The sequence below is a fragment of the Nonomuraea sp. NPDC050691 genome, from assembly GCF_040654455.1.
Lineage (GTDB): Bacteria > Actinomycetota > Actinomycetes > Streptosporangiales > Streptosporangiaceae > Nonomuraea.
Genome location: NZ_JBFAIA010000020.1, coordinates 1 through 56,023 on the forward strand (window position 1 = coordinate 1; position 56,023 = coordinate 56,023).

Below are 56,023 nucleotides of genomic sequence, written 5' to 3' on the forward strand. Positions count from 1 at the left end.
CCGGGCCGCGTCCTCGGGGGCGGCCTCGGGGGTCGGGCCGGCCAGCGCGGGCACGGCGCCCGCCACGCCGGCGCCCACGACCAGCGCGCCGAGGGCGCCGGCGCGCAGCACGCCTCTGCGGGTCAACGCCTCGGCGACGACGTCGCCGAAGTAGGTGTTGCCACTGGTGTTGCCGGCCTCGTGCGCGCACGCGTTGCCGCAGCGGAACTGGCAGGTCATCGCCGAACGGCCGGACTTGTGCGGGCTGGGAAGCAGCGGAAGATGCCGGTTCGCCACGGGAAACTCCAAGGGTGTGCACGGTGGTTCGGCTGGGACGCTACGGCGGGCGTCGAAACCAGAGGTGAACGAGAACCTCCGGGACGATGAACGCTCCCAGGGAGGAACCGGGCACCCAACCGGCCCTTCTCCCCCACCGGACGGAGCACAATGGGCGGGTGCCACCACGCAGACCGGACCCCGAGAAGCTGAGGGCCGCGCTCGACGCCCAGCTCGTCGCCCTCGACCAGCCCGCCTACGACGGCCCCGCCGCCGCGTTGCCCGGCGCCCTGGTCGAGGCCGTGCTGACCGCCTACGACCGGGGTCTGGAGCCCGAGCGTGACGCGGCCCGGCAGGCCGTGCGCCACCTGCTCGACCGGCTCGCCACGGCAGCCCCCGGCCGCACGGTCGAGGTGCGGGTCCCGCCGTACGCGGCGGCACAGGTCATCGAGGGACCCCGGCACACCCGCGGGACCCCGCCGAACGTCGTGGAGATGAGCCCCCGCACCTGGATCGAGCTGGCCGTCGGCCGCCGGGGCTGGGACGAGACCGTGGCCGAGGGCGCCATAGCGGCCAGCGGGTCACGCGCGGACCTGTCCGGGCACCTGCCCCTCGCCTGACCACCCGGGGCCGGTTCTCAGCGGGGACGGTCCATCCAGGGGAACCTGCTCCGGAAGCACTGGTCGGCGAGCTCACCGGGCAGCCGGCCGCAGTCCTGCACCACGTTCCAGAACCACATGGCCACGATCGTGAACAGGATCAGCGCGAGAACACTGATCACGATCCCCGCCAGGGCGCGGCCCTTGCCCACGCCCCTGCTGAGCGCGACCCCGCCGAACACGATCGACAGGATCGCGGTCAGCACGCCGGCGAAGCAGACGAACACCAGGAACGGGCTGGCAACCCCCAGCACCAGCGACGCCGTGGCGAGACCGCTTCCCGGCGGCGCCTTCTGGTAGGAGGGCGGGTAGCCGCCGGGAGGCGGTGGCGCGTACCCGCCGGGGCCCGGCATGGGGCCGTAGGGGCCTCCGCCGGGCGGCCCGCCGTACGGGCTGGAGGGCGAGGTCCCGGGCGGGGCGGGCTCGCCGTACGGGCCCGCGGCCCCCGGAGCGCCCGCCGCGTACGGACCGGACGGGGCGCCTCCCGGAGCGCCGGGCGGCCCTCCGTGGGCGCCGGGCGGTTCGCCGGGGGACGGCTGTTCGAAACGGGACGGGGCCGAGGTGCCCGGCGGCGCGGGGGGCGGCTCGGCCGTCCCCTCCCAGCCGGGATAGGCGGGGGTGCCGCCCGGCACCGGGTACGCCTGCGTCGTCTCCGCGTCCGGCTCCTCGTCGCCCGGCAGGCCGCCCCGGCCCCCCGTCGGCTCCGGCACCTCGGGCGTGGTGGGCTGGTCGGGCCCCGGCGGATGCACCGGCGGCTCCCCACCGGGCTCCGGCTCCGGCACGGGACGCGGCTCACCGCCCGGACGTGGCCTCTCGGGCGGCGGCACGACCGGAGGCACCGGGCCGAGCGGCGGTTCCGGCGTCCCCGGACCGGCCGGCGCCGAGCCGCCGGACTCCTCGGGCCCGGAGGGGCCACCGGAGCCGAGGTAGTCGTCGCCGTCCTCGCGCGGCTCCTGTCCCGGGCGGGGCTGGTTCGGATCCCCAGGTGTGGTCACGTCTGCGTCTCCCGACGGGTATTGCATGCCGGACACTTCACCCTTACGCGCAGAGCAGCCCAGAAAGGGTGTGACACGGTAAAACCCCGTCCATCCTTGGGACACCATGCGTCCAAGCGCCCCCGTTCCCACCGCAGCACGCCCCCGATCGGGCCCCGGGTGTGCGAGCAGCGAAGTGACCGACCTAAACTGAAGTACGTGCTGAAAGGCGACGGCCGGCTCGGCCATGACCTGGACCCCGACGATCGAGCTCCCAAGGACGCCTGCGGCGTCTTCGGCGTCTGGGCCCCAGGCGAGGAAGTGTCCAAACTCACCTACTACGGGCTGTACGCGCTGCAGCACCGCGGCCAGGAGTCCGCGGGCATCGCAGTCAGCGAGGGCAGCCGCATTCTCGTCTACAAGGACATGGGCCTGGTGGCCCAGGTCTTCGACGAGTCCGTGCTGGGCACCCTGCGCGGTCACCTGGCGATCGGCCACTGCCGCTACTCCACGACCGGATCCAGCGTGTGGGAGAACGCGCAGCCCACACTGAGCTCCACCGAGGTCGGCGGGCTCGCGCTGGCCCACAACGGCAACCTGATCAACACCCCGGAGCTGGCCCAGCGCCTCGATCCGGGCGCCACCCGCGCCACCACCGACACCGAGGTGCTGGCCTCGCTCCTCGCCCAGGACCGCAGCAGGTCCGTCGAGGACTCCGCCGCGGAGCTCCTGCCGCAGGTCAAGGGCGCGTACTCGCTCGTGTTCATGGACGAGACCACCCTCTACGCGGCGCGCGACCCGCAGGGCATCCGCCCGCTGGTGCTGGGCCGCCTGGAGCGCGGCTGGGTGGTCGCCTCCGAGACGGCCGCCCTCGACATCGTGGGCGCCACGTTCGTACGGGAGATCGAGCCCGGCGAGCTGCTCACGATCGACGAGCAGGGCGTCAGGTCGCGCCGCTTCGCACTGGCCGAGCCCAAGGGCTGCCTGTTCGAGTACGTCTACCTCGCCCGCCCCGACACCACGATCGCCGGCCGGGGCGTCCAGGTGACCCGGGTCGAGATCGGCCGGGTGCTGGCCCGCGAGCACCCCGTCGACGCCGACCTGGTCATCCCCACGCCCGAGTCCGGCACCCCTGCCGCCGTGGGCTACGCCGAGGAGAGCGGCATCCCCTACGGCCAGGGCCTGGTGAAGAACTCCTACGTCGGCCGCACGTTCATCCAGCCGTCGCAGACCATCCGCCAGCTCGGCATCCGGCTCAAGCTCAACCCGCTGCGCGAGGTGGTGCAGGGCAAGCGCCTCGTCGTCGTGGACGACTCCATCGTGCGCGGCAACACCCAGCGCGCGATCGTCAAGATGCTGCGCGAGGCCGGGGCCAAGGAGGTGCACGTGCGCATCTCCTCGCCGCCGGTGTCGTGGCCGTGCTTCTACGGCATCGACTTCGCCACCCGGGCCGAGCTGATCGCCGGCTCCCTCTCGGTGGAGGAGATCCGCGCCTCGCTCGGCGCCGACTCGCTCGGCTACATCTCGCTGGAGGGCCTCACCCGGGCCACCACCATCCCCGCCGACCGGCTCTGCCGGGCCTGCTTCGACGGCACCTACCCCATCCCCATCGACCAGGACAACGTCGGCAAGTACGTACTGGAGAGCAAGGCGTGACGAGCTACGAGGCCGCCGGCGTCGACATCGAGGCGGGCGAGCGCGCGGTCGCGCTGATGAAGGACAAGGTGGCCCGCTCGCGCCGGCCCGAGGTCGTGGACGACGCGAGCGGCTTCGCCGGGCTGTTCGACGCCTCGGCGCTGCTGAAGTACGAGCGGCCGCTGCTCGCGACCTCCACCGACGGCGTGGGCACCAAGGTCATGATCGCCCAGCGGTACGGCAAGCACGACACCATCGGGATCGACCTGGTCGGCATGGTCCTCGACGACCTGGTGGTGTGCGGGGCCGAGCCGCTGTTCATGACCGACTACATCGCCTGCGGCAAGGTGGTGCCCGAGCGTGTCGCCGAGATCGTCGGCGGCGTCGCCGAGGGCTGCCGGCTGGCCGGGGCCGCGCTGGTGGGCGGCGAGACGGCCGAGCACCCGGGGGCGATGGAGCCCGACGAGTACGACCTGGCGGGCGCCGGCACGGGTGTCGTGGAGGCGTCGGCCATGCTCGGGCCCGAGCGGGTGCGTGAGGGCGACGTGGTGCTGGGGCTCGCCTCCTCGGGCGTCCACTCCAACGGCTACTCGCTGGTGCGTCACGTGGTGCGCGAGGCGGGGCTGTCGCTGGAGGCGGAGCTGCCCGAGCTGGGCCGGCCGCTCGGCGAGGAGCTGCTGGAGCCGACCCGGATCTACTCCCTCGACTGCCTGGCCCTGGCCCGGACGGTGGAGGTGCACGCCTACGCGCACATCACGGGCGGCGGCGTCGAGGGCAACCTGTCGCGCTCGCTGCCCGGCCACCTCGACGCGCTGCTCGACCGGTCGTCGTGGACGCCGCCGGCGATCTTCTCGGTGCTCGCCGGGCACGGCCGCGTCGAGCAGAAGGACATGGACCGGACGTTCAACCTGGGCGTCGGGATGGCCGCGATCGTCGCGCCGGAGGCCGCCGACGAGGCGGTGCGGCTGCTCACGGAGCGTGGGCTGCCGGCGTGGGTTCTCGGCGAGGTCGTCCCCGGCTCCGGCCAGGCCCGCTACCGCTGACCGTCCCGGGTTCCGGGCCGCTCGTCCGAGCGGCCCGGAACCGGCGCGCACTCATGGGAGTGGCCCGGCGTCCGGCCGCACGACCCCGGGCCGACGGGCACGGGTCTGGACGCTCGGGACGCGTGAAGCTGCTTGAGGCATGACGAAAGCCCCACGGGCGGGTGTCCGTGGGGCCCTGCGCGATGGAACACGCGGTCCCACCCGGCGCGGAGGTCACACCGGGTGAGCGGCCGCGTCAACGAGACGAGCGGCTACCGGCGGCCGGAGCGGTCGTCGTCGTCTCCGCCCGCGTAGTCGTCGGCGTAATCGGCATAGCGATCCGCGAGCTCGTCGTTGAGGTCGTCGGCGTCGTCATTGCTGGAGTCTCCGACCCCGAGTTCGTCGCGAAGACGGTCAAGATCTGTGCCACCGCTGTTGTACTTCAGCTGGCGAGCAACCTTGACCTGCTTGGCCTTTGCTCGGCCGCGCCCCATTGGCTCGACCCCCTCATGTGGGGTCGTCCCCGACCCCTCGTCGCTAACGCACCACACGCTGACGCCACCTGACTATGGGCGTCAGCCTATCGTTCGCCTATTACCGTACCTGTTTTGTGCCCAGCTCGGTACGTCGTATGGGCGCGGGGCGTCAGTGGCCCAGCCAAATGGCCCGAATCCGCCCGACTTCCGACATTCTGCGCTCGGCTAGCCTATCGGCTGCGACGGCCGGAGGTACGCCCTCATCGCTCGCGATCGCGAAAATCTTGAGCGTGGTGTCGTAGATCCGGGCTGCCTTGGCCCTGGCCCGTTCCATGTCGAAACCGCCGATCTCGTCGGCCACCTGGATCACGCCGCCGGAGTTGACCACGTAGTCGGGGGCGTACAGGATGCCACGCTCGGCCAGCTGCTTCTCGACGCCGGGGTGCGCCAGCTGGTTGTTGGCCGCCCCGCAGACGATCTTCGCGCGCAGCCGCGCCACCGTGGCGTCGTCGAGGGCTCCGCCCAGCGCGCACGGGGCGAAGACGTCGATGTCGGCGCCGGTCAGCGCGTCGGCGTCGGCCACGACGTCCACCTCGGGATGCCGCTCCCGCACGCGTTCCACTGCGCGCTCGGCCACGTCGCAGATCACGACGTCCGCGCCGTCCTCGCGCAGCAGCTCGACCAGGCGGTGGCCGACCTTGCCGACGCCCTCGACGCCGACCCGCCGGCCACGCAGCGACGGCGTGCCGTACACCCGCTCGGCCGAGGCGCGCATGCCCTGGAAGACGCCGAAGGCGGTGAGGATGGAGGAGTCGCCGGCGCCGCCGTGGGCGAGCGTGCGCCCGGTCACGAAGCGCGACTCCCGCGAGACGACGTCCATGTCCTCGCTGTAGGTGCCGACGTCGCAGGCGGTGATGTAGCGCCCGCCGAGCGACTCGACGAACCGGCCGTAGGCGCGCAGCAGCGCCTCGCTCTTGTCGCGCGACGGGTCGCCGATGATGACGGCCTTGCCGCCGCCGTGGTCGAGCCCGGCCAGCGCGTTCTTGTAGGACATGCCGCGTGAGAGATTGAGCACGTCGGCGAGCGCGGCCTGCTCGCTCTCGTACGGGTAGAACCTCGTGCCGCCGAGGCCGGGGCCGAGGGCCGTGCTGTGGATGGCGATGATGGCGCGCAGGCCGCTGCGCGGGTCGGCGCAGAAGACGACCTGCTCGTGCGCGTCCTTGTGAGACGGGTCGAAGACGTCGGTCACGGTAGTGACTCCCTGTCCGGTCCGCCGCTCCTTCGCGGCGGGAGATCACCTCTCAGGGTAGTGGCCGCAACGGTGCAAGCAGGTTGTCTTCATGACACGATGCCTCCGTGCTGCCCTATGCCGCGTATCTCCGAGTCTACGAGCCGTTGACCGCCTTCCCCGAGCACGAGCGGAAGGCATGGACCGAGTACGCCGACTCACGTGACCGTCCGCGTCGCGCGAACGCCCTGAACGCCGAGCACGGCGAGTCGATCAGGCGCCTGCTCGGCAGGCCCCCTCACCCGGTTCCCGCCCAGGAGAGCCCCAACGCGTATCTGCGGCGCGTGGAGGACCGTCTCTATGTCTGCCCTTGGCAGACGCGGCTGCGCTCCTGGCTCGCGTTCTCACGGCTGCGCGGCGCCACCCCCGCCAAGCTGATGGACCGGCTGGTCCCCCAGGCGATCGCCGAGCAGACGGCCGACGACTTCGACAGGTACAAGCGCGCGGCCGGCTCCTCCGCCCTGCGCACCCACATCCGCACCACGGCGTGGCACGTGCCGTCGTCGTGGTTCGTGCCGTTCGACGGCAACGAGCGCTGGCTGGTGCTCGGCGGCGCGGCCCCGGGACAGGACGTGACGACGGCCACGGGGCGCAACCTCATCTATGTCACCTCGATGGCGCAGGCCCGCAGGCGCGCGGCCCGGGCCCTGCAGGTCCTGCGGCGGCACCTGGGCGAGGTGGCGGCGCACATCGACGTGGAGGACGTGGCGCGCTGGCTGGAGGAGTTCCACCCGCACTCGCTGGTCGAGCTCGACTACGGCGGGCTGGTGCATCTCATGGACGACGAGGCGCTCCAGGCCGACCAGTCGGTGGCGGAGCTGTCGGCCGCTCTCACCGGCCTGGACACGGGTCAAGAAGAGCTTGCCTACGCCATGTATCAGAGGGTCATCCTGCGCTGGAAGTCAATGCAACTTCTGGAATCTGCCAACTGAGCCCCAATACAACCGTCTGACCTGCATGAGTGGGTCATGACTAGCGGCTGCTCGCTTCTGCGAACTGAGCAGTTTGCCGTTTTCACTGCGATACCACGAAACGTGTCGCTAGAATCACCGAGCGTGACATCGCCATGGGGGCGGGCAGTTGGGTCAAAGAAGGGCTCGCCAATCGCTCTGCGTGGCGGTATGGTCACTTCGGGTGATGCCGCATATGGGCCAGAAAAGCCGCACGCTTTGGGCCATAGGGGGACATCCGTGACACGCGCACAGGCAGTCACAGGATCGCTGAGCCGGTCCACACGGAGGAGAGGCCGCACAAATGTCAGCTCGTACACCCGAGGCCGAGCCACTGCTCACGCCCGCCGAGGTCGCGACCATGTTCAGGGTCGACCCCAAGACCGTCACGCGGTGGGCCAAGGCGGGCAAGTTGACGTCGATCCGCACCCTCGGAGGACACCGGCGTTACCGGGAGACCGAGGTCCGCGCGCTTCTGGCGGGCATCCCGCAGCAGCGCTCGGAGTAATACGAGGTCGTCACGGACCTCAGGGGGGTTGAAGGGTGGGCCTGGCCGGAGGCCCGGTCCACCACTGTGACGACGGACGTCGCTCCGGGAAGTTGGCGCCGCCCGCCCGGCGCCATTCTTCCGGCCCGCCCCTGTGCAGGTCACCCCCGCTTCGTGAGGCGTGATCCCCGCTTGTGAGGGGTCATCCCGGCCGGTCCCCCGTCAGCGCGTGGAGAAGCCGGGCGGCCTCACCGTCATGGCGTGCGGCGACACCCAGCAGAGCCGTCATGTGCTCCACGAGGAGCCGCTCCAGCTTCGCGCGTTCCATGTCGCGGTGTTCGAGCCAGTCGAGCCCCGCCGTCTCCACCGAGGCGATCCACGACCGCAGCGTCGCCCGCAGCACCGGGCTGGGCTCCGCCACGCGCATCTGCCGCTGGATCAGCAGGAACAACCGGCGGCGCACCCCGTCCACGATCTCGCCGACCTCGTCCTCGCGGCCGGCCGGGCCGCCGCGCAGCAGCGCCGCGTAGCCCGCCGCGTGCCCCTCGACGAAGTCGAAGTAGCTCGCGAGCCCCGCGGCCAGATCCTCCAGCGGCCGGCCGTTCCCCTGGGGCCGCAGGCGCGACTCCAGCTGCTCCGCCGCGCTCCTCAGCGCGGCCACGTAGAGCTCCTGCTTGCCGCCGAAGTAGTGGTAGACCAGCGCCCGCGAGGCCCCCGCGCGTGAGGCGACGTCGTCGATCGAGACGTGCTCGGCGTCGCGCCCGCCGAACAGTTCCAGGGCGGCCGCTATCAGCTCCTCGCGGCGACGGTCGACGGTCAGCCTGCGCCGCGCCGGCCGCGTCGTCTCTGTCACAGGCAGCACAGTACAACCAGCCCGCTATCCGCCCGGATGTCGCCATAGCGGACATGTACCGCCATGGTCAATATGAGGCTTCCCTTACCCGAAGCCGTACCCTGCGGGGAACTCGATCGTTTGGTGAGACAGGTGCCCAACTTCGCATCGCGGGGGAGACCCATGTCAGGACCACCCGTCAAGTCTTCAACCATCAACGACCTCCGGGACATACCTCGACCAAGACCCACCATCCGCAACGTCGCCGAGCGTGCCGGCGTCTCGAAATCGCTGGTCTCGCTCGTGCTCCGCGGCTCACCGCACGTGAGCGAACACCGGCGGCAGGCCGTGCTCCAGGCGGCCCGCGAACTCGGCTACCGGCCGAACGCGGTCGCGCGCAGCCTGGTCGAAGGCCGTACCCACCTGGTCGGCGCGCTCGTCGCCGACCTGCACAACCCCCTGTACGCCGAGGTGCTCGACGGCCTCCAGGAGAGCCTGCACGGCGACGGCTTACGCATGCTCATCGGCAACAGCCAGTGGGATCCCGCGTTCGAGGACGAGGCCGTGGAAGCCTTCCTGGAGCTGCGGGTCGACGGGCTGGTGCTGCTGGGCATCGCACCGACCAGCGAGACCCTGATGGAGGCCACCTCCTACACCCCGACGGTCGTCATCGGGGAACGTGACATCGATCTCGGCGGCGTCGACACCGTGGTCGACGACGACCAGCTCGGCGCCCGCCTGGCCATCGACCACCTGGTGGAGCTCGGCCACAAGCGGATCGCGCACATCGAGGGCGCCCGGCCGACCCGCTGCGAGGGCTACCTCGTGGCGATGCGCCGGCACGCGCTCGCCCCGTACATCATGGTCGAGGCCGCGGAGTCGACCGAGGAGGGCGGGCGCAAGGCCGCGCTCGCGCTGCTGACCCGCGACCCCAGGCCCACGGCGATCTTCGCCGCCACCGACGCGGTGGCGCTCGGCGTGCTCTCCGCCGCGGCCGAGCTCGGCCTCGGCGTGCCGGGCGACCTGTCCGTCGTCGGCTACGACAACACCCACCTGTCCGCCTCGCGCCACATCTCCCTCACCTCCGTCGACCAGCCGCGCCGCGCCATGGGGCGCTCGGCGGCGGCCCTGCTGAGCGACCGCATCGGAGACCCCGCGAAGGTCGCGCGGCTGCGCCAGGTCACCCCCGAACTCGTCGTACGGCGCAGCACGGGCCCCGCCTAAGAGCGGCCAAAGCCTCGGTCAAACACACCCGGACCCCCCACCGCCTGGAGGTTTACTCGTCAGGGTCATGCGATGCGCGGCCGTACACGGTGCGGTCGCGAATCTGATCCGGGGGACAGTCATGCGTGATCCAGAACTGGTTTCCTGCGCCCAGCGCGCCGCGTCGGAGCTCGAACGCGCCTGGGCGCAGTGGCGGGCGAGCCGGGGTCGTGCCGGCGACACCGGCGGCGAGTCCGTGGCCAGCTACGTCGCCCACTCCCTCGACCACCCGTGGGGACGTCCCCGCGTCGTCCTCGGCCTCGACGCCGAGGACGCGCGGGAGCTCGCCGCCCTCCTCCAGCGCCAGGAGGTCGGCGAGCGCGTCTGGTGAGAGCGTCCCCCACGCCTTCGGCGAACGCGCCGGGACAGGGCGCGCCGTGACGTAAGTTGGAGCTCATGCGTGCTCTTCCCGTCACCCTCCTCACCGCCTGCGGCCTGATCGCCACCGCGTGCGGTACGGCCAGCGCGGGCGGCGCCCCGGCCTCCGGCGTCCCGGCCGGGCAGACCACCCCCCAGGCCGCCGCGCCCCCGGCGGACCCGGGAGCCGGGCGGGGAGCCGGCGGAGCGTCCAAGCGCGACCCGGCCACCGGGACCGCCCGGGCCGGGTCGCTGGCCGGCAAGGTCGTCGTCATCGACCCCGGCCACAACGGCGGCAACTACCGCGACCCGAAGGCCGTCAACCGCAAGGTCAACGTGCTGACCCAGTGGAAGGCGTGCGACACCACCGGCACCTCCACCAACGACGGCTACACCGAGGCCGCCTTCACCTGGGACGTGTCCAATCGGCTGGCCAAGATCCTCAAGAGCCGGGGCGCCACGGTCAAGCTGACCAGGTCCGACAACAACAGCGTGGGCCCGTGCATCACCCAGCGGGCCGCGATCGGCAACCGCGCCAAGGCCGACGCCGCCATCTCCATCCACGGCGACGGGTCCGCGCCCGGCAACCACGGCTTCCACGTGATCATGCCGAAGAAGATCGGCGGCCCGGTCGACCCGGTCGTCGGCGACTCGCGCAAGCTCGGCCTCGCGGTCCGCGACTCCTACCGGAAGGGCACCGGCCTGCCGTACTCCACCTACATCGGCAGCAAGGCGCTCGACTTCCGCTCCGACCTCGGCGGCCTCAACCTCTCGACCGTGCCGAAGGTCTTCATCGAGTGCGGCAACATGCGCAACGCGGCCGAGGCGGCCAAGTTCCGCGACCCCGCGTTCCGGCAGCGGGTCGCGCTGGCGCTGGCGAACGGCATGCAGCACTATCTCCAACCATGATCCCTCGCCCCCGCCTGGTCCGTCGCCTGTCCGGCTCCTGCGAGCTGACCCCCGGGTCCGTCGTGTCCGGCCCCGCCGAGGCGGCCGACGCCGTGCGCGTCGCCCTGCCGGGGCTCGACCTGCGGCCCGGCGACTCCGGTGACGTCGACGTGCGGCTCGACCCGGCTCTCGGGCCGGAGGCGTACCGGCTGGTCACCGGCTCGCGCGGGGTGGAGATCACGGCGGGCGGCCGGGCCGGGGCCTTCCACGCCGCGCAGACGCTGCACCAGCTCCTGCCCGACGCCTCCTACCGCACCCCCGCCGGTCCCGGTCACGGCCGCGGGTGGAGCGTGCCGGGCGTGCGGGTCGAGGACGAGCCGGTGTTCGCCTGGCGCGGGCTCCACCTCGACGTGGCCCGGCACTTCTTCCCCAAGCGCGAGGTGCTGCGGCTGATCGACCTCATGGCGGCGCACAAGCTGAACCGGCTGCACCTGCACCTCGTGGACGACCAGGGCTGGCGGGTGGAGAGCAGGGCGTACCCGCTGCTGCACGAGGTGGCCTCGCACCGGCCGCGCACGGCGATCCACCAGCGGGGCGAGCCGGAGCTGTACGACGGCGTCGCGCACGGCGGCCACTACACCCTGGACGACCTCGCCGAGGTCGCCGCCTACGCGCGGGCCCGCGAGGTCGTGATCGTGCCGGAGATCGACGTGCCCGGCCACGCCTCGGCCATCCTGGCCGCCTACCCGGAGCTGGGCGCCACCGGCGAGCGGTACGACGTGCTCGACCGCTGGGGCATCTCCCCCGCGATCCTGTCGCCCCTGCCGGCCACGGTGGAGTTCCTGGCCACGATCTTCGACGAGCTGATCGGCGCCCTCGGCCCGACCCCGTTCGTCCACATCGGCGGCGACGAGGTGGTGCTCGACCACTGGACGGCCTCCGCCGAGATCGACGCCTACCGCGCGTCGCTGGGACTGGAGTCGATGCCGGCGCTGCAGGCGTGGTTCCTGCGGCGGCTGGCCGACGCGCTGGCCGACCGGGGCGCGCGGGCCGTGGTGTGGGACGAGGCGTTCGTCAGCGGCGAGCTGCGACCCGACACCGTGGTCATGCCGTGGCGCGGCATGGGCGTCGGCCGCCGCGCCGCCGCGGCCGGCCACGACGTGGTGGCCACGCCGGTGTTCCCGCTGTACTTCGACTACGCGGAGTCGGCGTCGCCGGACGAGCCGGTGGCGATCGGCGACACCATCACGGTGGCGGACGTGGCGGCGTTCGACCCCGCCCCGGTGGAGTGGACGGACGAGGAACGCGCGCGGGTCCTCGGCGCGCAGGCCCAGCTGTGGACCGAGCGGATCGCCGACGCCCGCACGCTGGACTACCGGATCTGGCCGCGGGCGTGCGCCCTGGCGGAGGTCACCTGGGGCGGTCGGGCAGGCCCGGACTTCGCCGACCGGCTCCAGGCCCACCTCGGGCGGCTGGACGCGCTGGGTGTGGAGTACCGGCCGCCGGCCGGGCCACGGCCGTGGCAGCGGCGCCGGCCGTACCGTGCGGGCGCCGTGCGGGTCGCCGACGTCATGGAACGGCTGGAGAGCATGACCCACGACGCCGAGTCCACCCGGCCCAGCGTCTAGGGTCATCCGCCTGAAATCCGTCGGCAATATTTCGCGAGGGATTCGAGGATTCCCTCGGCGGTCTTGGTCCAGATGAAGGGCTTGGGGTCGGCGTTCCAGCGGTCCATCCAGGCGCGGAGGTCGTCCTCCAGCGCCTGGACGCTCTTGTGGACCCCGCGGCGGATGAGCTGGTCGGTCAGGTAGCCGAAGCAGCGCTCGACTTGGTTGATCCAGGCGCTCGGCCGGCACGGTTTTGTCGATGGGGGGCGAGGAACTTCTCGAATTCTGTGGCGCGGTGCCGGCGGTGCGGTTCGCCGATGACGGTCCCGTCGGCGAGCTTGAACGTCGTCGTGCGGTGCGGCTCGAGGTCGAAGGCCCGCCGGATCCGGCCGATCGTCGACTCCGACAGCCCGCTACGCCGCGCCATCGAGGCGCGGGTCCAGTGCGTGGCACCGGCCGGGGTCTCCTCCAGCGTGGCCGCCACCACTTGCTCGACCTGGTCCAGGCTGATCGACGGCGGGCGGCCCGGGCGTGGCTCATCGATCAGCTTGTTGTCCATGCCGTCCGCGCACGACAGCGCGATCTTGGCGCGCATCGCCAGGATCTGCGCGGACTTGGCCCGCCGCGCCCACCGCTGCAACACCACCCGCTCGGCATCCGACACCGCCAACTCCGCTTTGGGCCGGCCCGTGTGCGCCTCGTCAGCCAGCGCCTCGCACCCGGCCCGGGCAACCGCCGCACGCCACTTGCGCACCGTACTCTCGGCAAGGCCCGACTGCCGCGCCACCCGCGCCGTGCTGATGCCCGCCCCCGCACACGTCAGCACGATCCTCGCCCGCCACTCTCGACGACTCCGCCGACATGCCGATCAGCTGAGCCCGTTCCCTCTCTGATAACCGGATCTCCACCGCAGACGGACCTGGATGCGCCATACGGACTTATCGGGCGGATGACACTAGATGACGTCGATGACTGCGGTGACCTGGCCCCGCGCCGTCCTCCCGACGAGGACGACCTCACCGGGCGTGTCGGTTGCCCTGTCCGGCAGTGCCTGCCAGTGAACGGGGATTGTGGCGATGGCGTTGTCTGCCGTGGTGAGCTTACGGACGGAGGAGGGGAGTGCTGGAGTCCTGCCCGCCCGGGTGGTGACGTAGACGGCGTCTTCAAGGATGTGCCTGGCTTGGCTCGCGTTGAACACGTTGATCGACGCGTGCGGCTCCCAGGTGTTGGGCGACTCGGGCACGGCCCGGAACATCGGCTGGTAGCCCGCCGGCTCCCAGACCAGCACGCCGGCCCCCTGGTTGTCGACCACGTCGTTGGCGGCCTGGAAGACCCGCTGGACAGCGTCTGCCTGGCCCTGGACGGTGCGGGGAAAGGGGGAGTTGGGCAGGGGCGAGCCGTCGCCGCCGGACGCGGGGTAGGCGGTCTCGGCGATGTCGATCTCGTAGTCGGGGTAGGTCGTCGCGATAGTGTGCAGGTTGAGATCCAGGGCGTCGGGCGAACCGTGCCACTCCGGGTAGTACGAGATCGCGAGCACGTCAGGGTTCTGGCCCTTGGCCTTGACCCGGGTGAGGAACTGGCTCCAGAACTCCATGGTCTTGGCGAGCCGTCCGGCGTCGACGATCACATGGATCTCCACCTTCGTCTTCGGCGACGCATCCCGGACGGCCTTGATCCCGGCCGCGGCCAACGTGGTGAACCGGTCCCACGCCTCGTCGTAGAGCCGCTGCTCGACCGGATCGGTCGACTGCCAGTAGCGCCACAGCAGTCCGCCGCCGGGCTTGGACTGGTAGATGCCGGCCCGGTTGACGAAGTACGGCGGGTTGGTCGTGCCGATCAGGGCCGCCTCGCTGCCGTACAGGAAGCCGTTGATGATCTCATTTCCGACGGCCACCTTGTCCGGTGTGGTGCCCTGCTTGATCAGCTTGCGGAGGTAACCGCCGGTGAAGTCGTACACCGCCTGCGTGAGGTCGTCGAACTCCAACTCGGCCCAGGCACGCGGTTTCGGCTGCTTGGACGGGTCCGCCCAGGAGTCCGCGTAGTGGAAGTCGATGCCGAGGCCCATGCTCCGGTCCTTGATCCACCGTGCCGACTGCAGCGAGCGTTCCGGCCCCTGGCGCGGGATCGGTGTCGGTTCGCCGGTGCTTTCGTCCCTCGGCTCGTTGAAGATCCGCAGCCGGACGTGCTCCATGCCGCGGTCCTTGGCCACATCGAGCAGGCGCGGTCCGGCGCCCCGGTCGGCGGCCAAGGGGTTGACCCAGTATTCCTGGGTCTGGACGTCGTCCATCCAGGACAGGTCGGCGCCGAGAATGAGGTCGTCGCGCAGGTAGTTGAAGATCTGGATCTCGCTCACCCCGACCTTGGAATGCCCCGACGCGCCGGTGACCGTGAGCCGGACGAAGCGTGTTCCCGGCCGGGTGAACAAGTGCACCGCTCCCCGTGACGCAGCTCGGTTGCGAGATCTGTCGGCGATCGTGGTCCACCTGCGACCGTCGGACGAGGCCTCGATGATGTACCGGTACACCACGCCACGGTCAGCGAAGATCACCTTGACCTTCCGCAGATTGTTGTAGGCGCCGCCCAGGTCGGCGGTCAGTCGCTGTGGCGCGCTGGAGCCGTCCGCGTACCAGGACGTCGTCGGGTCTCCGTCAATGGCCAGTCGGGCGGTGGGCGCGCCACTGCTCGCCGTGGCGGAGGCCCAGGACTTGGCGGCGATGTTGCTCTCGATCGGCTTGATGTGCGCGGTGCCGAAGGTGGCGTGCGCCGGCGCGGGCGCTGTGACGCCCGCCACCAGCGCGGTCACGAGCACAGTGAGTGCCGCGGTGACCCGCGCCCCATATCTGTTGATCATGTTTCCTCTCGAGGTGGGCGGCTGCGTTGGTCAAGCAGCCGGTGGCGCTCAACCTGAAAGGCTGCGCGGAAGGACACGTAGGTTCGTGTGCGATATCCACGAGATTCGTCCTGTGCACGTTCACAGACGGAAACCTCCGTGAGACATCTGGGCGGAGCCGGACGCTGTGACCTCCAGGAGCCGGGCGCAGCCGCCGCGGCGCCGCGCACACCCTCCTGGCCGCACGTGGTGAGTAGTCAGCCAGCCGTGGCGCCGGAGTCGAGGTAGTCGATGTTGGGCAGTCCGGCCGCGGTGGTCGGCTGCACTCGGATGGTGTTGCCGCCGGCGTTGAGCGGGACCGTGACGGTCTTGGTGGTCCACGTCGTCCAGGCGCCGGTGGATTCGAACGACATCGTCGCTACCGTGGATCCGTTGACGACCAGGTCAGCGGCTCTGGCGCCGCTGGCGCCGTTGGCGAACCGGATCCCGAGCGTCGCCGTAGCGGCCGCCGACGCGTTCACCGTGAACTGGGCATAGGCGCCGGCCGCGTTGTCGCCGTTGCAGAAACCGCTGCCGGAGAAGCCGGGCCAGTTCGCGTCGATCGTGCCCTGACAAACCGCCGGCGCGGTCTCCGCCTCGTGACGCTGCCCCGGCGGAGTGTCCCCAGACGACCTGACGAGTCCGAGGTCGTCGACGAACAGGTATCCGTTGCCGGAAGCCGCCCGGATCGTGATGGTGGCCGTGCCGGCGGACACCGGGATCTCCGCGAGTTCGCGACGGGTCCAGCCGCTGGATGCCGGGATGTCGAGCGTGCGCGAGGCACCGCCGGCGTCCGTGATCGTTACCTGCGCGGCGCTGAGCGAACCGGTGGTCCTGGCAGACGTGGACAGCCTGTAGACGCCTGCCGGCACGGTGATCTGTTGCCGCACGCCACCCGCGTAGAACTGGGTGGTCCCGATCCGCAGCGCGAATCGGGACCCGTTCGCGCCGCCGTCGACGTTGGTCACGATCGAGGTCGGGCCGGAATCGCGAAAGTTGGTCCATCCCTGTACCTGGGGGACGATGATGCGGTCGGCCTGGAAATCGGGGTTGAGAGCGTAGTTGTTCGCAGGCCCGACGCGCCACTCACCGGTCGTGGCGTTGAACTGCCACTGGCTCACCGAGTGGAACTGGGGCCGCGCACCGGTCCTGGTCACCGGCATCCACTGGTTGTACCCGATGCCGTTCCAGGCGAAGTCGGCCCAGCGATCGCCTGCGAAGATCACCGTGTTCTGCTTGGTTCCCTTGACCGTCACGAAGAAGCCGGTCTGGGTCACGTGGCTGTAGTCCATCTCGGTGCCGGCGAGGGTGTACTCACCTGTGTAGGAGCCTTGAATGTTGCTGCTGGTCGACTCGATGACATGGGTGACCGAGGTGTTCCAGCCGTGCAGGTCGGACGAGGCGTGGTAGTACTTGCCGTCGAGCTTGAACATGGCGTTGCCCTCGCGGCCGGCGGAGTTGTACCCGATCTGCACGGCGGGCTCCACCCGCAGCGAGTCGGCCTCTCTCAGCTTGGCGACGAAGGCACGAGAGCGCCCCTGGCGGTTGGAGAAGATCAGGTAGTCCTTCCCGTCATCGTCGGTGAAGACGGTCTGATCTCCCGTGCCCGTCGTCGGAGAGTTGACGACCTGGGTCTGGAAGTAGGCGTAGTCGAAGGTGTCGGTGGGCGAGTCGCCCCGGAGGAACAGAACCCCATCCCCGCCCATCGCCGGGAGATACGCCTGCACGACCAGCACGTACTTGCCGGTGTTCTCGTTGTAGGAGACGCCCAGCCGGCCTACCCAGCCCGCCTGGCCGAGGGTGGCCCCGCTGCCGAGGCTCGTGGAGCGCGTGGCGACGCGGTTCTCGAACTTCCAGTTCACCAGATCCTTCGACGAGTACACGGGGATCGAGACGAACGTGACGTCGCCGTCGTACTTCCTCGTCGGATTGGCCCGGTAGAGCTCGGCTCCCGTGTAGTGCACGCCGTACCAGTAGTAGGTGTCGCCGAACTTGAAGACGCCGCCGCCCTGCGAATAGATGGGGTTGCCGCTCGTGTCGTTCCAGAAGACATCGTTCGTGATGGTCTGGAACGTCCCGTCGTCGGCGGCCACGAGGTTGCCGGCGGCGGTCGTCAGCGCCGTCTTCGCGGCGGCGACCTCCGACGCGGTTGCCGAGGCGTCGGCGGCGACGCCGTCCGCGACGGCCAACGCCTTGGCGAAGGGCCCCCAGGAGTCGCTCGTGTACTTGCCGGCGGGGCGGGTCTTGTAGTCCGCGACCAGACTCTTCAGGCCACGAACCATGACCAGACCATCAGCGGCCCTCTGGAATTTCTCGCGGGCGGTGGCGTCGTCGCCTCCTCGTTGAGTGAGTGAGTCGCTGGCGGAGGAGAATGCCGCCCACGAGCCGGCGGTGTAGTCCGCGGCAGAGTGGTTGGAGACGCGTCCGTCGCGAGCCTCGAGGGGTTCAGCCGCCGCGGCGGGGGCACCGGATGCCGCCACAGACATGACCAGCCATGCCGCGGCGACGAGCCCTCCCCGCTCCAGCGTTCTACGTAAGGTACCGATCATGGTGCTGCCCTTCGTTCATCGTGGCGCCGGCGCTCTCACCCGTTGACGTCGAGGTAGCCGACGTTGGGCGGTCCGGTCTCGGCGGTCAGCTACGCGTTCAGCGGACGTGGATGTCGGGTCGCGGCGGGGTGCTCATGCCGTCGCCGAGGAAAAAGGTGGTGGCGAGGTGCCGGGGGCACCGCAGTGGCGCGGCGCCGCCTGCACGGCGGGCCATCGGCTTCTCACGGGCTGGCGTCTCAGGTGCCACGGGCCCTGGCCTGGCGGGGAGCGGGTGGGTGCTCGGCAGGCACGGTGTCGGCCCCCAGTGGAAGACCCTGATCGCACCGGCGTTTCGCGCCGCGCTCCGCACCGCCGCGGACTGTCGGCGGTCGCAGTCAGGCAGATGTCGTGTCACCGAATGCTCTGCGGCAGCGGGCCGGGGCGGGGATCGGGGGCGACGTCGCGAGTGGGTGGGGGATGCGACCACATGTCGTCCTCACAGACTGGGATGAGGCTCTGTGAACGTGCACAGTAATGCAATCCCTGACGCACTGAAAGGGCTTGGATCAAATCCGAGGTAGGGGCGCTGCTTGTCAGCAGGAAACCGCGGTCGTCGGCGAAAAGCTCCTCTTCATCCCTGTGAACGTTCCCAGAGGTGCGCTATCCGGAATGCAGAATGTGAAAGTTTCATGCGCCCCCTCCATCGGGCGCATGGAGAAGCCGGCCGACCGCGCGGGCGTGGCAAGCGAACCGGATGACGTCAGACGAAGTCTTGGCGGGAAAGACTGGCGCTCTGTCGCAACCGGTTCGGCCGGCCCTGCCGCTGGAGTCCGCCGTGGCGACCGCCGACCGTCCCGACAACCCCTATCCCGCCACCCCGGCGGCGAGCCGCTTGCTCGGAAACCGCATGCTCACAGGCGCCTCACCACGCGGGCTGCCCGCTGAAGACGATCACCGCGCCTGCTCCGCTCGCCACGCCGTCCCTTGCCTCCCGCTGGAGGAAAGTCGTCGATGTCAGGCTCGGGTCGAAGCACAAGGCGGCGCCGATGTTCGGCGCGGCAGGGAGTCTCCGGCACGGAAGCCGTCCACGTCGGCCGAGCACTTGCGCCGCGAAGGATGGGGCGCCGAGCCGAAGACGCCGGAGACCACCTCGGGCCGAGAGAGAACGGAACCTTGACGAGCCGATGTCAACGCTCCTACGCTTGCGCCGCTATATCGATTTAACTGCTCCGACCCCCAGGAGCTACCATGCGCCCCACTCGATTACCCCTCACGATCGAGGCCGCCCTCGTGTGTGCGCGTGCTCCCCGCCACGCCCGCCGAGAGCCGGACCACGGACGGGACGGAACGCCTCAACCGTGCTCGGTCGCCCTGACGACACCTGATGGGGTATTCCTGAGCTGGCCTTTTCTGGATATCAAGGCGACCGGAGCCGGAACGGGCGGCAGAGCGGGTGCCCGCTTCGGCGTCCACCATAAGGGTCGGGCCGATCGTCACGGTCACCGAGACCGCCAACGCCCTGGAGCCCGCCCGCACGCCTGCCTCCACCTACGCCATCGCCTCGATCATGAAGCGCAAGGAGGGTAGAAGCACTCTCGCCCGCACTTCTGAATGAATCGTTTCATACCGTCCAGCTTCCCTGCCCGTCGAGGGCTGTGGCCCCGGCTCAGCCCATGGGGCACGCCCATCTCACCTGAGTCGTGCCCGTAGCCCGGGATCGTCACGTCGTTCGATCGACCGCCGGCGCAACCAGAGTCCTTCGCAAGTCGGCGGATCAGCGGTTGCCCACTGTCATGTCAAAGACGACAGAGACATCTCCGCATCGAAGGGTCCATGCCATGACCGGAAACGAAACAGGCACACCACGCGGTTTGCGCGGCGTACCGTCCTGCTCGGCGCGGCGGCCGGCGCCTATGCCCAGTTCACGGTGAACGCGTCGGCGGCCGCTACGGCGACGCTCGGGATCCGGTTCGCCAACGGCGCCAGCGGCGCCAGAGCCGCCGACCTGGTCGTCAACGGATCCACGGTAGCGACGATGTCGTTCGAATCCACCGGCGCCTGGACGACGTGGACCACCAAGACCGTCACGGTCCCGACCACCGCGGCCGGACTGCCCAACATCGACCACCTCGACTCCGGCGCCACGGCCGGCTGACTACTCACCACGTGCGGCCAGGAGGGTGTGCGCGGCGCCGCGGTGCGGGCTCATGACGCTGGACCCATCGAGGTCGCTGCTGCGGGCCCGCCTGGCACGCCGTACTGGACAACGGCTGGACCCCGGCCGACATCGACAACTCGGCACGCGCCGCGCCTCCCGGTCGATCTGCCGCCGGCTGGAGGCACCCGGCGACGGACCCATCCCCACTCCCGTCGCCACAGCATCCCCACATCCAAGGAGTCATCCATGACCATGCGACGGCGGACATTCCTCAGCGTGAGCGTGGCCGGAGCGGCGGGCCTCGGCCTGTCCCAACTCGGCGGGGGGCGGGCGCTCGCCGGCGTCGGGCTGCTGGACCCCGCGCCGACCACGCCGTTCGCGGTCGGCGTGCGCAGGTACGACTGGACCCGCGGCAGCCGCCCGTGTACCACCTACGTCTACTACCCCGCCACCGGCACCCCCGGCGGCAACCCCGTGACGAACGCCCCGGCCGCCGGCGGTGTCTTCCCCGTGTACAACTTCACCCACGGCTACGGCAGCAGCCCGCAGAACTCCCTCTTCATCATCCGGGCCCTGGCCGCGGCGGGCTTCATCGTCCCCGCACCGCACTTCAACCACAACTTCAACGACGTCAACAACGGCAACACCTCCAAGGACGTCTCGCAGATCCTCACCCAGACCCTCGCCCTCAACACGAGCGGACCTCTGGCCGGGCACATCAACACCGGCATCGGCGTCGGAGTGTCGGGCCACTCCCTGGGCGGCATGGTCACCCATGGCCTGCTGACCTCCTGGCCCGACAGCCGGATCGTCTCCGCCAACCCCCAGTCCTGCGTGGACATGGGCAATCCCGCGGCCTCGGTCTCCGCCAAGGTCCTGTTCGTCCACGGCGACCGCGACTCGACCACGTCGTACTCCTCGGCCCGGCAGGCGTACACGGAGATGACCTGGCCCAAGGCGTTCCTCACCTTCGTCGGCGGCACCCACACCAGCTTCTGGAGCGACAACCGTTTCCCGAACACCGTCGTCGACTGGGCCCGCTGGACCATGTACGGTGACACCGCCGCACGGGACCGCCTCCCGGCCGACGCGGCCGGGAGCAACACCCGGTGGGAAGCCCAGCTGGGTGACTCACCCGGCGGTCCGGCCGCCTACACCCTGGTGGCCCAGCACAGCGGCAAGGCCGCCGACATCAACGAGGCCTCCACCGCCGTCGGCGCACGGCTCATCCAGTGGACCACCAACAGTCGCCCCAACCAGCAGTTCGAGTTCGTGGACTCCGGCGACGGCCACGTCCGCGTCAAGGCCCGGCACAGTGGCCTGTTCCTCCAGCCTACGGGTACCGCGACCGGCGCGGACGTCGTCCAGCAGGCCGACACCGGCGCCACCGGCCAGCAGTGGCGCGTGGTCGACCACGGCGGTGACGTGATCAGCCTCGTCAACCGGGAGTCCGGCCTGGCCCTGGACGTCTGGGAACACTCCACCGCCGACGGCGCCCGCATCTCGCAGTGGATCTACAGCGGCAGCCCCAACCAGCGCTTCACCCGGCGCCGCGTCTGACACGTGACCTGTCGGGGCACCGCTCGGGCGAGAGGGCGGGCGGTGCCCCGACAGGTCGCCGGCAACCCTTCACAACCGCACGGGACGGGTTCCATGACACAACTTCTCCACGATCGGACCTCACCGCGGCGTCCGCGCAGACGTCCCACCGCATTCGTCCTCGTCGGCGCACTGATCGCCGGCTGCACCGCCGCACTGGTCACGGGCGGTGGCGCCAGCTCAACGGTGGCCGGCCCGTGTTGACCTCGACCGTGGGTACCCGCGGCGTGCGCGACCCGTTCATCATCCGTTCGCCGCAGGGCGACAAGTTCTACCAGATCGCCACAGACCTACGGATGCACGGCAACGGCAACTGGGACCAGGTCCAGCGGACGGGCAGCAAGTCCATCGTGGTCTGGGAGTCGACGGACCTGGTGAACTGGAGCGTGCCGCGCCTGGCACGCGTCTCACCGGACACGGCCGGCAACACGTGGGCCCCGGAGGCGTACTACGACGAGGGAGTCGGCCAGTACGTGGTGTTCTGGGCGTCGAAGCTGTACTCCGCCGGCGACCCGAACCACATCGGCAACACCTACAACCGGATGATGTACGCCACGACATCCGACTTCCGGACCTTCAGCGCCGCGCAGGTCTGGGTCGACAAGGGCTACTCGACGATCGACTCGACGCTCATCAAGCACAACGGCACCTACTACCGCTTCACGAAGGACGAGCGGAGCTCGTCGCAGACCCCGTGCGGCAAGTTCATCCTCGCGGAGAGGTCGACGACCATGCTCAACCGCAACTATTCGTTCCTCGCCGACTGCCTCGGAAACAAGCGCGGTGGGACGCCCGCAGCAACCCGCTGTGCGCGACGAAGCGGCCGACCCAACTCACCGCCGCCGCCCCTACGTGGGAATGTCCCACAGCCGCCCGTCCTGCTGCCGGAGCAGCACGACGCGCGCGGCCCTGAGGCGCGTCAGCAACTGACGCCTGCAAGTGAGGTTCGGCCCAGGATCCAGATCTAGTGATGGGACATCTCATGACACTGATCACGGCGTCTGATGGACACTTATCAGGACCATCGCCGAGCACCCGGTCGTTGCGCCGGTCGCTGATCGCCCTTGTGGTGACCGCGCTCACCGTAGTGGCGAGCCTCGTTGTCTCCGAGTCGCCGGCCGATGCCGCCACCCGCCAGTTCCGCGGCATGAACTGGGCCGTGCTGGGTGACAACTTCAGTACCGGCACACTCGTGGTGCAGGGCCTGAGCCAGTCCGACAGCAACGCGACAGTACGTGCCAAGGCCGACGCCATCTACGACGACATGGCCTCCACCATGGGGGTCAACACGGTCCGGCTGCCCATCAACACGCACACCGTGGCCAACACGACCTGGTGGAACGCCTACCGCGGCGCCATTGACGCCGCCACGGCCCGTGGATTCAAGGTCATCCTCGCCTATTGGGAGGACGGCGCCGCCTCCGGCGGGAAGATCACGAACATCGCCGCATGGAACACGATGTGGTCCAGCGTGACCAACACGTACGGTTCGAACAGCAACGTCTACTTCGAACCGATGAATGAGCCGCACGGCTACACATCGGCGGAATGGCGCAACGTCGCAGCGAACTGGCTCAGCCATCACACCTCGGCAGTGCCTGGCCGGGTGCTCATCGCCGGCACCGGCTACAGCCAGGACCTGCGGGACATCTGCAACGACAGCCGCTTCAACTCGACGCTGCTGTCCTTCCACCACTACGCCTTCTTCTACGGCGCGATGACCTACGACGCCTTCCGGAGCCACATTCAGACGCGTCTGGGCAACTGCGCCTCCCGCGCGGTCGCCACGGAGTTCGGCGCGCCGATGTCCACCGGCCTCAACTACGGCGACGCGAACAGCACCGACAACTTCGTACGCCACATCCGCGCCATGGCCCAGGTCATGCGTGACAACCAAATGGGCGGCACCTACTGGCCCGCCCTCGGTGGCAAGCCGGGTGACATCGGCTACGACTGGTACTCGATGTACGCCCTGAGCGGCAGCGGCACCGATCTCAACCTGACCGTCCGCAACACCTCCGGCGCTGACCGGATCCGGTACGCCTGGGGCGACACCATCGACTCCACCCCTCCGCCGGCGCCGGGGACGGTCTACAGGATCAACGTGCGCCACAGCGGCAAGGCCATGGACGTCCAACAACCCAACACCGACAACGGTGCGCGCGTCGGCCAGTACACGTACGGCGGCAACGCGTGGCAGCAGTGGCAGTTCCAGGACGCCGGCAGCGGCTACTGGCGCGTCATCAGCCGTCAAAGCGGAAAGTGCCTCGACGTGGTGAGCGCTTCAACCGCCGATGGTGCCGAGCTCATCCAGTACACCTGTGGCACCGGCACCAACCAGCAGTTCCAGATGGTCGCCAACGGCGGCTACTTCCAGCTCCGGGCACGACACAGCAGCAAATGCGTGGACGTACCGTCCGCATCGACCGCGGACGGCGTGATCCTCAAGCAGTATCCATGCAACACCGGTACCAACCAGCAGTGGTCGCGCACGGCCGTCTGACGGTCGTCTCGACGTGACCGCGGATCCGCGGTACGGCCCTCACAACCCCGGTGCCGCGCTCGTGCTGTGTGCTCGGTGCCGGGGGAATCCGCCTCACCTACCGACGACGCAATGCTTGTCCTGATCACCGTCGAAGGCAGGTCTACATCCCTTTCTGTCCACGCTGAACCACGCTGAGCGGCCTGGTCTCGCAAGCCCGAAAGCCGGTGTTCGAGGGCGGAAATCTGAAGGGCGCGCAACCTGCGTAGGCTGATCGCCTCAAGGTCGGAGCTCCGCCCGCTCTCGGAACAGCTCGGCGGCCGTAACGTCGTCAGCGCCGAGCGCTTCGTGGCCGACGGTGACGTGGTCGTCGTGGAGGGCCGCAACCCCAGCGTCACGACGTCAGGGCGTGACTACCCGAACCGTTACTGCTGGGTTTTCGTCATGCGCGACGGCGAGGTCGCCGAGATCACCGAGTACACCGACACCCAGTTGATCGCCGAGGTGCTCGCTCCGCCTCCGGCCGCGCTTCGCCACACCGCCCCAGGTGACCGGTAGGCCGCCGGGTCACAGCTTGGGCGCGCGGTCGTTGAGGATGCGCTGGTACAGGCGGTGGTCGCGCCACTCGCCGTCGATGTGGATGTAGTTGGGCGCGAGGCCGTACACCTCGAAGCCCGCCTTCTCCAGCACCCGCTGGGAGGCCACGTTGTGCACCAGCGTGGCCGCCTCGACCCGGTGCAGGCCGAGCCGCTCGTGGGCGTCGCGGCAGACCGCCATCACGGCGCCGGTGGCCAGGCCGCGGCCGGTGTAGCCGGCGTCGAGCCAGTAGCCGAGGGCGCCGCTGGCGAAGGCGCCGTACACGATGCTGTTCAGGTTGACGCAGCCGGCGATCCGGTCGCCGTCGGCCAGCACCCACGGCATGACCCGGCCGCTGCGGCACGCCTGGAGCTGCGCCTCCAGCCGCTCCGTCTGGCCGGTCAGCGTGAAGAACGTCTCGGACCGGCGCGGCTCCCAGGGCCGCAGGTGCTCGCGGTTGCGCACGTAGGCGTCGGTGAGCGCCTGGGCGTCACCTTCGGCGACGGGACGCAGGACGACGCCGTGGCCCAGCGGGATCATCATCGTGCGGCCTCCGCGTCCCTGCCGGCCGGCGCGGTACGGCCGATGGCTTCGGTGATCGAGGTGAGGCCGTGGCGGCGGACCCGGCGCGCGAGCTGCCGGTGGATGGCGGAGGCCCACAGCGGACCGCCGTACACCCAGCCGGTGTAGCCCTGCACCAGCGTGGCCCCGGCCAGCAGCCGCTCCCACACGTCGTCCACGTCCTCGACGCCGCCGACGGAGACGAGCGTGATCCGGTCGCCGACGCGGGCCCGCAGCCGCCGCAGCACCTCCAGCGAGCGCGCCTTGAGCGGCCGGCCCGACAGCCCGCCGGTCTCGCCACCGTGCCTGATCGTGGTGTTGGTCGCGATGATGCCGTCGAGCCCCAGCTCCAGGGCCAGGTCGGCGACCGCGTCCACGTCCTCGTCGGCGAGGTCGGGCGCGATCTTCACCAGCAGCGGGGTGCGGCGGGGGGTGCCGTCGGCGACCTCCTTGACCGCGGTGAGCAACGGGCGCAGCAGCGAGACGGCCTGGAGGTCGCGCAGGCCGGGCGTGTTCGGCGAGCTGACGTTGACGACGAGGTAGTCGGCCAGCGGCGCGAGCTCCCTGGCGCTCGCAACGTAGTCGGCCGCCGCCTCGGACTCCGGCACCACCTTGGTCTTGCCGATGTTGACGCCGACCACCACCGGCACCCCACGCACGCGCCGCAGGCGGCGCGCGGCGGCGACGGCCCCGGCGTTGTTGAAGCCCATCCGGTTGATGACCGCCCGCTCGCGCACCAGCCGGAACAGGCGGGGCCGCGGGTTGCCGGGCTGGCCGTGGGCGGTGATCGTACCGACCTCCACGTGGCCGAAGCCGAGCGCGGCGGCTCCCTCGGCGCACGCGGCGTCCTTGTCGAAGCCGGCCGCGAGCCCGAGCGGGCCGGGGAAGTGGACGCCGAACGCGCTGACGCGCAGCGCCGGGTCGTGGGGCGCGAGCGCCTTGTGGAGCAGCCGCTTGACCAGCGGCAGCGCCGACAGAAGGGCGAGCGCGCGAACAGTGAGATGGTGCACGGCCTCGGCGTCGAAGCGACGCAAGACCTGCGAGAACACGAGGCGATACATCAGGGATCAGGCTACCAAGCCGGCCTCGTGGGCGATGATCGCGGCCTGCACGCGGTTGCGCACGTCCAGGCGGGTCAGGATCGCGCTGACGTACGCCTTCACCGTGCCCTCCACGATGTGCAGCCGCTTGGCGATCTCCGCGTTGGACAGACCGGCGCCGAGCAGCGCGAGCACCTCCCGCTCCCGCTCGGTCAGCGCCCCGACCCGGTCGCGGGCCACGGCGCCGCGCGACACCCGCCCGGCGGCGAGCTGCGTGATCACCCGCTGGGCCACCTTCGGCGACAGGTACGCGGCGCCCTCCGCGACGGCGTGGATCCCGGCGATCAGCTCGCGCGGGTCTCCCGACTTGAGGAGGAAGCCGCCGGCGCCCACGTCGATGGCGCGGGCGATGTAGTCGTCCTCGCCGAACGTGGTGAGCATCACCACGGCCGTCCCCGGCGCCGCCCGGCGGATCTCGGCCGCGGCGGCGAGGCCGTCCAGCACGGGCATGCGGATGTCGAGCAGGGCCACGTCCGGGTGGTGGCTGATCGCCAGGTCGACCGCCTCCCGGCCGTCGCCCGCCTCGGCCACCACGTCGAGCGTCGGGTCGGTGGCGAGGATCGCCCGCACACCGGCGCGGATCATGGCCTCGTCGTCGGCCAGGAGCAACCGGATCATCCCCCTATAGTGGCGCACATGGCACAGGTGAAGCTCTACGGGCGGCGTGACGTGTGGGCGGAGCGGCGGCGCGAGGTGTCGGACCTCGTCCACTCCTGCCTGGTGGAGGCGTGGGGACTGCCCGAGGACAAGAGATTCCACCGGTTCCTGCTGCTGGACGCCGACGACCTCATCTGCCCGCAGCGCGGCGACGGTTACCTGATCATCGAGGTGCTCTGCTTCACCGGCCGCAGCGACGAGGCCAAGCGGGCGCTCATCCGGACGCTCTACGACCGGCTGCCCTACCCGGCCGAGGACGTGGAGATCACCATCGTGGAGATGCCCAAGGTCAACTGGGGGATCCGCGGGGTGCCGGCCGACGAGCTGGCGCTGACGTACAAGGTGGACGTCTAGCTCAGCCCATGGTGCCGAGGACCGCGGCGCCCGCGCCGATCGCCAGCGCCAGCGGGACGGCCCACCACCGGGGCGCGGGCCCCTCGCGCAGGACCTTCACCCCGTACGGCACCAGCGCCACGCACAGCCCCGCAACGGCCAGGAGCGACATCGGGCCGGTCCCCTTGAGCACCCCTATCGGCAGCGCCGTCATCAGCCCGAGCGCGACGCTCGGCACGAGCCCCAGCGTCCCGGCCCGCCACAGGCCGGCGGCCAGCACGGCCCACCCGAAGAACAGCACCACGTTGAACGGCTGGAAGACGTGGAACGCGCTGTAGGCGTCGGCCACGGCCCGCTGCGCGGAGGCCAGGCCCTGGACGTCCACGAGCTGGAGGGCCAGGTGGCTCACCCCGGCGTGGAAGGCGCGGGCGAACAGGCCGCACAGCACCATCATCCCGCCGCAGAGCACCAGGCGGGAGGCGGGCGAGCGCCGCACCAGCCCGAGCACGCCCGGCCAGAGCAGGAAGCTCCCGAGGGCGAAGCACCCGTACGAGGCGGACATCAGGGCGGGGGCCTCGGCGAAGGCGGCGAGCTGGGCGGGGAAGAAGCCGTCGTACCCCACGCGGAGCAGCACGCCGGCGAGCATGAGGACGGGTGCGAGGGTGAGGCTGACGCCTTCGGCCCAGCGGCCGGGGAAAGTGGTCATGGGTGCAATCCAAGCCGCCGACAGGCTCCGTATCACTGGGGCAGGGGCGAGGGTCAGGGGTAGACCTAGGTGGACGGTATGGTCCGACTCATGAGCACTCACTATGACGTCGTCGTTCTCGGCGCGGGTCCCGGAGGGTACACGGCCGCGGTCCGCGCCGCCCAGCTCGGGCTGCGCGCAGCGGTCATCGAGGAGAAGTACTGGGGTGGCGTCTGCCTGAACGTGGGCTGCATCCCCTCCAAGGCGCTGCTGCGCAACGCGGAGCTGGCTCACATCTTCCACAACGAGGCCAAGACCTTCGGCATCAGCGGCGAGGTCACCTTCGACTACGGAGCCGCCTTCACGCGCAGCCGCAAGGTGGCGGACGGCCGGGTCAAGGGCGTTCACTACCTGATGAAGAAGAACGCCATCACGGAGTACGACGGCCGCGGCACCTTCCTGGACCCCAACTCGATCCAGGTGAACGGCGAGACGATCACGTTCGACCATTGCATCATCGCCGCCGGCGCCACCACCCGGCTGATCCCCGGCACGTCGCTGTCGGAGCGCGTGGTGACGTACGAAGAGCAGATCATGACCGGCGAGCTGCCGGGCAGCATCATCATCGCGGGCGCGGGCGCGATCGGCGTGGAGTTCGCGTACGTGCTGCACAACTACGGCGTCAAGGTGACGATCGTGGAGTTCCTCGACCGGATGGTCCCCCTGGAGGACGAGGAGGTGTCGGCGGAGCTGGCCAAGCGCTACAAGCGGCTCGGCATCGAGGTCCTCACCTCCACCCGTGTGGACTCCATCGACGACACGGGCTCCTCCGTCAAGGTCACCGTGACGCGTGACGGCCGGCAGCAGGTGCTGGAGGCCGACAAGGTGCTGCAGGCGATCGGCTTCCAGCCGCGCGTCGACGGCTACGGCCTGGAGAAGACCGGCGTGGCCCTCACCGACCGGGGCGCCATCGCGATCGACGGCCGCTGCCGGACGAGCGTGCCGCACATTTTCGCCATCGGCGACGTCACGGCCAAGCTCATGCTGGCCCACGCCGCCGAGTCCATGGGCATCATCGCGGCCGAGACCATCGGCGGCGCGGAGACCATGGAGCTCGACTACGTGATGATCCCCCGGGCGACGTACTGCCAGCCGCAGGTGGCCAGCTTCGGCTACACCGAGAAGCAGGCCCGCGACCTGGGCTACGACGTGAAGGTGGCCAAGTTCCCCTTCACCGCCAACGGCAAGGCCCACGGCCTCGGCGACAGCGCGGGCTTCGTCAAGGTCATCAGCGACGGCAAGTACGGCGAGCTGCTCGGCGCCCACCTCATCGGGCCCGAGGTGACGGAGCTGCTGCCGGAGCTGACGCTGGCCCAGCAGTGGGACCTGACGGTCCACGAGGTCGCGCGCAACGTCCACGCCCACCCGACGCTGGGCGAGGCGGTCAAGGAGGCGATCCACGGCCTGGCCGGCCACATGATCAACATGTAGGTCCCTGACGACAGACGAGATCGGTACGGCCCTCGCCGTACCGATCGTGCCCGGGGTCGCGGCCCTGGGAAGGCGTCTAGACGAGCACCAGCGCCACACCGGCCAGCACGAGGGCGGCCACGCACGACAGGCTGCGCACGTGGTTCCACGTCGTCCAGCGCGGCGCGTACGCGGACCAGTCCATGCTGCCCGCCTCCAGCGCGTTGTTCATGGGCACGTTCAGCGCGGACGTCGCCCCGAGCGTGCCGAGCAGGTAGACCGCCCCCGCCGCCAGGAAGAGGACGCCCGCCGTGGCGGCGCCGTCCACGAGCAGGAGCACCCCGGTCACCAGCGACGCCACGGGCGCCAGCAGGAAGACCGGCAGGAACAACGGGTTGAGGATCTTCTTGTTGATGCTCCGCATGGCCGCCGTGGCCTGGGCCGGCTCGATGGCGTTGAAAGCGGGCATGACCGTGGTCGAGAAGGTGTAGAAGAGCCCGGCCATGAGCCCGTTGAACAGCAGGGAGATGATCGCGAAGGCCGTGGACATGTCCCGATGATCCCAGCCTGTGCCCCTCACGGCCACCGGGTATCCGGCCCGGGCCGCTACCAGATCTCGGCGGGGCTCTCCACGCCGCCGCTCCACGCGGTCATCCAGGGTTTCTTCCATCGCTGGCGTACGTCGTGGAGCTGGCCGGTCCGGGGCGCGGTGACCTCGAACGGGCCGCACACCACGACGCCGCCGTTGACCGGCGGCGAGACGCCCTTGCAGATGAACGGCTGCGAGGCCTTGCTCTCGGCGTCGGTGTTGTAGAGCTGGATGTGGATGTCCGACCGGACCGACGCCGGGCCTTTGACTCTGCCCTTGATGTGGAAGACGCCGTCCACCAGGGCCATGCAGGGCGCCATCATCGTGTAGCCCCCGCCCACCGGGGCCCAGGACCGGCACTGCCAGTCCGGCTCCGTCCCGTTGCCGGTGGTGTCGGGCTTCTGGGCGCCTTCGTCGGCCTTGTCCTCGTCTGTCTCCTTGGTGGTGTCCTGGTCGGACGAGCGGACGCGCTCGGTCTCCCGGGTCGGCCCGGGGGCCGGCTCGTGCGTGGTGATCTTCTTCTTCGGCTGCGCGGACGGGGGGTCGGCGGGTTCGGCGCTGGTGCCGTCACGCACCTGGCGGGCCGTGCCGCCCTTGGGCTCGTCACGTTTCCCGGTGCCAGGGGTGGAGACGGGGACCGACGGCACGACGAGCACCGGCTGGGACCCGGTGTCCTGGGCCGTCACGGTGGCGGGTGAGCGCCAGGGCGCCACGTAGGCGACGGCAACGGCGCTGACCGCCAGGGCCGCCCCGGCGGCCGTGAGCACGACCACCCGCTTGCGCGACCGCCGCTCAGGACCGTCCCCGGGGCCTCCTGGATCTGCGGGTTTGTTCAGGCCCGCCGGGGTGGGGCCGGACGGGCCTGAAGCGCCGGACGGGGACGGGACAGGTGAGCCGGCCGGGCCGGACGCGCCGATCGGAGATGGCGCGGGCGCGGATGGGACCGGCGGGCCGGTCGGGGAAGGCGTGGGCGGGACCGGCGGGGCGAGCGGCTCGGAGGTGACCGACGGGGCCTCACCGCGCGCGACCGGCGGCAGCGCCGGAAGACCCGCCAGCGCGGGCGCGGCCTCACGCAGCGCCGCCACCACCGCTCCGGCGGCGGGACGCGCGGCAGGGTCCTTGGCGGCGCACGCCGAGACGATCGCCCACAGCGGGTCGGGCATCCCGGGCAGCCGCCGGGGCGCGGCCATCGCGTGCTGCCGGATCAGCACCATCGGGTGCTCGCCCACGAACGGCGGACGCCCGGCGAGCAGCTCGTACAGGATCAGCCCGAGCGCGTACACGTCCACGGCCGGCGTCGCGGCGTCGCCGTCGGCCACCTCGGGAGCCAGGTACACGGGTGTGCCGATGACGGCGCTGGTCTGGGTGATGCCGGGGCCGTGCAGGATGCGGGCCACCCCGAAGTCCGTCAGCCGGACCTGACCGGTGGCCCGGTCGAGCAGGACGTTGCCCGGCTTGACGTCGCGGTGGACGACGCCGATCTCGTGCGCGGCGGCCAGCGCGCCGGCCGTCTGCGCCAGCAGCGCCGCCGCCTCCGCGGGAGGCAGGGTGCCGCGCCGCTGGATCAGCTTGCGCAGGTCACCGCCCTCGACGAGGTCCATCACCAGGGCCAGGCGCTCACCCTCGACGACAAAGTCGCGGATCGTGACGATGTGGGGATGGCGTAAGGTGCGCATCACCTGACGTTCCTGGATGAAGCGCAGCACCAGGTCCTGGTCGGCGGCGAGGCCGTCACGCAGCAGCTTGACGGCGACGACGTCGCCGGTGTCCCGGTGCCGCGCCCGCCAGACGGTGCCCATGCCGCCGGCGCCGATCTCGTCCAGGAGCACGTACCCGCTGCCCAGCGAAACCTCAGGCCCGTCCGCCATCAACCGCTTTCCCCCTCCGAAAGATGGAGATCACAATAGTCAGGAAGATCCGCTTCCAGATAGATGGAAGCGACTCGCCCCTTACGATCACGTCCATCGCCACCGACCGGTTCGATCTGCTTCCGCTGGCCGTCGGGCACGCCGCCGAGATGGCCGTGGTTCTCGCCGATCCCGCCCTGCACGCGTTCATCGGCGGCGAGCCGCTGGACGAGGACGCCCTGCGGGCCCGCTACGCCCGCCTGGCCGCCGGGTCCCCCGACCCGGCCGTGTCGTGGCTCAACTGGGTGATCCGGGTGCGCGACGAGGGCCGTCTCGCCGGCACCGTGCAGGCCACCGTCGAACACGACGGGCCGGTGGCCGAGGTCGCGTGGGTGGTCGGCGCCTCGTGGCAGGGGCGCGGCATCGCCACCGAGGCCGCGCGCGGCCTCGTCGCCTGGCTGCGGGAGGCCGGGGTGCGTACGGTCGTCGCGCACATCCACCCCGGCCACGCGGCGTCGGCCGCCGTGGCCGCCGCCGCCGGCCTCTCCCCCACCGACGTGTGGCAGGACGGCGAGATCCGCTGGACGACCCCACCGGAACCACGGGAACGCCCGGAACGGTTGACTCACCGCCCGGCCCGCCGCACCGCGTGAGGCGATGCCGCGGGCCGCGTCGACGCCGGCGCGCTCGGCGGAGCCGCACGACGCGCAGGTGAAGGTTCCCTGGTCGGGCTAGGCGGGCGGCGGCCCGGCTCGTCCCGCGGGCCGGACCAGGCCGCTCTCGTACGCGAGGATGACGAGCTGGACCCGGTCGCGCACGCCGAGCTTGGCGATGGCCCTGGTGATGTGGGTCTTGGCGGTGAGCGGGCTGATGACGAGGCGCTCGGCGATCTGGTCGTTGGACAGGCCGAGCGCCACGAGCCGGACCGCCTCCAGCTCCCGCGCGGTGAGGGCGGCCAGCCGCCGCCCGTCGCCGGGGGCCGGGTCCTGCCGGTGGGCGAACTGCTCGATCACGCGGCGGGTGACACCCGGCGACAGCAGGGCGTCCCCGGCCGCGACGGCGGCGACCGCGCGGCGCAGCTCGGCCGGTTCGATCTCCTTGGTGAGGAAGCCGCTGGCTCCGGCGCGCAGCGCGGCGAAGACGTGCTCGTCGGTGTCGAAGGTGGTGAGGATGATCACGCGGCGGACGGCCCCGGCGGGGGCGTCGAGGATGCGCCGGGTGGCGGTGATGCCGTCGCCGCCCGGCATGCGGATGTCCATGAGCACCACGTCCGGCCGGCTGCTCGCCGCCAGCGCCACGGCCTCCTCGCCGGTGGCGGCCTCGCCGACGACCGTGATGTCCCGGGAACGGGCCAGCAGGCTGCGGAACCCGGCCCGGACGAGCGCCTGGTCGTCGGCGAGGAGCACCCTGATCGTCATGCCTTCCAGCCTGCCACGGGGATCTCGGCCTTCACCGCGAAGCCGTCCGTGACGGGGCCCACGGTGAGCGTGCCCCCGAGTGCGCTCACCCGCTCCCGCATGCCGATCAGGCCGTGCCTCTCCCTGATCTCGGCGCCGTCATGGCCGCCCCGGCCGTCATCCTTGATCTCGACGGTGACGGACCGGGTCCCGTACTCGACCGTCACCTCGACCTTGGACGCCCCGGCGTGCTTCAGCGTGTTGGTGAGGGCCTCCTGGACGACGCGGTGGACGGCCACGGCCGGCGCGGCCGGGACGGCCGAGGGGTCGCCGCGCTCGTCGAGGACCACGGCGAGCCCGGCGGCCCGGGCGTCGGCGGTGAGCGTGTGCAGCGCGGCCAGATCGGGCTGGGGAGCGGTGTCGCCGGGGCCGTCGCGCAGGACGCCGATGAGCGAGGCGAGGTCGGCCATCGCGCGGTTGCGGACGTTCTTGGCCACGCGCAGCGCCTCGGCGGCCTCGTCCGGGGCTTCCTGCAGGGTGTCGGCGGCGACGTTGAGCTGGACGCCGACGACCGCGAGGGTGTGGGCGACGATGTCGTGCACCTCGCGGGAGACCCGCAGCCGCTCCTCGGCGTCGCGGGCGCGGCCGTCGGTCTCCCGCAGCCGCTCCCGCCAGCGCACGGTGCTCGCGTAGGCGAGACCCGCGGCGATGAGGAGCGCCAGCAGCAGCCCCTCCCCGGCGATGTGGACGACGAAGCGGCTGACGGTCCTGTCGAGGACCGGCCAGAAGTCGACGGCCGCGTAGACGAGCTGGGCGACGCCGATGAGCGCCACCCACCGCACGTGCCGGGTGGTGGCGGCGGTGAAGTACGCGGCCGACGCCGGCCAGATCCAGCCGCCCTCGAAGTCGCTGCCGGCACGGTAGACGAAGATCGCGGCGATGGACAGCAGGAGGACGGTCATGGGCAGCCGGCGCCGCACGAACATGAGCGCCCCGAGGAACAGCGAGAGCTGGATCAGGCCGTCCCAGGGGGACTCGTGGGGCGAGGCGGCCAGGACGCCGGTCATGACGCCGACCACGGTGAGCGCGGCGAGCGCGGCGTCCGCGAGTCTGGCCGCGTGACGGACGGAGGCCGGTTGGCGCAGCATCGGGGCTGCGGCCGGTGTCCGCGGCACGGGCGCCGCGGCCTGTCGCGGTGTGGGGCTCGCGGCCAAGCGGATAATCCTTTCTGCGCGGGGGAACCGCGGCGGGTCACATGTGGGTGACCAGGAGGGTCACGCCCACCTCGCCGCCGCAGTCGACCAGGACGGGGCCGACGCCGTTGCCGATCTCGCGGGCGAGGTTGGCCTTCGCCACGAATCCTTGAGGATTGTCGTCGATGATGCGGATGTTGGTCAGGGACGGTCGCTGCGTGAGGCCGCCGATCACGGCCTTGAGCTTCTCGCCTCCCCCGCAGTTGCCGGTGATCGTCACCTCCTGGCCGCGCCTGGTCGTGGGGTTCGGGCCGACCTGGACCACCGCTCTGGCGCCCTTCGGCGGCTTCGGTGCGGCCGTCGTGGCAGTGGCGGCGCGGGCCGGGGTGCCCGTCCCGTCGGCGGCGGACGCGGCGACGGCTCCCGATCCCAGCAGACCCGCGGTCAGGATCAGCCCGGCGACCGTGGCGATGGATGTCCTCGTCATGGTGGTTCCTCCGTGAGTGCGTATGGCGTGGGCGATCCCGGGATCGGAGACCGCCGGCGCAACGCTAGGGCGCGACATGGCGGGGCCGCGTCGTCCGCCGGCCGTCACTTCGGGGCGCACCGTCCGGTGTACGCGCTACACCGGATGGTGCAGGCGGGCCGGGGCTAGTCGCACTCGCGGGTGCTGACGGGCGTGGTGGCGGTGGCGGCCAGGCGGGCGTCGGAGGAGACCTCCGAGGCGGTCAGCGCGTACGCCTTCTCCCCCTGGCCGGCCACGGCGGCGAAGACGACGCCCAGCACCTGGCCGCCGGGGGTGAGCAGCGGCCCGCCGGAGTTGCCCGGCTGGACCGAGCCGCGGATGAGGTAGACGTCCCGCGTCACGTTGTCCTCGTGGTAGATGTCGGGGCTGGTGGCCTCCTGGCGTGCGGCGATCCTGGCCGGGCTCGGCTTGTACCCCTGCCCCTGGGGGTAGCCGGCCACGATGGCGTCGTCGTCCTTGGCGGCCTCGCCGTGGAAGGGGAGCAGCGGCAGGCCGGCGTTCGGCACGTAGAGGACCGCGACGTCACGCCGCGGGTTGAAGCGCACCACCGTGGCCGGGCGCGGCTGCCCGGTGTGGTCGATGATCTGGAGCGCCGTGTCCACGCCCGCGACGACGTGCGCGTTCGTCATGACGTGGTCGGGCGCGAACACGAACCCGGTGCCCTCGATCTGCTTGTTGCAGGACCGCGCCGTGCCGCGTACCTGCACGATGGCCGGACGCGCCTGCTGGAGCCCGGCGTCGCCCAGCACCGCCGGGTCGGGCGGCCGCACGTCGACGGAGACGTCGCCCTGGATGGCGTCGAGCACGGGCGGGAATTCGGACCGGTCGATGAATTTCTTGAACGGTTTCTGCCAGGCGCGCACGCCGTCGGGCATCGCGTGGTCGACGGCCGACAATAACAGCGAGCCGCGAATCTGTTCCACCACCAGCGTGAATGTGCTGGAGACCAGCAGGCTGCCCACCATCCAGGAAATGACGAGCACCGACAGGACCCCGGCTATTGTGCCGCCGACAGCGTCCAGCACCTTGGCCGGCTGTTCCTGCACATAGGACCGCACCACGGCGCCCAGCGTGGAGGAGATGAGCTGTCCCAGCATGGCCGCGACCAGCACGACAACGACCGCGACCAGGGTCTGCATGACGTCACCATCGACCAGTGCCGCGGCGACGGGCGGCGCGACATACACGCCGAACACGCACCCGCCGATGAAACCGACGAAGCTCATCACCCCGAGGATGAATCCCTGCCGGTAACCCGAGACGCCGAATCCGATCGCCAGGGCGAGCAGAACGACATCCAGGAGATCACCACGCACGCGGCAAGGAAACCACAGCCTCATCCCGTTTCCCAGCCTCGTTTTCCACCGGTTTCACGATGACGGGAAAAAGGGCGGAGAAACCGCGTTCTCCGGCCGGGAGGGAACTCTTCGGTTGCCGATCGCCAGGGCCGCGTGGATCTTCAGTTGCCGATCGCCAGGGCCGCGTGGAGAGGGCCGCGCTCGTCCAGGCAGCGCAGCACGCAGTCGGCCAGGTCGGCGCGTGACACCCGCACGCCGCCGCGCACGTTGCGGTCGATCGCGCTGCGGTAGGAGCCGGTCCGCGGCCCCTCGGTGAGCTGCGGCGGGCGGACGATCGTCCAGTCGAGCCCGCTCGCCCGGACGAGGTCCTCCATGCGGCGCATGTCGGCGAAGGCGTGCCTGAGCACGCGGTTGAGTATCGGCTTGGCCAGCAGGCGGGTGAGAGGCCCGTCGCCCTCGGTGACGAAGCCGCTCGCGCTGACCACCACGAGCCGCCGCACTCCCTCGGCCTCCATCGCCTCCATGATCGAGGCGGTGGCGTCGGCGCAGACGGTGGTGGGGCCGCGCCCGCGCGGCCCGATGGCCGACACCACCGCGTCGCGTCCCGCTACGGCCGGCCGGATCGCCGCCGGGTCCATGACGTCGGCTCTGATCACGGTGAGGCGGGGGCCGCTGAGGTCGTGGCGCTCCAGTCCGGCGGGGTTCCGCACCACGGCCGTCACCTCGTGCCCGGCCTCCAGCCCTTGCCCGACGACCCGCCACCCGGTGCCTCCGGTGGCGCCGAACACGGTGATTCTCATGACACACCTCATCCAGTAGGCTAGTGAGTACTAACTAACCTCCTCAGACTAACCCGGCGATCACGGGCTCGCGCGATGCGGGCCGCTCATTCGTCCAGCACCGTCAGGTCGAGCCCGTTCAGCCGCTCCGGGTCCGACAGCACGTCGATGGCGGCGATCCGGCCGTCCGTGACCGTGAACGCCATGATCGACAGCGGCCGCCGCCCCACCGTGACGACCACACCGGCCGCCGCGGTGGTCAGCCACGCCCCGAGGTTCTCCAGGCCGCTGGTGTCGGCGCGGTCGAGCCGCAGCCAGGCGTCCTGCACGGCGTCCTCGACCTCGCTCACCGAACCGAGCATCCGGTAGGCCACCGCCCGCCGCTGCGGCCGGTGCTCCTCGAAACGCTCCGTCAGCCAGTCCCGTTCGCCCACCGCGTCACGTTCCTTTCTCGCGGGTACGACCGGTGGACCCGCGGAACGCGGCGAATGTGACGGGGCCCTGCGACCGTCTCGTATCCACCGATCGGCGGATACTCGCGGCGGCGTCCGCGGGAGACCCTTCGATCATGGCAGTCATCGAGATCAGCGACCTGCGCAAGACGTACAAGGGGAACACGGCGCTGGACGGCGTCACCCTGACAGTGGAGCCCGGCGAGATCTTCGGCATCGCCGGGCCCAACGGGGCGGGCAAGACCACGCTCGTGGAGTGCGCCTCCGGGCTGCGGCGGCCGGACGGCGGCCGCCTGCGAGTCCTCGGCCTGGACCCGCACCGCGAGCGGCGCGAGCTGCTGGAACGCATCGGCGCCCAGCTGCAGGAGGCGGCCCTGCCCGATGCGATCAAGGTCGGCGAGGCCCTGCGGATGTACGCCTCCCTCTACCGGCGACCGGCCGAGTGGCGGAGCCTCATGGACGAGTGGGGCCTGTCCGACCGGAGGAACGCCCGCTTCGCCGACCTGTCCGGCGGCTGGAAGCAGCGGCTGTTCATCGCGCTGGCCCTCGTCGGCGACCCCGAGGTCGTCTTCCTCGACGAGCTCACCACCGGCCTGGACCCCGACGCCCGCCGCACCACCTGGGGACTGATCCGGGCCATGCGCGAGCGCGGCGTCACCGTCGTGCTCGTCACCCACTTCATGGACGAGGCCGAGGCGCTCTGCGACCGCATCGCGGTCGTCGACCACGGCCGGGTCGTCGCCGAGGGTGCCCCCGGCGCGCTGATCGCCGAGGCCGGGGCCGATTCGCTGGAGAACGCGTACTTCACCCTGACCGGAAGGGACCTGTCATGAGGGGCTTCAGGCACGTCATCGCCATCGAGCTCAAGCTGGCCATGCGAGACCCCATGTCGGGCTTCTTCGCGCTGGCCTTCCCGGCGATCATGCTGTGGGTCAAGCTGCGCGGTGGCAACAAGCCACTGCCCGGCGGGACGCCGCTGATCGACGCCACGGTGCCGATGCTCATGGTGTTCGTCATCGGGCTGGCGGCGCTGGTCATCCTCCCCGCCACGCTGGCCCAGTACAGGGAGCGGCGCGTGCTGAAGCGACTCCACGTCACCCCCGCCTCGCCCGCCATGCTGTTCGGGGCGCAGTGGGCGGCGCACATGCTGCTGGCGGTGCTCGGCACCGCGCTGCTGACGGTCATCGGGCTGGCCGCGTACGGGCTGACGGCGCCCGCGAACCTCGCGGGCGTCCTGGTGGCGTGGCTGCTGGGGGCGCTGAGCCTGGGCGCCGTCGGGCTCGTCCTCGGCTCGGTGGTGCCCAGCGGCCGCGCCGCGACCGTCATCGGGCTGAGCCTGTTCTTCCCGATGGTCTTCCTGTCCGGCGTCGTGATCCCGCGCGAGAGCCTGTCCGGTTCGATGCGCGCCATCGGCGACCTGACGCCCATGGCGCCGGCCGTGCGGGCGATCCGCGACGGATGGGCCGGCGCCGCGCCGTCCCCGGTTACGCTGGGCGTCATGGTCGCGGTCTTCGTGGTCTTCGGCGGCGTCGCCCTCCGGACGTTCCGGTGGTGACCTCCGGCGGCCCCTCGCGGTGGGACCGTGTCCAGGCAGCCGTGCCGTACCTGCTCGTCCTGCTTCCCGCCGTCTACTCGCTGCTGCGGGAGTGGCGGCTGGAAGTGCTGGCGCTGGCGCTGTTCGCCGTGGCCTGGCACTGGCTGATGGTGACCGCGCACCCCGACTGGACCACGCGGCCGGCGCTCCTGGTCGTCTACTTCGCCGTGCTGCTCGCAGCGGTCGGGACGCTGGTCCGGTTCGACAACGTGTTCACGGTGACCGGCATCGGGGCGTTCGTCCAGTGCTTCGCCCTGTTGCGCGGGTGGTGGGCGTACGGAGGGGTGGCGGTGACCGTCGGCGTGCTGATCGCCTCCCGTCCGCAGACCGGCCGGACACCGAGCGAGCTCGCCCTGTCGTTCGTCGTCGGAGTCCTCGTCGCCTCCACCGTCGGCCTGATCATCCAGACCATCGCCGAGCAGAGCGAACAGCGCAAGACCATGATCGCTCAGTTGAGGGAGACCGGCGCCAAGCTGGCCGCGCTCGCCGAGGACAACGCCAACCTCCAGGCCCAGCTCCTGACCCGGGCCCGGGAGGCCGGGGTACTCGGGGAACGGCAGCGCATGGCCAGGGAGATCCACGACACCCTGGCGCAGGGACTGACCGCCATCCTCACCCAGCTGGAGGCCGCCGACGAGACGCTCGACGACGTGACCGCCACGCGCTCGCGCCTGACCACCGTACGCGACCTGGCCCGGGAGAGCCTGGCAGAGGCCCGCCGCTCGGTCCAGGCGCTGCGCCCGGCGCCGCTGGACGAGGCCCAGCTCGCCACCGCCCTGCGGGACATCGCCGAGAGGTGGTCACGGACCAGCGGCGTGCCCGCCACGGTCACCGTCACCGGCGACGCCCGGCCGCTGCACATGGAGGTGGAGACCTCGCTGCTCCGGGTGGCCCAGGAGGCGCTGGCCAACGTCGGCAAGCACGCCTCGGCCGGCCGGGTCGGCCTCACCCTGTCGTACATGGAGGACGTCGTCGCCCTGGACGTGCGCGACGACGGGCGCGGCTTCGCCCCGGAGGCGGCGGACCCGCTCGACGGCAGCGGCTTCGGCCTCGTCGCGATGCAGCAGCGGATCACCCGGCTCGCCGGGAACTTCACCGTCGAGACGGCGCCCGGCCAGGGAACGGGCATCTCCGCCACCGTTCCGGCCATCCCGGCGGGGTGAGATCGTTTGGCCATGCCGATTCGCCTGATCGTCGTCGACGACCACCCGGTCGTCCGCGACGGGTTACGGGAGATCTTCGCCACCTCCGCCGACTTCGAGGTCGTCGGAGAGGCGGCCGACGGCCCCGAGGCGCTCGTGGTCGCGCTGCGGACCAGGCCCGACGTCGTACTCCTGGACCTGCGGATGCCCCAGATGGGTGGAGTCGAGGTCATCCGCCGGTTACGCCGGCAGGCGCCCGAGATCCGGGTCCTCGTCCTGACCACGTTCGACGACGACGCCGACGTCCTGCCCGCGATCGAGCAGGGCGCCACCGGCTACCTGCTCAAGGACACCCCGCGGGCCGACCTGCGCCGCGCCGTGCAGGCCGCGGCCCGCGGCGAGGCGGTGCTGTCCCCCACCGTGGCCGGCGTGCTGACGCGCAAGGCCCGCGCACCGGAGCAGCGGACGCTCAGCCCGCGGGAGCTGGAGGTGCTCGCGCTCATCGCCCGCGGCGCCACCAACCGCGAGGTCGCGGGGAAACTGTTCGTCACGGAGGCGACGGTGAAGACCCACCTGCTGCACATCTTCGCCAAGCTCGGCGTGAACGATCGGGCCGCGGCGGTCGCGGCCGCGTACGAGACCGGCCTCCTCAGAGCCTCACCGGGACTCAGCTGAGAAGGCGGATCCCCGGCGCCTCGGAGCTGACGGCCAGCGAGCGGTGACAGTGCTCGCACTTCAGCTCCACCGGACGGACCATGTCGGTCTGCAAGGAGTCCCGCCCGGCCTGCTCGGTCTCGGGAGCCACGGACGATCAGCAGGTCCGTGTGCAGCAGCCGAGTCGCCCGCCGATGGAAAGGAGCCCAGGGGCGCCGATCCAAGGCTCACTCACCAGCCGGCCGCCTGGCGACGACCTGGCGGCCCACCCGTGCATCGGCGATGCTGGGACGCGTGGAGTACGTGTCCAGAGTGCCGCGACCGCCGCTGGACGGGCTGATCGACGACCTCTACTACCTGGAGGGCGCGCCGCCGTACGCCCGGCTGACGCTGCCGCCGATGCCGGCGGCGTTGCTCATCGTCAACCTCGGGGCGTCGTTCCGCATCCGTGCCGGCGCCGACATCGAGACGGCCGAGTACGCCGACGGCTGCGTGGTCACCACTCCCACCCGCGCCTTCGAGTTCGGCTACCCGCCGGGGACCCGGTCAGTCGGCGTGCACTTCAAGCCGTGGGGAGTGGCGCCGTTCCTGCCGATGCCCGCGGCCGAGCTGTGTGACCGGCCGGTGACGGTGGAGCAGGTTTGGGGCCGGTCCGCCATTGCCGAGCTGCGAGACCGGCTGGCCACGGCGGACGGACCGCACGAGATGCTGACGCTGCTCGAGCAGGAGCTGATGCGACGGCTGCGCGAGACCGCCGGCCTGGGGCTGGTCCGCCATACGAGCCGCGTCATCGCGGCGACCAGCGGGGCGGTGGCGATCGGCGACCTGAGCGTGGCCGCCGGTGTCAGCAGCACCCATCTGGCACAGCGGTTCAAGGAGCTCATCGGCGTCACGCCGAAGCGGCTGGCCCGCACCTACCGCTTCGCCGCCACCGTGTTCGCGATCGACCCCACCGGACCGATCGACTGGGGCGACCTCGCCGGTGGCGCCGGCTACTTCGACCAGGCCCACTTCGGCCACGAGTTCCGGGCGTTCACCGGGCTCACGCCGACCCGGTACGTCGAAGTCCGGCGGCGGTTCCTGCGCGAACATCCCGGCCACGTGATGGATGGCTGGCCGCTGCCGGCCGATTGATTTCTTACAAGAGCCGGCCACTCCCGATACGCCAGTATGGGCACTTCCCGAGCAGAGGAGAGCGCCCCATGGGCAAGGTGGTCATGTACGGCACGGTGTCGGTTGACGGCTTCATCGCGGACCGGAACGACCAGGTCGGACACCTGTTCGACTGGCTGTCCAGCGGCGACGTCCCGTTGGACGAGACCGGGGAGACGAAGGTGTCGCAGGCGTCCTACGACTACACCCGGCCGTACTGGGACCAGATCGGGGTGACCGTCGTCGGCCGCCACGTCTTCGACATGACGGACGGCTGGGGCGGCAAGCCACCGTCCGGGATCGACCACGTGGTCGTCGTGTCGCACCGGCCGACGCCCGAGGGCTGGGACTCCGAGGCGCCGTTCCACTTCGTCGACGGCGTCGAGACCGCCATGGCCAGGGCGCAGGAGCTCGCGGGTGACCGCACGGTCGAGGTCGCCGCCGGCGACGTCGGCGGCCAGGTGCTTGCCGCGGGCCTGATCGACGAGGTGCGCATGGACGTCGCGCCCGTGGTGTTCGGGACCGGCAAGCGGTACTTCGGGTCGGTCGACGCACAGCACCTGCTGGAGGATCCCGACGTGGTGATCCAGGGCAGCCGGGTGCTCCACCTGCGCTTCCGGGTCCGCCGTTGACCGATCTGGCGCGTCAGTGAACGTCATTGCCGCCACTGGAGATCAAAAGGCCCCGCAGCCGCTCCATTGGCGAGAAGGAGCGCCGTCATGTCGACCTGGTAGTCGATCACGGGTCTGTGCATGACCGTCGCCGCCTCTTGCACTGGAACCTCCTTCGCGCATCCGGATAAGTACGGTCGTGACATCCATTCCACACGGAGAGCCGCCCATGGCGGGCCTGAGGGTCCACATCGCGGGGTCCGCCCGGTCGCGAACACCCTCCTGGGCGGACGCGTCAGGACCGGCTCCGGCAGAGGTCCCGGCGGCAGTCGTCGAGCCGGCCCCCCCGGAAGACTCGGCGGTCATCAGAGCGTCGCTGCGCGAGCCTGAGCGTTTCGCCGAGCTGTTCGACCGGCATGCCGCCGTACTGCACCGCTACGTCGTCCGGCGCCTCGGTCCGGCCCACGCGGAGGACGTGGTGGCCGAGACCTTCACCAGGGCATTCGAGAAGCGGCACAGGTACGCGTTCGACCGCGCGGACGCCTTGCCATGGCTGTACGGCATCACCACCAACATCATCGGCACCCACCGGAGGTCGGAGATACGCGGATACCGGGCACTGGCGCGAACGGGCGAGGACCCTGTGGCGGCGGCCTTCGACGAACGCGTGGTCGCCCGGCTGTCCGCCTCGGCGACCCGGGAACGGCTCGCGGCGGCCCTGGCCAAGCTGGGGCGAGACCAGCGCGACGTGCTGCTGCTGATCGCCTGGGGTGACCTCAGTTACGAGGAGACGGCACGGGCGCTGGACGTGCCCGTCGGTACCGTGCGGTCCCGGCTGTCGCGCGCTCGCCGCAAGATCGCCCACGCGCTGGGCGGCAGCAATCCGACCGACGTCATCGAGGAGGCATGATGAACGACCTGGACCTGGTCCGCGACCTGCGCTCGCAGGTGCGACAGAGCGAGGCGGGCGACCTCCACGGCGCCCGGCGGCGGCTGCTGGCCTCGATGACTCCCGAGCCGCGGCGCCGCCGGCTCCCCCGTCCGGTGCTGCGCGTCGCCGCCGTAGGAGCCCTCGGCATCACGATCGCGGCCGGCGTCACGGTGGTGCAGAACCTCCCCACGGCCGGCCCAGGGAAGGGGACCGCCAGCGCCCCGGCGTGGCTGTCCGTCGCCAACGCCGAAACCCTGGCCAAGCGCGCGACGGCGGCGGCGGTCCACCAGCCGGATGTCTACCCGCGGGACGATCAGTGGGTCTACGTCAAATGGGACTTCTACGGATCCTCCAAGTTCGCGAACGAACTGAGCGAGAAGGTCCCGCGGTACACCACCGAATTGTGGGTCCGAGGTGACGGCAAGGAGAGGGCCCTCCGGAAGGAAGGCAGCACGACGCTCAAGAGACGCGCAGGCGGGGAGGACCCCCGCCTCCGGCTCGACCCCGCCTACCTGCGCTCGCTCCCGCTGGAGCCGTCCGCCTTGCTGGAACGCCTCGAGAAGGACGCCAGGGAGATTCCCGTGCCCAGGGCACAGGCGGTGTTCATCCATACAAAGCTCATCCTTGAGCAAGGCGCTCCGCCGGCTCGCCTGCGCGCCGCTCTCTACACCGTCCTCTCGCGACTGGACGGCGTCGGCGTGGAGAGGGTGCGCGACCTCCTCGACCGGGAGGGAGTGGGGATCTACATGGACGTCGAGGACACACGCCGGGAAGTCATCGTCGACCCGAACACCTACGCCCTGCTCGGCGGACGCACCGTCCATCTGGGCGGATCGCCGTCAACGTCCGCCTCCCCGAACGGCGGGTCGCCCGAGGGCGAGGTGATGTCCTCCGTGGCCCAGGTGGCCACCGGCATCGTCGACAACGCGGGAGACGTCCCATGACCCGGGCACGGCTTCGCTCCTGACATCGCCGTCGTCGCGCGGGGACACCGGTGAGCGACAGGCGGACGGACGGCGGCGGACCGGGGATGTACGAGGGCTGTCCCCGGCCGCCCTCGCGGCCGCATCAGCATGTGAGAGGGCACAGCATGCGCAGGTAGCCGTCGAGCTCGCGGCGGAAGAGGATGATCCCGCCGTGCCCCTGAAGCTTCTCGGCGTCCTCCGTCTCGACGGCGAGGTGCGCGGGACTGATGCCGTGGTCCAACCGACACTCCACCCCGGCGATACTGTCCCGGACGCAAAAACGCCCCGGAGCGATTGAACGCTTCGGGGCATCTCGGTTGTTCAAAAAGGTGGTCAGGGGCAGGGTCGAACTGCCGACCTTCCGCTTTTCAGGCGGACGCTCGTACCAACTGAGCTACCTGACCCAGAGCGGTCCTGACGGGACTTGAACCCGCGACCTCCACCTTGACAGGGTGGCGAGCACTCCAAACTGCTCTACAGGACCTTGCTTGTCTTGCTGTTCTTGCCTTGCGACTCGCTTAGCTTACCAGTTCTTCGGAGGTCTTCGACCTTCCGTTTCCCGGTAGCGCCAGGCGCTTCGCGGTGCCCCCAACGGGATTCGAACCCGTGCCGCCGCCTTGAAAGGGCGGTGTCCTAGGCCGCTAGACGATGGGGGCTCAGGTTTCCCTGTCGCCTTCCGTCGGAGACCTCTGAAGCATAGGGGACGATTGCCCCTGATGCCAAAGTGGCGGACCGGCGGCCGGCGATGGCGTGCCACTCACGGTTCCCGATGGCGTCGGGGCGTTCGTTGGCGCTGGGGAAATCATACGTCCCGGGTTCTGCTCCACGTGACGCTGGATGTACACCGACTGCTCCCCCAGCCCGCCGAGAGTGATGTCGTCCCAGGCCTGCAGGCGTTTTGTCTCCCGGTCGAAGTACAGAACGGACGCCTGGACGGGGGTCGGCTCGGCGTGTTCGAGGGCGCGCAGGCCGGCTCCGCCCGTGGAGCCCTGGACGAGGACGCGCGTGCCCGTGGGCAGCAGGGTGGTGGAGCGGGCGTGGGCGTGACCTGCGAGGACCATGGGCGTGGCCCCGGAGAAGCCGCGGCCGATGATCCCGTCGTGGACCGCCACCAGGTCCGGCTTGCCCACCTTGGCGAGGTGGTCTCGTCCCCACTGCTCCAGTTTGGCGGGGTCCGAGTCGACCGCCACTGACTTGTCCGGGGTGAAGCGCGGGTCGCCCAGGCCGTAGATGGTCAGGCCGCCCACGTTCTGCGACTTGTCGTCCAGCACGACGGCGTTCTTCTGCTTCGCGACGGCCTTCTGGGTGGTCATGGAGTCGTGGTTGCCGCGGGTGAAGACGTACGGGACGCCGAGCCGGCCGATCTCCTCCACGAACTTGTTCTCGGGCTTGGTGCCGTGGTCGGAGATGTCGCCCGTGTCGACGATCATGTCCACGGCGAACTGGTCCTTCAGGGACCGGATCACGTTCCAGGCGATCGGGTTGAGGTGGATGTCCGACACGTGGAGCACCCGGATGGAGCGGGGGTCACCGTCGTACACCGGCAGCGTCGAGACCGTGTCGTACAGCTTCGAGACGTTCGTCACGAGCTTGGTGAGTTGCGACCGGTACGACTCGAACTTCGTCACGATCGACTCCGCGCTGCCCACCAGGGACGGCGCGGCGGCGACCAGGCCGGAGTAGCGCGGCTCGACCAGCGAGTTCGGCCGGAACGTGTACGCGGCGAGCGCGCCCGTGCCGGCGAGCCCCACCGAGGCGGCGAGCAGGCCGAGCAGCGCGACCTTGGGCCGCCTGAACACCAGCACCCCCACCACCAGCGCCCCCGCCCCCGCGCACAGCAGCGAGCGGATCACCAGGGCGCGCACGCCGTCGAGCAGGTCACGCTCGACGATGCCGGGCAGCCGGTCCGTCAGGCGCGGGTCCTCGAGGAGGGCCTTGGCGCGTTCCTGGTCGATGTTCTCGAGGGAGATGCGCAGCCGCAGCGGCGCGTCGTGCGTGTGGAACGTGAGCGTGCCCAGCGGGCTCGCGTCGACGACCGTCTCGCCGCGCCAGGCCGGGCGCAGCGACATCCCGGTCTCGACGGGACCCACCTGGGCCCGGACGGTACCGCTGAGAAATATGCCGAGCCAGGCGCCGGCAGCCGCGACCAGGAGCACGGCAGCGACCTTCGACGCTCTGGACATGACGACTGTCCGGAGGATGCGAACGACATTCATACGGTGACTTGCCTACCCGCCTCGCGAGGCAGAATGGCACCTGTGATCGAGGTTACGCGGGAGAAGTTCGAGGAGCTCGTCGCCGAGGCGCTGGACACGATCCCCCCTGAGCTGATCCGCGTCATGAGCAACGTCGTCGTCACGGTGGTGGACGATCCGCCTGAACCCAACCTTCTGGGCCTGTACACCGGAATTCCCCTTACCGAGCGTGGCGACTGGTACTCAGCGGTTCTTCCCGACCGGATTGAGATCTACCGCAATGCGATCTGCCGGATCTGCGACACCGAGGAGCAGGTCGTGCGCGAGGTACGGATCACGGTGGTGCACGAGGTGGGGCACCACTTCGGCATCGACGACGCGCGCCTGCACGAGCTGGGCTGGTGACCCGGAGGCGCCGGTTGTCCTCTTCTGCTTGCGGTATGAGGCCTGATCAGGCACCTTAGGTGACGTACTGAATACTCAGAGTCAGGCACAGCGGAGTCCAATGGGGGCCATGCGGACGCGACGGCTGCCGGGACGGCATCGCCGTGCTGAAGAGCACCAAGCCACCTACGGCGAGGTCCTCGCCATCGGCGAGTTCCGGGCCCTCTGGTACGGCCAGGGCCTGTCCCTCCTCGGCGACCAGCTCGCCCAGGTGGCCCTCGCCGTCCTCGTCTACGACCGCACCGGCTCGCCGCTCGCCACCGCCGCCGTCTACGCGCTGACCTACCTGCCGTCGATCGCCGGCGGCCCGCTGCTGGCCGGGCTGGCCGACCGGTTCGCCCGCAGGGGCGTCATGCTGGCCTGCGACCTGGTGCGTGCGGCCCTGGTGGCCGTCATGGCCCTGCCGGGCATGCCGTTCCCGGTGCTGTGCGCCCTGGTGTTCCTGGTGGTGCTGCTCGGCGCGCCGTTCTCGGCCGCGCGGGCGGCGTTGCTGCCGGAGGTGCTGGAGGGCGACCGGTACGTCGTGGGCACGGCGCTGCAGAACATGACGAACCAGGCCGTCCAGATGCTCGGTTTCGCCGCGGGCGGCGCGGTGATCGCCACGCTGGGCCCGTACCGCGCGCTGGCGCTCGACGCGGCCACGTTCCTCGGCTCGGCGCTGATCCTGGTCTCGGGGGTACGGCGGCGGCCGTCGGCGGTGCCCGAGAAGGACCGGCCGTCCATGTGGGCGATGACCAGGGAGGGCGCGCGGCTGGTCTTCGGCGACAAGGGGCTGCGCACGCTGGTGATGTTCGCCTGGCTCTGCGGGTTCTACGTGCTGCCGGAGGGGCTGGCTGCGCCGTACGCGGCGACTCTGGCCACCGGCACGCTGCCCGCCCCGGTGGTGACCGGGCTGCTGATGGCGGCGATGCCGACGGGCACGGTGCTGGGGGCGTTCCTGTTCAGCAGGTTCGTCTCGCCGTCGCGGCGGTTGCGGCTGATGGGCTGGATGGCGGTGCTCAGCTGCCTGCCGCTGGTGCTCAGCGCGCTCCGGCCGCCGCTCGTCGTGGTGCTGGCGGCCTGGGTCCTGTCGGGGGTGGGCGGGGCGTACCAGCTCGCGGCCAACGCCGCGTTCGTGCAACGGGTGCCCGCGGAGCGGCGCGGGCAGGCGTTCGGGCTGGCGCAGTCGGGGCTGATGGCCGCGCAGGGCGCCGGGATCCTCGTGGGCGGCCTGGCCGCCGAGAGACTCGGCCCGGAGCTCGTGGTCGCGCTGGCCGGCGTCATGGGGGTGACGTGCGCGGCCGCGCTGGCCATGCTCTGGACCGAGTCCCGGACCGACGGCCCACGCCGGGTCCGCGCCTCGGCGCCGACCTGATCACTGCTGGGGCTTCTGCTCGTCGTCCCAGGAGGCGGGGGTGGTGGTGCTGGACTGCCAGGTGGACTTGGCCTGCTGCTTGGCCAGCACGTCCTGGACGATCGAGGTGTCCCTGCCCTGCTCCGGCATGAGCAGCCAGCCGATCGCGTACAGGCCGACCCCCACCCCGCCGAAGAGCGTCGCCACCGCGAGCGCTATGCGGACCAGGTTGGCGTCGACGCCGAGGTACTCCCCGATGCCCGAGCAGACGCCGCCGATGATCCTGCCGTCGTGAGTCCTGCGCAACTGCTTGATGTTGTCGTTCATGTCTTAAGCGTGCCCCCGCGCCCCTCTTTGGCACATCGGGAATCACCCTGTAGAAACCCTGGTAGCCCCTTACGTGTAGGCGCTTGTGCGAGAGAGGATCGCGATGGACGACCTGCTGCGCGTCGACGACCGGCTCAACGGTGATCAGCGGCTGATCCGCGACACGGTTGCCTCGTTCGTGTCCGACCGCGTCCTGCCGCACGTGGCCGACTGGTTCGAGCAGGGCGTGTTCCCGGCCCGCGAGCTCGCCCCCGAACTGGGGGCGCTCGGGCTGCTCGGCATGCACCTGGAGGGGTACGGCTGCGCCGGCACCGACGCCGTGTCGTACGGCGTGGCCTGCCGCGAGCTGGAGGCCGGCGACTCGGGGCTGCGTTCCTTCGTGTCGGTGCAGGGCTCGCTGGCCATGTTCCCCATCTGGCGGTACGGCTCCGACGAGCAGAAGGAGGAGTGGCTGCCCCGGATGGCGGCCGGCGAGGCGATCGGCTGCTTCGGCCTGACCGAGCCCGACCACGGCTCCGACCCGTCCGGCATGCGCACCTACGCCAAGCGCGACGGGTCCGACTGGATCCTCAACGGCTCCAAGATGTGGATCACCAACGGCTCGGTCGCCGACGTCGCCGTCGTGTGGGCGCAGACCGACGAGGGCATCCGCGGCTTCGTCGTGCCGACCTCCACACCGGGCTTCTCCGCCCCTGAGATCCACCGCAAGCTGTCCCTGAGGGCCTCGGTGACGTCGTCCCTGTACTTCGATGACGTTCGCCTGCCGGGCTCCGCCGTACTGCCCGGGGTGACGGGCCTGAAGGGCCCGCTGTCGTGCCTGTCGGAGGCGCGGTTCGGCATCCTCTGGGGGGTCGTGGGCGCGGCGCGCGCGTGCCTGGAGGCGGCGGTGGAGTACGCGAAGACGCGCGTGCAGTTCGGCAAGCCGATCGGGTCGTTCCAGCTCACGCAGGAGAAGCTCGCGTGGATGTACGTGGGCATGACGCAGGCGTCACTGACCGCGTTCCACCTGGGAGAGCTCAAGGACGCGGGGCGCCTGGAGCCGCAGCAGATCAGCTTCGGCAAGCTGGCGAACGTGCGCGCGGCCCTGGACATCGCCCGGCAGGCACGCTCGGTGCTGGGCGGCAACGGGATCACCCTGGAGTATCCGGTCATCCGGCACATGAACAACCTGGAGAGCGTGCTCACGTACGAGGGCACGCAGGAGGTGCACCTGCTGACGCTGGGCAAGGCCCTCACGGGGCTCGACGCGTTCCGGTGACGACCGGCCTCGGGCCGCATCCGGCCGGGCCGCGATCCGCTACTGTGATGAGGCGAGAACGGCGTCGCGTACCGGCCGGTAGTCTCTGTACCCTTGCTGTGCATGGGGCGTTAGCTCAATTGGCAGAGCTGCGGACTTTTAATCCGTAGGTTCCGGGTTCGAGCCCCGGGCGCCCTACCACTCCTCGCCTCGCATCCTGACCCTGAGCTGGGCTTTCTCCTCGATGCTGCGTGTGGCCCATATAGCCGCCCACCTTCGTCATCGACGCCAACGGCACCGAGGCCCTGACCGCCGCAGGAGTCACGGTCATCACGTTGCCGGAACTCGCCGAGGCCGCACGTGCCGCCAATACGCATCTCGTCGGACCCAGCTCATAGCAGCCGGGCAACTTGCCGAATTGTTCTCATAGGTATCAAGCGGCGGCGCGGCGCGCCGCCGTACCCCCGGCCCTCCGCCCGCCCGCCGTCCGGGCGTGCGGCCTGGGGGCCGGTCCCGGACGGCGGCGGGACATCGGGCCGGCCACCGCACGCCTACCGCGCCGCACTGACCGAACGGCCCGCGCTCTGAGAGCGGGTGACGGGAATCGAACCCGCGCTGTCAGCTTGGGAACTGCACCGATCACGGTCCCTGTAGCAGGGGATTGCTGGTCGCACGGGATGTCGGCACGGCACCGTCAGCGTCTCCGCGCGCACCCTGCATGCGATCATCACGGACGTCCATGACTCCCCAGCGCGCGAGCAGGACTCCGGGCCGTCGCCGCACCGTACCAACCAACCCGCCATATCTGGTAGCGCGCCACCGCCAAGGAGCACTTCGGCCACCAGCCCAACCGCTACGCGGCCCCTGCCAGCCCTTCGGCTGACGTCTACCGGCCTGCTCCGTGATGACTGTGACCCGGAATGCCATTCCGTGGTTGCTGCCCTCCATCACGGAACTGGTCAGCCATCGCCTCGTCGTGGGAGAGTGATCAGGTGATCCCTGTGGACTCGAAGTCGTGGTTTGACTACCTTTCTCTGCCCCAAAAGGTCGTCACGATCACCGCCTCGGTGGTCGGCCTCACCGGAGGGATGGCCCTACTCCTCCTTGAGCCTCTTACAGCCCCCGCGTTCTTCCTGATTTTTAGCTTCGCCCTCTTCAGCGTGGCTATTCTCCACAGCATCCCGCGCATCCGGGCGTGGTTCGGTAGCGGCTACCAGCTGTACATGGGCTTCTTTCTGGTATTCAAGTCACTATCTGGTGAGCTTGAGACCACCTTCTTCCGAGTAGCCGCACTGATCGTGGGCGTACCTCTGCTGGTGCATCTGGTTGTTCGCGGGGTGACCATGGAATGGCGGCGACGGAAGGAGCCACACCGCAGCATCGCACAGCCCCATTGATCGCTTGAATCCCCATGAGGCCGATATGCCCTCACGATCGCCTGAGGGTGGTTGATCACCATACGAGGCTGGGGGCGATCGACGGTCCGGGGTTTCGTGCCTCAACCCCGGCCCACCGGGCACCAGGGCGACGGAGGCGGAGACGCTCCCGTGTCCCTCGCGTGCCCGTTGTGTGCCCGTCAGGAGGGTGATCAAGGGGGTCTCACGGGGAACCACGGTCACTCGCCCCAGTCCCTCGCAGGTCAGCGTCTTCCCAGGTCGGCGGCCAGTTGCGATAGAGACTTCCCAAGCTGACATCGCATGGATCATGAGCGAGTTGTCAGCCTCCACTGTCATGATCGCCGCGATACGGCTTCCACGGGAGGTAGGGGAATGGGCGGCGCCACGGCAGCGACCTATGAATGGCTCTGCGAGGAGTTCACCGATGGCACTGACGAGACCTGGCTCTGCGCCGGCTTCGTGCGGGACCTGTCCCCTCGGAAGCTTTGCGGCGGATTCGCGTCACCCCGGGATCTCCGAGCGAGTCAGGACAGGGCATCGCCGCCTACACGGCCGATGGAGGAACCGTCCTGATCGAGTACGGCTGGGCGAGAACGGTCTACGACAAGGCCCATCTGCTGTCCACAGGTACAGCCGTGGCCGCGGTGTACATGAACATCAAGAATGACGGCTTCACCTACTGCGTCGATGGGCAGCTGATCACCAGGTTCAGCCTGTACGCCTATTCCCTTCGGAAGGGGGGCGACCCCGACCGGCTCCAAACGGATGTCGAGGACCTCGGCATGGACATCGACGGCGACCAGCCCGACTTTCCCGACGATCCCGTCTCCAGCGCTCTGGCCCTTGCCGAACGCGCCACGGGCGTTCATCTGCCTTCCGCCCGTTTCGCCAGTCCGGCTCTGATCGGATCTACCGACCATATCTACCCCTACCGCTGACTCCCTCGGCTCGTGAAGATCCGGAACATACGTGGAACGGAATGGGGAGCGCTTGATCACGCTGGCGCTCTCCCGCAGGTCACGACGCATGCCGCAGACGAAAGCAACATCCACTTTTAATCCGTAGGTTCCGGGTTCGAGCCCCGGGCGCCCTACCACTCCTCGCGACTGCTGCTCCATCGCCGCTAGTGAGCTAGTTCCCTCAGGGGCGCACTTGTCATCTCGGCGGAGGATCTGTCCAGGTGGCGTGCGGAATTTTCGCCTCCTCGGATGGATTTCCTGCGTTCCTCCACGAACACCTCTCCGCGAGCGAACGGCACAATAGCGGCTCGACCAGAATGCGGGACCAGTATGCGATTCGCATCCTCCACTTCCCTGTTACGCAAGAGCCAGAACTTCACGCTCCTTCTGACTGGTTCTACAGTATCTGTTCTTGGAAACCGCATCGCCCTGCTAGCTTTTCCTCTTCTTGTCCTGGCGGAGACCGGGTCCGCAGTCTGGGCCGGATGGGTTGGCTTCGCCAATCTGATCCCCAGCCTCCTGCTCAGTGTCCCGGCAGGCCCCCTGGTCGCCCGGTGGAATCCACGGCGCACCATGCTTGCGTGCGAGTCGGGGCGCGGCCTTGCCATTGTTGTCGTGGTGGCTTCAGTCCTCTGGAGTCAGAGCAGCGAAATATTCGTATTGCTCGTTGCGTCTTTCGTCGAGGGCTCTCTTGGAGTGCTGTACACCTTGGCAGAGGTAAGGCTCCTTCGCATCATCGTGTCTCCTGAACAAACTCCCGCAGCGCTGGCCGGGATCGAAGGCCGTACCAGCCTAGCTGCATTGCTCGGGCGCCCACTTGGGGGCCTGTTATTCGACATCGGGAGACTGATGCCGTTTGCGATTGATGTGCTCTCCTTCCTGGTTTCCGTGCTGACCCTTCTAGGGATCCGCGTCGACAAAAGTTCGGCGACACACCGGGAAGAGAACGCAGACCACAATGATGGACTTTGGGGCGGCGTAATCAACATTGTTCGAGATCCCTATCTCAGATGGGCTGCCCTTGCATCCGGGTGCTCGACGGCAGTCTTTCAAGCCGCCTACTTGATTTTCATCACCGATGCGACCTTTTCCGGGGCATCCTCTTTCACCATCGGCCTGGCCTTTGCCTGTACCGGCCTCGGCGGCATTCTAGGCTCGATGGGCGCAAAGCGATTGTTCGACAGGCACGGCTTTCGCGTCGCCCTCTGCTCTCAATGGATATGCGCGGCAGTGCTTCCGTTTCTGATCTTGTCCATTGATGTGTGGATGTTCGCCATTGTCTCCAGTATAATTACGTTCGCCGGCGTGGCGGCGAACGTAGCGGTGAACACGTACATGTTCTATCGCGTGCCGGATCGTCTTGTTTCCCAAGTGGTAGGTGTCGACAAGATGCTGGGTTCTGTCGGTGCCGCACTGGGACCACTTGCCGGCGGCCTGCTTTATTCCTCGTTGGGTACCACAATATCGCTGGCCTGTTTGGCTGCGGTCTCCGTGCTGCTTGCGACTCTCATGACAAGCGTGCGGGCCATTCGTATTCCACCTGCGGCAGAGCCGGTCACCTAACCAGGACCGCCCTGGTGCTCGGCCCCGACGCCGGCGGAGTGATCGACCTGGACCTCACCCACGGCAGCCTGAGCAACCTCCAAGGAGCCGCGATAGCCGTGGACAAGCGCGTGCGCGCGGTGGGCCAGAGGCGCGACCTCCTCATGGGCGACGGCACGGCCGTGGGGGCCCGTGTGGTGGCGACCTACCGGCACGCGCGCTCGGCTTCGGGCCACTCATCGTCTCCCGCGATCTCGCTGCCGGTCACACCGCGACGGGGCTCGCCGCGGCGATTCTGGTGCGCCCTGCCGCCTCGCGCGCCCCGGACTTCGGCGCCCCGCTCGCGCGATGGCCGGGGGCGGAGACGACCGCGACGCCGCTGGTCACGCGGTCAGGCGCCTTCCCCGGCGAGGTCGTGGTGAACGTGGCGGTCCTCGTCGTCCTCCTGGGATATGTGCTCGTCGTGGTCGCCAACCGGTTGGAGGCGACCACGACGGCCAGGCGGGAGGGATTCCGCACGCTGCTCCGCCTGGGGGCCACGCCCGGCCGGCTCCGCAGGATGTCGCTGGGAGGCCGTGCTGACCGCCGGGGCCGCGGCCGGAGCCGGCGTGGTGCCGGCCGCCGTCCCGCTGACCATGCCGAGCGGATCTTCCTCGGACGCCCGTGGCCCGCCGAGCCGTCGCGGCTCGTTCCCGCCTGCGTCCTGCTGGTCGGCGCGATGGCCTGGCTCGCCACCGTCCTCTCGGCCAGGCGGGCGTACACCGGCGGCGGCTGACGGGATGAGCGCGTGTTTCGTGGAACGGCGCTCCAGCGCGGCCCCGTGCCCCTGCTGCTCCGCAGCCGTCGCACGCCAGTCTGGGCTGTGACGTGTCGTCAGGTCAGTTGCTTCCGCACAGCCTGTTGAGCTCCGCGACGTCCGTCTTGATGTCCGCGATCACCTGGTTGGGGTCGGCGCCGATCATGCCGGTCAAGCGGAAGTTCAGTTCCCGGAATTCGGCGGCCAGCCGACTGATCTTCGCCGCCACCGCTCCTTGCGCGTCGAGGACCGCACCCATCAGGTCGCTGTAGGTCTGCTGGGCCGCGGCCGCCTGGCTGCTGCGGACGGTCCCGGCGTTCCGGCCGTACGCGGTCAGCGCCGCCGCCGCCTCGTCGCATCCGCCGGGCCGGACCGCTGACAGCAGTGGGGAGGGGACCGGGGCCGCTCGTGTGGGGCTTGCCGGCTGGGGCGTGCTGGGTTCAGGCGATGGGCTCCGAGTCGGCGGTGCGTGCCGGCTGATGACCGGCGGATCTGGTGACGATGACTCCGGGGCCGGGGTGGGGACCACCGTGTCTGGCTGGGGCTGGGGAGGCGGGGTCGGCGGCATCAGGTAGGCGACCAGCGCGACCACGGCGGCGATCGCACCCGCCAGAGCGCTCACCGCCGTCCAGTTCAGGCGTAATCCTGCTCCTCCGCCCGTCGTCGGCGGCTGCGCTGATCCGCTTCCCGTCATGTCCTCATCGTGGCCGAGCCGCCGGGCTCGGTCCAGAACGCCTCCTGATCTTCTCGAACGGTACTCGCCTATGGCGGCGGGGGCGGTGAAGCGGCTCCGACGGCCGGAAGGGGTCGGTGGGAAGAACGACCGGGATCGGACCGCGGCGTCGTCGGGATGCCGCCGGAAGCAGCGGTCTGTCACTCATCCCGGGACATACGCCGAATGGACGGCAATGGACCCGGGCGTCTCAGGGACTTGCCGTCAGTCAGGTGTGCT

Annotated in this window: 55 protein-coding genes, 4 tRNA genes and 3 pseudogenes; 33 read left to right on the plus strand and 29 right to left on the minus strand. The window is 70.3% G+C overall.

What is annotated here, in order from left to right; translation table 11 throughout:
• A pseudogene (locus tag AB0H81_RS11405) lies at positions 1–276 on the minus strand (phosphatase); the annotation flags it as partial.
• A 158-nt stretch (positions 277–434) separates the two neighbouring features.
• On the opposite strand from AB0H81_RS11405, the gene AB0H81_RS11410 reads away from it, so the two are divergent.
• Complete coding sequence (locus AB0H81_RS11410; RefSeq protein WP_358372552.1) at positions 435–875, plus strand: sterol carrier family protein; 441 nt, start codon at positions 435–437, stop codon at positions 873–875.
• A gap of 17 nt (positions 876–892) precedes the next feature.
• On the opposite strand, the gene AB0H81_RS11415 is transcribed toward AB0H81_RS11410, so the two are convergent.
• Complete coding sequence (locus AB0H81_RS11415) at positions 893–1,909, minus strand: DUF4190 domain-containing protein (protein ID WP_358372554.1); 1,017 nt, start codon at positions 1,907–1,909, stop codon at positions 893–895.
• A gap of 198 nt (positions 1,910–2,107) precedes the next feature.
• Here AB0H81_RS11415 and purF point away from each other — a divergent pair, with 198 nt between their 5' ends.
• Positions 2,108–3,544, plus strand: a complete 1,437-nt coding sequence (gene purF, locus AB0H81_RS11420; protein ID WP_358372557.1) for an amidophosphoribosyltransferase — start codon at positions 2,108–2,110, stop codon at positions 3,542–3,544.
• Entirely contained in the window at positions 3,541–4,566 is a 1,026-nt protein-coding gene (gene purM, locus AB0H81_RS11425) for a phosphoribosylformylglycinamidine cyclo-ligase (protein ID WP_358372558.1), read from the plus strand. The genes purF and purM overlap by 4 nt, the downstream gene beginning before the upstream one ends.
• Positions 4,567–4,817: 251 nt before the next feature.
• Here the strand turns inward: purM and AB0H81_RS11430 are convergent, their stop codons facing one another.
• Both AB0H81_RS11430 and AB0H81_RS11435 read right to left on the minus strand, forming a co-directional pair.
• The gene (locus tag AB0H81_RS11430; RefSeq protein WP_358372560.1) at positions 4,818–5,039 is read right to left on the minus strand and encodes a DUF3073 domain-containing protein; all 222 of its coding nucleotides are present in this window, start codon (positions 5,037–5,039) and stop codon (positions 4,818–4,820) included.
• 151 nt (positions 5,040–5,190) lie between these two features.
• A complete protein-coding gene (locus tag AB0H81_RS11435) occupies positions 5,191–6,270 on the minus strand; it encodes a Glu/Leu/Phe/Val dehydrogenase dimerization domain-containing protein (RefSeq protein WP_358372563.1) in 1,080 nt (359 codons plus the stop codon).
• A gap of 107 nt (positions 6,271–6,377) precedes the next feature.
• Here AB0H81_RS11435 and AB0H81_RS11440 point away from each other — a divergent pair, with 107 nt between their 5' ends.
• A complete protein-coding gene (locus AB0H81_RS11440; RefSeq protein ID WP_358372566.1) occupies positions 6,378–7,241 on the plus strand; it encodes a hypothetical protein in 864 nt (287 codons plus the stop codon).
• A 322-nt stretch (positions 7,242–7,563) separates the two neighbouring features.
• Positions 7,564–7,767, plus strand: coding sequence for a developmental transcriptional regulator BldC (bldC, locus tag AB0H81_RS11445; RefSeq protein WP_013133571.1), 204 nt, complete (start codon positions 7,564–7,566; stop codon positions 7,765–7,767).
• Positions 7,768–7,948: 181 nt separating this feature from the next.
• On the opposite strand, the gene AB0H81_RS11450 is transcribed toward bldC, so the two are convergent.
• A complete protein-coding gene (locus tag AB0H81_RS11450) occupies positions 7,949–8,599 on the minus strand; it encodes a TetR/AcrR family transcriptional regulator (protein WP_358372568.1) in 651 nt (216 codons plus the stop codon).
• Positions 8,600–8,761: 162 nt separating this feature from the next.
• Here AB0H81_RS11450 and AB0H81_RS11455 point away from each other — a divergent pair, with 162 nt between their 5' ends.
• The 4 genes from AB0H81_RS11455 to AB0H81_RS11470 all read left to right on the plus strand — a co-directional run bounded on the left by AB0H81_RS11455 (position 8,762) and on the right by AB0H81_RS11470 (position 12,714).
• The gene (locus AB0H81_RS11455) at positions 8,762–9,802 is read left to right on the plus strand and encodes a LacI family DNA-binding transcriptional regulator (protein WP_358372571.1); all 1,041 of its coding nucleotides are present in this window, start codon (positions 8,762–8,764) and stop codon (positions 9,800–9,802) included.
• Positions 9,803–9,923: 121 nt separating this feature from the next.
• Positions 9,924–10,172, plus strand: a complete 249-nt coding sequence (locus AB0H81_RS11460) for a hypothetical protein (RefSeq protein ID WP_358372574.1) — start codon at positions 9,924–9,926, stop codon at positions 10,170–10,172.
• 65 nt (positions 10,173–10,237) lie between these two features.
• On the plus strand, positions 10,238–11,107 hold the full coding sequence (locus tag AB0H81_RS11465; protein WP_358372577.1) for an N-acetylmuramoyl-L-alanine amidase: 870 nt from the start codon (positions 10,238–10,240) through the stop codon (positions 11,105–11,107).
• Positions 11,104–12,714, plus strand: coding sequence for a beta-N-acetylhexosaminidase (locus AB0H81_RS11470; RefSeq protein ID WP_358372580.1), 1,611 nt, complete (start codon positions 11,104–11,106; stop codon positions 12,712–12,714). Before AB0H81_RS11465 ends, AB0H81_RS11470 begins: the two co-directional genes overlap by 4 nt.
• Positions 12,715–12,716: 2 nt before the next feature.
• On the opposite strand, the pseudogene AB0H81_RS11475 reads toward AB0H81_RS11470, so the two are convergent.
• The 4 genes and pseudogenes from AB0H81_RS11475 to AB0H81_RS11490 form a co-directional block, all read right to left on the minus strand.
• Positions 12,717–13,402: pseudogene (locus tag AB0H81_RS11475) on the minus strand (helix-turn-helix domain-containing protein).
• A gap of 9 nt (positions 13,403–13,411) precedes the next feature.
• Positions 13,412–13,531, minus strand: a pseudogene (locus AB0H81_RS11480) (helix-turn-helix domain-containing protein); the annotation flags it as partial.
• A gap of 117 nt (positions 13,532–13,648) precedes the next feature.
• Entirely contained in the window at positions 13,649–15,544 is a 1,896-nt protein-coding gene (locus tag AB0H81_RS11485) for a glycosyl hydrolase 53 family protein (protein ID WP_358372582.1), read from the minus strand.
• 236 nt (positions 15,545–15,780) lie between these two features.
• Positions 15,781–17,844 carry a family 43 glycosylhydrolase gene (locus AB0H81_RS11490; protein WP_358372585.1) on the minus strand — a complete coding sequence of 688 codons (2,064 nt, stop codon included), beginning with the start codon at positions 17,842–17,844 and terminating at the stop codon, positions 15,781–15,783.
• A gap of 2,134 nt (positions 17,845–19,978) precedes the next feature.
• Here AB0H81_RS11490 and AB0H81_RS11495 point away from each other — a divergent pair.
• From AB0H81_RS11495 to AB0H81_RS11515, 5 genes are all read left to right on the plus strand, one after another.
• Entirely contained in the window at positions 19,979–20,245 is a 267-nt protein-coding gene (locus AB0H81_RS11495; protein WP_358372740.1) for a carbohydrate-binding protein, read from the plus strand.
• 249 nt (positions 20,246–20,494) lie between these two features.
• A complete protein-coding gene (locus tag AB0H81_RS11500; protein ID WP_358372587.1) occupies positions 20,495–21,808 on the plus strand; it encodes an RICIN domain-containing protein in 1,314 nt (437 codons plus the stop codon).
• Positions 21,809–22,044: 236 nt separating this feature from the next.
• The gene (locus tag AB0H81_RS11505; RefSeq protein WP_358372590.1) at positions 22,045–22,815 is read left to right on the plus strand and encodes a glycoside hydrolase family 43 protein; all 771 of its coding nucleotides are present in this window, start codon (positions 22,045–22,047) and stop codon (positions 22,813–22,815) included.
• 101 nt (positions 22,816–22,916) lie between these two features.
• Positions 22,917–24,350 carry an RICIN domain-containing protein gene (locus AB0H81_RS11510; protein ID WP_358372591.1) on the plus strand — a complete coding sequence of 478 codons (1,434 nt, stop codon included), beginning with the start codon at positions 22,917–22,919 and terminating at the stop codon, positions 24,348–24,350.
• 327 nt (positions 24,351–24,677) lie between these two features.
• Positions 24,678–24,887 carry a hypothetical protein gene (locus tag AB0H81_RS11515; protein ID WP_358372594.1) on the plus strand — a complete coding sequence of 70 codons (210 nt, stop codon included), beginning with the start codon at positions 24,678–24,680 and terminating at the stop codon, positions 24,885–24,887.
• Positions 24,888–24,896: 9 nt separating this feature from the next.
• Here AB0H81_RS11515 and AB0H81_RS11520 read toward each other — a convergent pair whose 3' ends face one another.
• Genes AB0H81_RS11520 through AB0H81_RS11530 form a run of 3 tightly spaced genes read right to left on the minus strand, consistent with a single transcriptional unit; the run spans position 24,897 to position 27,184 of the window.
• The gene (locus AB0H81_RS11520) at positions 24,897–25,448 is read right to left on the minus strand and encodes a GNAT family N-acetyltransferase (protein WP_358372596.1); all 552 of its coding nucleotides are present in this window, start codon (positions 25,446–25,448) and stop codon (positions 24,897–24,899) included.
• Entirely contained in the window at positions 25,445–26,527 is a 1,083-nt protein-coding gene (locus AB0H81_RS11525) for a quinone-dependent dihydroorotate dehydrogenase (protein WP_358372598.1), read from the minus strand. The genes AB0H81_RS11520 and AB0H81_RS11525 overlap by 4 nt, the downstream gene beginning before the upstream one ends.
• A gap of 6 nt (positions 26,528–26,533) precedes the next feature.
• Positions 26,534–27,184 (minus strand): response regulator transcription factor, encoded by a 651-nt coding sequence (locus tag AB0H81_RS11530; RefSeq protein ID WP_358372601.1) that lies wholly within the window; start codon positions 27,182–27,184, stop codon positions 26,534–26,536.
• Positions 27,185–27,202: 18 nt separating this feature from the next.
• On the opposite strand from AB0H81_RS11530, the gene AB0H81_RS11535 reads away from it, so the two are divergent.
• Positions 27,203–27,577: a tautomerase family protein gene (locus tag AB0H81_RS11535; protein WP_358372604.1), complete on the plus strand. Its 375-nt coding sequence runs from the start codon at positions 27,203–27,205 to the stop codon at positions 27,575–27,577.
• A 1-nt stretch (position 27,578) separates the two neighbouring features.
• Here the strand turns inward: AB0H81_RS11535 and AB0H81_RS11540 are convergent, their stop codons facing one another.
• Entirely contained in the window at positions 27,579–28,262 is a 684-nt protein-coding gene (locus AB0H81_RS11540; protein ID WP_358372606.1) for a hypothetical protein, read from the minus strand.
• Positions 28,263–28,352: 90 nt separating this feature from the next.
• Between AB0H81_RS11540 and lpdA the strand changes: the two genes are divergently transcribed.
• Positions 28,353–29,732 (plus strand): dihydrolipoyl dehydrogenase, encoded by a 1,380-nt coding sequence (gene lpdA, locus AB0H81_RS11545; RefSeq protein ID WP_358372608.1) that lies wholly within the window; start codon positions 28,353–28,355, stop codon positions 29,730–29,732.
• Positions 29,733–29,808: 76 nt separating this feature from the next.
• Here the strand turns inward: lpdA and AB0H81_RS11550 are convergent, their stop codons facing one another.
• Together AB0H81_RS11550 and AB0H81_RS11555 are read right to left on the minus strand one after the other, a co-directional pair.
• The gene (locus AB0H81_RS11550) at positions 29,809–30,261 is read right to left on the minus strand and encodes an anthrone oxygenase family protein (protein ID WP_358372611.1); all 453 of its coding nucleotides are present in this window, start codon (positions 30,259–30,261) and stop codon (positions 29,809–29,811) included.
• Between the two features lie 56 nt (positions 30,262–30,317).
• A complete protein-coding gene (locus AB0H81_RS11555) occupies positions 30,318–32,168 on the minus strand; it encodes a serine/threonine-protein kinase (RefSeq protein ID WP_358372613.1) in 1,851 nt (616 codons plus the stop codon).
• 23 nt (positions 32,169–32,191) lie between these two features.
• On the opposite strand from AB0H81_RS11555, the gene AB0H81_RS11560 reads away from it, so the two are divergent.
• Positions 32,192–32,800, plus strand: coding sequence for a GNAT family N-acetyltransferase (locus AB0H81_RS11560; protein ID WP_358372615.1), 609 nt, complete (start codon positions 32,192–32,194; stop codon positions 32,798–32,800).
• A 78-nt stretch (positions 32,801–32,878) separates the two neighbouring features.
• Here AB0H81_RS11560 and AB0H81_RS11565 read toward each other — a convergent pair whose 3' ends face one another.
• The 6 genes from AB0H81_RS11565 to AB0H81_RS11590 all read right to left on the minus strand — a co-directional run bounded on the left by AB0H81_RS11565 (position 32,879) and on the right by AB0H81_RS11590 (position 37,774).
• A complete protein-coding gene (locus AB0H81_RS11565) occupies positions 32,879–33,565 on the minus strand; it encodes a response regulator transcription factor (RefSeq protein ID WP_358372617.1) in 687 nt (228 codons plus the stop codon).
• Positions 33,562–34,692 (minus strand): sensor histidine kinase, encoded by a 1,131-nt coding sequence (locus AB0H81_RS11570; protein ID WP_358372619.1) that lies wholly within the window; start codon positions 34,690–34,692, stop codon positions 33,562–33,564. The genes AB0H81_RS11565 and AB0H81_RS11570 overlap by 4 nt, the downstream gene beginning before the upstream one ends.
• A gap of 103 nt (positions 34,693–34,795) precedes the next feature.
• Positions 34,796–35,224, minus strand: a complete 429-nt coding sequence (locus AB0H81_RS11575) for a hypothetical protein (RefSeq protein WP_358372622.1) — start codon at positions 35,222–35,224, stop codon at positions 34,796–34,798.
• Positions 35,225–35,388: 164 nt separating this feature from the next.
• A complete protein-coding gene (locus AB0H81_RS11580; protein WP_358372625.1) occupies positions 35,389–36,579 on the minus strand; it encodes a MarP family serine protease in 1,191 nt (396 codons plus the stop codon).
• Between the two features lie 143 nt (positions 36,580–36,722).
• A complete protein-coding gene (locus AB0H81_RS11585; RefSeq protein WP_358372628.1) occupies positions 36,723–37,361 on the minus strand; it encodes an SDR family oxidoreductase in 639 nt (212 codons plus the stop codon).
• An 86-nt stretch (positions 37,362–37,447) separates the two neighbouring features.
• The gene (locus AB0H81_RS11590; protein ID WP_358372632.1) at positions 37,448–37,774 is read right to left on the minus strand and encodes a sigma factor; all 327 of its coding nucleotides are present in this window, start codon (positions 37,772–37,774) and stop codon (positions 37,448–37,450) included.
• A gap of 134 nt (positions 37,775–37,908) precedes the next feature.
• Between AB0H81_RS11590 and AB0H81_RS11595 the strand changes: the two genes are divergently transcribed.
• Genes AB0H81_RS11595 through AB0H81_RS11610 form a run of 4 tightly spaced genes read left to right on the plus strand, consistent with a single transcriptional unit; the run spans position 37,909 to position 41,203 of the window.
• Positions 37,909–38,625, plus strand: a complete 717-nt coding sequence (locus AB0H81_RS11595; protein WP_358372635.1) for an ABC transporter ATP-binding protein — start codon at positions 37,909–37,911, stop codon at positions 38,623–38,625.
• The gene (locus AB0H81_RS11600; RefSeq protein WP_358372637.1) at positions 38,622–39,347 is read left to right on the plus strand and encodes an ABC transporter permease; all 726 of its coding nucleotides are present in this window, start codon (positions 38,622–38,624) and stop codon (positions 39,345–39,347) included. The genes AB0H81_RS11595 and AB0H81_RS11600 overlap by 4 nt, the downstream gene beginning before the upstream one ends.
• A complete protein-coding gene (locus AB0H81_RS11605) occupies positions 39,344–40,549 on the plus strand; it encodes a sensor histidine kinase (protein ID WP_358372640.1) in 1,206 nt (401 codons plus the stop codon). The genes AB0H81_RS11600 and AB0H81_RS11605 overlap by 4 nt, the downstream gene beginning before the upstream one ends.
• A 12-nt stretch (positions 40,550–40,561) precedes the next feature.
• On the plus strand, positions 40,562–41,203 hold the full coding sequence (locus tag AB0H81_RS11610; RefSeq protein WP_358372643.1) for a response regulator transcription factor: 642 nt from the start codon (positions 40,562–40,564) through the stop codon (positions 41,201–41,203).
• Here AB0H81_RS11610 and AB0H81_RS11615 read toward each other — a convergent pair.
• Positions 41,196–41,333, minus strand: a complete 138-nt coding sequence (locus AB0H81_RS11615; RefSeq protein ID WP_358372645.1) for a hypothetical protein — start codon at positions 41,331–41,333, stop codon at positions 41,196–41,198. The two genes, AB0H81_RS11610 and AB0H81_RS11615, sit on opposite strands and share 8 nt — an antisense overlap.
• 143 nt (positions 41,334–41,476) lie before the next feature.
• Between AB0H81_RS11615 and AB0H81_RS11620 the strand changes: the two genes are divergently transcribed.
• The 4 genes from AB0H81_RS11620 to AB0H81_RS11635 all read left to right on the plus strand — a co-directional run bounded on the left by AB0H81_RS11620 (position 41,477) and on the right by AB0H81_RS11635 (position 44,820).
• On the plus strand, positions 41,477–42,316 hold the full coding sequence (locus tag AB0H81_RS11620; protein WP_358372648.1) for a helix-turn-helix domain-containing protein: 840 nt from the start codon (positions 41,477–41,479) through the stop codon (positions 42,314–42,316).
• 68 nt (positions 42,317–42,384) lie between these two features.
• Positions 42,385–42,966: a dihydrofolate reductase family protein gene (locus AB0H81_RS11625; protein WP_358372651.1), complete on the plus strand. Its 582-nt coding sequence runs from the start codon at positions 42,385–42,387 to the stop codon at positions 42,964–42,966.
• A 208-nt stretch (positions 42,967–43,174) separates the two neighbouring features.
• Positions 43,175–43,855 carry an RNA polymerase sigma factor gene (locus tag AB0H81_RS11630; protein WP_358372654.1) on the plus strand — a complete coding sequence of 227 codons (681 nt, stop codon included), beginning with the start codon at positions 43,175–43,177 and terminating at the stop codon, positions 43,853–43,855.
• Positions 43,852–44,820 carry a CU044_5270 family protein gene (locus AB0H81_RS11635; RefSeq protein WP_358372657.1) on the plus strand — a complete coding sequence of 323 codons (969 nt, stop codon included), beginning with the start codon at positions 43,852–43,854 and terminating at the stop codon, positions 44,818–44,820. Before AB0H81_RS11630 ends, AB0H81_RS11635 begins: the two co-directional genes overlap by 4 nt.
• Before the next feature lie 124 nt (positions 44,821–44,944).
• Here AB0H81_RS11635 and AB0H81_RS11640 read toward each other — a convergent pair whose 3' ends face one another.
• The 5 genes from AB0H81_RS11640 to AB0H81_RS11660 all read right to left on the minus strand — a co-directional run bounded on the left by AB0H81_RS11640 (position 44,945) and on the right by AB0H81_RS11660 (position 47,024).
• Positions 44,945–45,082, minus strand: a complete 138-nt coding sequence (locus AB0H81_RS11640) for a hypothetical protein (RefSeq protein ID WP_358372660.1) — start codon at positions 45,080–45,082, stop codon at positions 44,945–44,947.
• A gap of 89 nt (positions 45,083–45,171) precedes the next feature.
• Positions 45,172–45,245 (minus strand) — tRNA-Phe (locus AB0H81_RS11645).
• A gap of 5 nt (positions 45,246–45,250) precedes the next feature.
• Positions 45,251–45,325: transfer RNA gene (locus AB0H81_RS11650), tRNA-Asp, on the minus strand.
• Between the two features lie 99 nt (positions 45,326–45,424).
• Positions 45,425–45,497, minus strand: a tRNA-Glu gene (locus AB0H81_RS11655).
• Positions 45,498–47,024 carry a metallophosphoesterase gene (locus tag AB0H81_RS11660; protein ID WP_358372663.1) on the minus strand — a complete coding sequence of 509 codons (1,527 nt, stop codon included), beginning with the start codon at positions 47,022–47,024 and terminating at the stop codon, positions 45,498–45,500.
• Positions 47,025–47,099: 75 nt separating this feature from the next.
• Here AB0H81_RS11660 and AB0H81_RS11665 point away from each other — a divergent pair, with 75 nt between their 5' ends.
• A complete protein-coding gene (locus AB0H81_RS11665) occupies positions 47,100–47,441 on the plus strand; it encodes a metallopeptidase family protein (protein ID WP_358372666.1) in 342 nt (113 codons plus the stop codon).
• Between the two features lie 109 nt (positions 47,442–47,550).
• Positions 47,551–48,834 carry an MFS transporter gene (locus AB0H81_RS11670; RefSeq protein WP_358372669.1) on the plus strand — a complete coding sequence of 428 codons (1,284 nt, stop codon included), beginning with the start codon at positions 47,551–47,553 and terminating at the stop codon, positions 48,832–48,834.
• Here the strand turns inward: AB0H81_RS11670 and AB0H81_RS11675 are convergent, their stop codons facing one another.
• Positions 48,835–49,140 (minus strand): PspC domain-containing protein, encoded by a 306-nt coding sequence (locus tag AB0H81_RS11675; RefSeq protein WP_358372672.1) that lies wholly within the window; start codon positions 49,138–49,140, stop codon positions 48,835–48,837.
• A 103-nt stretch (positions 49,141–49,243) separates the two neighbouring features.
• Between AB0H81_RS11675 and AB0H81_RS11680 the strand changes: the two genes are divergently transcribed.
• The 6 genes from AB0H81_RS11680 (at position 49,244) to AB0H81_RS11705 (ending at position 55,050) form a co-directional block, all read left to right on the plus strand.
• Positions 49,244–50,398 (plus strand): acyl-CoA dehydrogenase family protein, encoded by a 1,155-nt coding sequence (locus AB0H81_RS11680; RefSeq protein WP_358372675.1) that lies wholly within the window; start codon positions 49,244–49,246, stop codon positions 50,396–50,398.
• Between the two features lie 104 nt (positions 50,399–50,502).
• Positions 50,503–50,578 (plus strand) — tRNA-Lys (locus tag AB0H81_RS11685).
• Between the two features lie 791 nt (positions 50,579–51,369).
• Positions 51,370–51,774: a hypothetical protein gene (locus AB0H81_RS11690; protein ID WP_358372678.1), complete on the plus strand. Its 405-nt coding sequence runs from the start codon at positions 51,370–51,372 to the stop codon at positions 51,772–51,774.
• A gap of 485 nt (positions 51,775–52,259) precedes the next feature.
• Complete coding sequence (locus AB0H81_RS11695) at positions 52,260–52,712, plus strand: DUF6461 domain-containing protein (protein WP_358372681.1); 453 nt, start codon at positions 52,260–52,262, stop codon at positions 52,710–52,712.
• 351 nt (positions 52,713–53,063) lie between these two features.
• Positions 53,064–54,296 (plus strand): MFS transporter, encoded by a 1,233-nt coding sequence (locus AB0H81_RS11700; protein ID WP_358372684.1) that lies wholly within the window; start codon positions 53,064–53,066, stop codon positions 54,294–54,296.
• A gap of 277 nt (positions 54,297–54,573) precedes the next feature.
• On the plus strand, positions 54,574–55,050 hold the full coding sequence (locus AB0H81_RS11705; RefSeq protein ID WP_358372687.1) for a hypothetical protein: 477 nt from the start codon (positions 54,574–54,576) through the stop codon (positions 55,048–55,050).
• Between the two features lie 103 nt (positions 55,051–55,153).
• Here AB0H81_RS11705 and AB0H81_RS11710 read toward each other — a convergent pair whose 3' ends face one another.
• Positions 55,154–55,693, minus strand: a complete 540-nt coding sequence (locus AB0H81_RS11710; protein WP_358372690.1) for a hypothetical protein — start codon at positions 55,691–55,693, stop codon at positions 55,154–55,156.
• Between the last annotated feature and the right edge of the window lie 330 nt (positions 55,694–56,023).

Coding starts and splice junctions, on each gene's coding strand:
- AB0H81_RS11430 (WP_358372560.1), bottom strand. CDS start 5,039: ATGGGGCGCGGCCGAGCAAAGGCCAAGCAGGTCAAGGTTGCTCGCCAG.
- bldC (WP_013133571.1), top strand. CDS start 7,564: ATGTCAGCTCGTACACCCGAGGCCGAGCCACTGCTCACGCCCGCCGAG.
- AB0H81_RS11455 (WP_358372571.1), top strand. CDS start 8,762: ATGTCAGGACCACCCGTCAAGTCTTCAACCATCAACGACCTCCGGGAC.
- AB0H81_RS11460 (WP_358372574.1), top strand. CDS start 9,924: ATGCGTGATCCAGAACTGGTTTCCTGCGCCCAGCGCGCCGCGTCGGAG.
- AB0H81_RS11465 (WP_358372577.1), top strand. CDS start 10,238: ATGCGTGCTCTTCCCGTCACCCTCCTCACCGCCTGCGGCCTGATCGCC.
- AB0H81_RS11470 (WP_358372580.1), top strand. CDS start 11,104: ATGATCCCTCGCCCCCGCCTGGTCCGTCGCCTGTCCGGCTCCTGCGAG.
- AB0H81_RS11485 (WP_358372582.1), bottom strand. CDS start 15,544: ATGATCAACAGATATGGGGCGCGGGTCACCGCGGCACTCACTGTGCTC.
- AB0H81_RS11490 (WP_358372585.1), bottom strand. CDS start 17,844: ATGGTTCGTGGCCTGAAGAGTCTGGTCGCGGACTACAAGACCCGCCCC.
- AB0H81_RS11500 (WP_358372587.1), top strand. CDS start 20,495: ATGACCATGCGACGGCGGACATTCCTCAGCGTGAGCGTGGCCGGAGCG.
- AB0H81_RS11520 (WP_358372596.1), bottom strand. CDS start 25,448: ATGATGATCCCGCTGGGCCACGGCGTCGTCCTGCGTCCCGTCGCCGAA.
- AB0H81_RS11525 (WP_358372598.1), bottom strand. CDS start 26,527: ATGTATCGCCTCGTGTTCTCGCAGGTCTTGCGTCGCTTCGACGCCGAG.
- AB0H81_RS11530 (WP_358372601.1), bottom strand. CDS start 27,184: ATGATCCGGTTGCTCCTGGCCGACGACGAGGCCATGATCCGCGCCGGT.
- AB0H81_RS11535 (WP_358372604.1), top strand. CDS start 27,203: ATGGCACAGGTGAAGCTCTACGGGCGGCGTGACGTGTGGGCGGAGCGG.
- AB0H81_RS11540 (WP_358372606.1), bottom strand. CDS start 28,262: ATGACCACTTTCCCCGGCCGCTGGGCCGAAGGCGTCAGCCTCACCCTC.
- lpdA (WP_358372608.1), top strand. CDS start 28,353: ATGAGCACTCACTATGACGTCGTCGTTCTCGGCGCGGGTCCCGGAGGG.
- AB0H81_RS11550 (WP_358372611.1), bottom strand. CDS start 30,261: ATGTCCACGGCCTTCGCGATCATCTCCCTGCTGTTCAACGGGCTCATG.
- AB0H81_RS11555 (WP_358372613.1), bottom strand. CDS start 32,168: ATGGCGGACGGGCCTGAGGTTTCGCTGGGCAGCGGGTACGTGCTCCTG.
- AB0H81_RS11560 (WP_358372615.1), top strand. CDS start 32,192: ATGGAGATCACAATAGTCAGGAAGATCCGCTTCCAGATAGATGGAAGC.
- AB0H81_RS11565 (WP_358372617.1), bottom strand. CDS start 33,565: ATGACGATCAGGGTGCTCCTCGCCGACGACCAGGCGCTCGTCCGGGCC.
- AB0H81_RS11570 (WP_358372619.1), bottom strand. CDS start 34,692: ATGCTGCGCCAACCGGCCTCCGTCCGTCACGCGGCCAGACTCGCGGAC.
- AB0H81_RS11575 (WP_358372622.1), bottom strand. CDS start 35,224: ATGACGAGGACATCCATCGCCACGGTCGCCGGGCTGATCCTGACCGCG.
- AB0H81_RS11585 (WP_358372628.1), bottom strand. CDS start 37,361: ATGAGAATCACCGTGTTCGGCGCCACCGGAGGCACCGGGTGGCGGGTC.
- AB0H81_RS11595 (WP_358372635.1), top strand. CDS start 37,909: ATGGCAGTCATCGAGATCAGCGACCTGCGCAAGACGTACAAGGGGAAC.
- AB0H81_RS11600 (WP_358372637.1), top strand. CDS start 38,622: ATGAGGGGCTTCAGGCACGTCATCGCCATCGAGCTCAAGCTGGCCATG.
- AB0H81_RS11610 (WP_358372643.1), top strand. CDS start 40,562: ATGCCGATTCGCCTGATCGTCGTCGACGACCACCCGGTCGTCCGCGAC.
- AB0H81_RS11625 (WP_358372651.1), top strand. CDS start 42,385: ATGGGCAAGGTGGTCATGTACGGCACGGTGTCGGTTGACGGCTTCATC.
- AB0H81_RS11630 (WP_358372654.1), top strand. CDS start 43,175: ATGGCGGGCCTGAGGGTCCACATCGCGGGGTCCGCCCGGTCGCGAACA.
- AB0H81_RS11635 (WP_358372657.1), top strand. CDS start 43,852: ATGATGAACGACCTGGACCTGGTCCGCGACCTGCGCTCGCAGGTGCGA.
- AB0H81_RS11660 (WP_358372663.1), bottom strand. CDS start 47,024: ATGTCCAGAGCGTCGAAGGTCGCTGCCGTGCTCCTGGTCGCGGCTGCC.
- AB0H81_RS11670 (WP_358372669.1), top strand. CDS start 47,551: ATGCGGACGCGACGGCTGCCGGGACGGCATCGCCGTGCTGAAGAGCAC.
- AB0H81_RS11675 (WP_358372672.1), bottom strand. CDS start 49,140: ATGAACGACAACATCAAGCAGTTGCGCAGGACTCACGACGGCAGGATC.
- AB0H81_RS11680 (WP_358372675.1), top strand. CDS start 49,244: ATGGACGACCTGCTGCGCGTCGACGACCGGCTCAACGGTGATCAGCGG.
- AB0H81_RS11700 (WP_358372684.1), top strand. CDS start 53,064: ATGCGATTCGCATCCTCCACTTCCCTGTTACGCAAGAGCCAGAACTTC.